Here is a 43,331-nt window from a genome sequence, read left to right as displayed (position 1 = left end):
AATCTCCCCACCTGTGGGGGAGATGCCCGGCAGGGCAGAGGGGGGTATCACACGGCACAACGCCAACCGTCATGCGACACCCCACGCAATCCCACCCACCACGCACGCCAAAACCGCGCGCGAAGCAAAACCTCGCGACGGTCAGCGTCATAAAGCGGGAAGGGCAGGCGGGTTGTGGTCGGTGGTATTGGTTGTCAGGCTTTCCGCCTGCCCGATCATCTCGGTTTCCGGTTCGCCCGACCCGACAGGAGCGTCTCTCGGATCGGTCTTGCCGGTGGATCATCGGCCCTGACGGCGTCTAATCCCCTTGGCAACCATCACCACACGCCGGATTTCGAGCGGCTGAGCATCCGGTTCGCGACCCGGCTCCCAGTGCGGTGACGAGGGGAGTATGGCGGAGTGGTGCGGGGTGGGGATGAGAAATGTGCGGGGTTGGGGGTAGGGTGTTGAGCGGGTTGAGGGATTTGTTTTGTGGGGTGGGTGGTTGTGCCCGTGAGGTGGGGTGGTGGTATGGGCGGCTTGTTGTGCAGGTTGCTTCGGCTGGTGTTAGTGCTGAGCCATACCCTCCTCTGTCCTGCCGGACATCTCCCCCACAAGGGGGGGAGATCGACTCGTGGCGTGCGCCCAGCCGAACAATGAGCGTGGAGCGAGCGGTCGCCCCTAGCCAATCTCCCCACTTGTGGGGGAGATGCCCGGCAGGGCAGAGGGGGGTATCACACGGTAAAACGCTCGCCGGCAGGCCAGCGCGAGCGTCAGATGGCGTTCACCGAGATCGCACGCAAGGCAGAAATCACAACCCCGAAGCCGGCGTCCCCTGCAGCTTGCCGCGGGCCTTGATCACAGGGATCGCCTCCGAATAGCTCACACAGGCCACATCAGCCCTACGGCAGACATCGCTCACCAGCCGGTCGAGTGCCCGCCAGTAGGCGCCGCCGTTCATCTCGACGAAGTGGAAGCCGAGCTGCAGCGGAATGCGGTCGCCTGCGTATTGCTTGTCGAAGGCGCTTTTGAACGCTCTGTAGGCGCGGTCTTCGAATTCCTTGCTGTCGGCCTTGTCTTCCTCGCCCTTGGAGTGGCGGACGAAGAGGTTGTAGTCCATGCCGACGATCGGGCGGTCGCGCGGGCCCTCGGGGATCAAGGGCAGGCCGAAGCGGATGATGCCGCCTTCCTCGACTGGCATGGCCGGACCCTTGGTGACGAGGCTGGCGTCATAGGTGAAGCCGGCCTTCTTTTCGGCGGCGATCATGTCCGAGCCAGCGGTGGCCGAAAGATAGGGCGCGCGAAAACCATGGATGCCATGGTCGACGAGATCCTGCCAGCCCTTCGGCTCTTCCAGATCGACGCCCTTCCAGGCATTCTTCAGCGTCCGGTGGAAGGTGGCGTATTCGTCCGACCAGTCGGCCTCGCTCCACTGGCGGCCGTCGAAATGGCCGCAGGCGTGGCTGGAGATGTCGTGGCCTTCGAGATGGGCGTGCCAGATGTTACCGAGGCGCTCGCGGATCTCGTCGTCGCTCTGGGCAAAGCCGATGTTGGAGCGGCCGGGCTTCTGGTGCGGTGCCTGATAGGCCTTCTTCATCTCCTTGTTCATCAGGAAGGTGCAGGAGAGGAAATAGGTGAAATGCGCGCCGTTCTTCGCCGCCATCTCGCGGCTCTTCTGCCACAGCGCATTGTCGTGGGCGCCGTCGAAGGAGATCATCACCAGCTGCTTCGGCTTGGTCGCCGGGGTGGCGTTTGCGGCGCCGTCGGCGGTCTGGGCGAGCGCCGGGGCAATGGCCGGCGCCAGCAGCGAGAGGGCGAGCGAAAGGGAAAGACAGGAACGAGAGATAAAACCAGACATCAAAGTAGACATGGGCACCGCGACAATTTGTTTCGGGCTTTTCTGTTACAGAATTGAGGCGAAGCTGCGGTGCCGCTGGCATTTTCCTGCTCACGACGATAAGCCTGTCTCATAGTCAAAACAGGAATTTAGCGATGCAGCTTCTCATCTTGAGCCTCATCCTCTTTATCGGCCTTCACCTGATCCGCGTCGTCGTTCCGGATTTCCGCCGGTCGATGATCGACAAGCTCGGCAAGCCGGTCTGGGGCGCCGTCCACGGCATCCTCAGCATCGTGACGCTGCTGTTCCTCGCCTACGCCTTCGATCAGGCGCGCGGCATGTATGGCACGCTCTACAATCCGCCGATCTGGATGGCGCATATCACGCTGACCCTGATGCTGATCGCGATGATCTGTCTGGTGGCGGGCTTCCTGCCCGCCGGGCATATCCGCGCCAAGCTGAAGTTTCCGCTTCTGGTGGCGATCAAGATCTGGGCGCTGTCGCATCTTCTGGCCAATGGCGAGCCGGAGGCGATCGTGCTGTTCGTGGCGTTTCTTGCCTGGGCGGTGCTGCTCCGGATCTCGATGAAGCAGCGGCTGCGCAATGGGGAAATCACGTTGCCGGTGTTCGTCTCGGCCAAGTATGACCTCTGTGCCGTCGTCATCGGCGCGGTGCTTTGGGCGGTCATCCTGTTCAAGCTGCACGAACTGGTGATCGGCGTTTCTCCGCTTGTGATGTAACGATTCTTTCACATCCCCCTTACAACGGATGCAAAATGGGGTAGAAGGCCCGACAATGTGCGTGCAACCCGCATGATTTTGCATATCCGCTGCCGGAGACGAGAATGGCATTCAACGACGATAGCTTCATTCGTGAGGTCAATGAGGAACTGCGTTCGGACCAGATGAAGGGTGCGTGGCAGCGTTTCGGCCGCTACCTGATCGTGCTGGCCGTCCTCATCGTTCTCGGCACGGTCGGCTACAAGGTGTTCCAGTATTGGGATAACAACCAGTCGTCCGGCACCGGCGACCAGTTCATCGCCGCCATGAAGCTTGCCGACGAGAACAAGAGCGACGAGGCGCTGACCGCGCTCGAGAAGCTCGAGAAGGAAGGTCACGGCGACTATCCGATCCTGGCCCGTCTGCGCGCTGCCTCCGTGCTTGCCCAGAAGGGTGACGCCACGGGCGCCATCGCCGCCTTCGACGTGATCGGCAAGGATCAGAAGGCGCCGGCGCCGATCCGCGATGCCGCCAAGATGCGCGCCGCATGGCTCCTGATCGAAAACGGCACCTATGAGCAGGTCTCGGCCCAGGTCGAGGAAATGGCTGTTCCGACCAACGCATTCCGCCACTCCGCTCGCGAAGCGCTCGGCCTTGCCGCCTACAAGGCCGGCAACATGGCTCAGGCCCGCCAGTGGTACCAGGCGATCGCCGACGATGCGCAGTCACCGCGCAATGTTGCCAATCGCGCCCAGATGATGCTTGATAACATCACCGCATCCGGCAAGGCGCCCGCCGCACAGGGCTGAGTTTAGGGTATTTCAATGAGCTTTACGGTCGCGATCGTCGGTCGCCCGAATGTCGGCAAGTCGACGCTTTTCAACCGGCTGGTCGGAAAGAAGCTGGCGCTTGTCGACGACACGCCCGGCGTCACCCGCGACCGCCGCCCCGGCGACGCGCGCCTGATGGGGCTGACCTTCACCATCATCGATACCGCTGGTCTCGAAAAGGCCGAGGCCGAGAGCCTGCAGGGCCGCATGCGCGCCCAGACGGAAGCGGCGATCGACGAGGCCGATATCTCGCTCTTCGTGGTCGATGCCAAGTTCGGCCTGACGCCGGTCGACAAGGAACTGGCCGAGATGCTGCGCCGTCGCGGCAAGCCGGTCGTGCTCGTCGCCAACAAGTCGGAAGCCAAGGGCTCGGACGGCGGCTTCTACGATGCCTATACGCTCGGGCTCGGCGAACCGGTGCCGATTTCTGCCGAACACGGGCAGGGCATGCTCGACCTGCGCGACGCGATCGTCGAAGCGGTCGGCGAGGATCGCGCCTATCCGCCGAAGGAAGACATAGCCGAGACCAACGTCAATCTTCCTCACGAGATGGAAGAGGACGAAGACTACGAGCCCGAATATGACGACACCAAGCCGCTGCGCGTGGCGATCATCGGCCGCCCGAATGCCGGCAAGTCGACACTGATCAACCGCTTCCTCGGCGAGGACCGGTTGCTGACCGGCCCCGAGGCCGGCATTACCCGCGACAGCATTTCCGTCGAATGGGACTGGAACGGCCGCACCATCAAGATGTTCGATACGGCGGGTATGCGCCGCAAGGCGCGCGTGACCGAGAAGCTCGAGAAGCTGTCGGTCGCCGATTCCTTGCGCTCCATCCGCTTCGCCGAGACCGTGGTCATCGTCTTCGACGCGACCATTCCCTTCGAGAAGCAGGACCTGCAGTTGGTCGACCTCGTGGTTCGCGAGGGACGCGCCGCGGTTCTCGCCTTCAACAAGTGGGACCTGATCGACGAGCCGCAGGCGCTTCTGGCGGACCTGCGCGAGAAGACCGAGCGGCTGTTGCCGCAGGCGCGCGGCATACGCGCCGTGCCGATCTCGGGCCAGACCGGCCGCGGCCTCGACAAGCTGATGCAGTCGATCATCGATACGGACATGACGTGGAACCGCCGCATCTCGACCGCCAAGCTGAACCGCTGGTTGGATTCGATCACGACGCAGCATCCGCCACCGGCCGTCTCCGGCCGCCGCCTGAAGCTGAAATACATGACCCAGGTCAAGGCCCGTCCGCCGGCCTTCATGATCTCCTGCACCCGCGCCGACGCGCTGCCGGAATCCTACACGCGCTATCTGGTCAACAGCCTGCGCACGGATTTCAACATGCCCGGCGTGCCGATCCGGATCATGTATCGCGAGAAGGACAATCCGTACGAATCCAAGAGCGGCGGACGACGCAAGCCGCAGCCGGCGAAGTAGCAGCTTCGCCTGGTAGCTGGCCAAGTGATATGTCGGGTGCAGCCAAGGCTGCGCCCGCTTCCTTAGCGATGAAGATGGGCTGTCTCAGCCGTCGAAGTAATAAACCGGCTCGCGGGTCAATTCGCCGTTGCCGACATGGCCATAGACGTCGTTTCCAAGAATCCAGAAGCTTATCGCCTGGGTCTCCATGGAAAAAATATAGTCTCCTGATATCCAGTGCTCGGCTTTACTTCCGGATAGCGAAAACAGGTGTTCGCCGGCCTGGTACATGACCGCCTTGTGCGACTTCGAATCATATAGATAACGTTCGTCAGCCATGTTGCGCCCTGATTCTACATGCAAAGAATCTCACGCCGACCTGTGTTTGTCTAATAATCCTGATTTAATATGTATGACCATTTTTGGTATAAAGGCTGCCGGGGCTGCGCGCCGGGCGGGCAATTCTTGAAAATTATGTGACAGGCTGTCGGATGCGGCCGATGTCGGACGTCTTGATGGGGAGGGCACGGATCGTCTTTTATAGGGCATCCGCGCCGGATCGGTTCGCACAGGGAGGTGCACGATGATGAGCCATTCGCATCAAGGGTCCTATCGGTGGGTGATCGTGGCAGCGGGGGCGCTGATGACCTGCGTCGCGCTCGGGGCGATGTTTTCGCTGGCGATCTTCCAGGAGCCGATCGCGCTCGACACCGGCTGGTCGCATATCGGCATCGCCAGCGCGATGACGCTCAATTTCATCGTCATGGGCAACGGCGGCTTCGTCTGGGGGGCCGCAAGTGATCGCTTCGGGCCGCGCGCCGTGGTGCTTGTCGGCGCCGCGCTGCTCGGGCTGGCGTTGGTTCTTTCCAGCCGGGCGGTGACGCTCCTGCAATTCCAGCTGACCTACGGCATCCTTGTCGGCATCGCCGCCAGCACCTTCTTCGCACCGATGATCGCGGCGACCACTGCATGGTTCGACGAGCATCGCGGGCTTGCCGTCTCGCTGGTCTCGGCCGGCATGGGCGTGGCGCCGATGACCATCTCGCCCTTCGCCCGCTTCCTGATCTCGGCCTATGACTGGCGCACCGCCATGCTGATCATCGGCATCGGCGCCTGGGTGCTGTTGCTTCCGGCCGCACTCCTGGTGCGGCGCGCGCCCGAAAGCGCTGACGATGAGATTTGCGCAGCGCCGGTTGGTGGCGCGACCGCCACCGGCTCATTGCCGGCGGAGCGGGGGAATGCACGGCTCTCCGACGTGTTCCGCTCGCCGCAGTTCATCGTGCTCGGGCTGACCTTCTTCGCTTGCTGCGCCGCCCATTCCGGGCCGATCTTTCATATGGTGAGCTACGCGACGATCTGCGGCGTGGCGCCGATGGCGGCCGTCAGCATCTACAGCGTCGAGGGACTGGCGGGGCTGGGCGGCCGGTTGATCTACGGCTCGCTTGCGGATCGCGTCGGTGTCAAGCCCGTGATTGTCGGCGGGCTGCTCATCCAGGCAATTGCGCTGATGGGCTATCTCTTCGTCAGCCGGCTCGGAGAATTCTACGCGCTGGCGATGATCTTCGGCAGCGCCTACGGTGGCGTCATGCCGCTTTACGCAGTGCTGGCGCGGGAATATTTCGGCCAGAGGATCATCGGGACCGTCTTCGGCGCCGCTACCATGCTCTCCAGCCTCGGCATGGCCTTCGGCCCGCTGATCGGCGGCTGGATCTTCGATCACTTCGCCAATTACTCCTGGCTGTTCATCGGCTCGGCGCTGGTGGGGCTGGGCGCGGCCGCGATCGCGCTGGCGTTTCCGCCGCTGCCGGGGGAGAGGGGGCGACAGGTGGTGGGGGCTGCGGAGTAGGGTTTACACCATCGTCGCCGCATCCCCATCGCCGAGGCGCTTGTTGCGCGGCAGGGACTTGGCGGCGTATTGCCAGGCTTTCTTCCACTTCGGGGTGATCACCCCGTTGGCGGCGCGGATGTTGGTGATGAACTGCAGCGTCGCCGCTTCCCAGGAATATTGGACGGCGAGTTCGCGGGCCTTTTGCCGCGAGGCGGAGAGCGCCGCGAGGCAGGCGATACGCAGGTCGTCGTCGAGCGCGCCGACCTCGCTATCCTCGCCGATGATATCGAGCGGGCCGGTGACCGGGTAGGCGGCGACGGGGACGCCCGAGGCAAGCGCCTCGAGAATGGTGTTGCCGAAGGTATCGGTCAGCGACGGGAAGACGAAGACATCGGCCTGGGCGTAGATCGCCGCCAGTTCCGGGCCGACCTTGAGGCCAGTGAAATTCACATCCGGATAGCGCTTCTCGAGCTCGGCGCGAGCCGGGCCATCGCCGACGACCACCTTGGAGCCGGGCAGATCAAGATCGAGAAAGGCCGGCAGGTTCTTTTCCAGCGCCACCCGACCGACCGTCATGAAGATCGGGCGGGCAAGGCCGAAGGGCTTTTCCTCTAGCTCGGCCGGGTGGAACTGGTTGGCGTCGATGCCGCGCGTCCAGGGCATCAGGTTACGGATGCCCTTTTCGGAAAGCTCGCGCGCCAAAGAGGGCGTCGCCACCATGCAGCCGGCGCCGGAATTGTGGAACCACTTGACGAAGGCGTAGAGCCAGCTCTTCGGAATGGGGAGCCGCGCCGCGACATATTCGGGAAAGCGGGTGTGGTAGCTGGTGGAGAACGGCATGCGGTTCTTCAGGCACCAGCGCCGCGCCGTCAGCCCCAGCGGCCCCTCGGTGGCGATATGGACGTAGGACGGCTTGTGCTTGGCGATTTCGCGGGCGACGCTGCGGTAGCGGGCGATCGACAGACGGATTTCGGGATAGGTGGGGCAGGGGATGTTGCGGAACCCCTGCGGCGTCACCATCGCCACCTCGACGCCGATCTTGGCGAGCTCACGGTTGGTGTTTTCGATCGAGCGGACGACGCCGTTGACCTGCGGATGCCAGGCATCCGTGACGATGACCAGCCGCTCCGGCTTGCCCATCGGCAAAGCGGCGACGTTATCGCCATCGCTGGCATTTTGCAGGCGTTGCAACATGATCCGACTTCCATCCGCGCCATCGGCGCACAGCTCCGGGCGGGCGCCGGATAATCGATTCCCGCGCTCTTATTCTCGCTGCTGTCGATGATGGAAATATTACAGACGGGCGGTACAGCCTGATGCAACTTGGGCCGTGATCTTGGGTTGTGTTTGGTTTGTTGTTTGCAATCGGCAATGTGCTATCCCTAGCTGCAGTTAGGGGAACAATCCATGTTGAAACGATTGCGGGTGCTGGCGTTGCTGGCGGCCACGGCTTTGGCCGGCTGCGCCAGTGTGGATGCGACTGATATTCAGAAGTTTGGCGTGGCGACGGCGGCGGTTGCGCAGGCGGCGCGGGATGCCGGTACGATAAATCAGGCGATGGGAGATAAGCGCGACGTCGAGAAGGAGGCATATCTATTCACCAACGGCAACAGGGCATACGCTTTTCCGCCCAAAGCTGCGCCTTCTCAAGCTCACGTAGACAGACAATGGAACCAGCGGATCGCCTTCGCGCAGGCGCTTTCCGACTATGGTCAATCTCTCGCGAAAGCGGCTGCGGGCGTAGCGGGAGACCAGCTCGATACGTCGCTCAGCAATCTGCAAACGGCGGCGACTACCGTCGCGCCGAAGTTGACTGAAAGAACGAACTTCGATGCCGTCTCAAGCGGAATTAGCTTGCTCGCGCACAAGGCCATCACGGAGGTTGCGTATCGGAGGATCCAGCACATTGCTGCACAGGCGCATCCCTCGATCGTCAAAGGACGTGTGCTTCTTGCTGAGGATTTCCGTTTCATGGCCAGAAATGCCCGCTCGTCATATCTCGACTGGGCGCTATGGCAAAATGCCTCGCTTGATGCAATCCAATCGCGCTCGAGCGGCCGCGAGCGATACGCGGCCTATCATGACTTCCTGAAAGATCGTGGCGATATGCAGGCTGCGGTGGCCGCGCTCGTGCCGCGTTCGTCGACTGATCGGCCCAGCTACGAAGTGCTTCTCGACAAGCTCGTTGCGGCTCACAAGACGCTGGCGGACGGTACGCCAGATCCCGAGAACCTTGAACAGTTCATAGCAGCAGCAAAAGAGCTGCAGGCGGCAGTCGAGCCGTTTCTCGGCGATAGGGGGTAGGGATGGTCACATACCGAAATGCATATGAACGTATCGAGCAGGCCATGCTGGCGGCCACGACCGCGAGCATAAAGTCTACGTCCCATAAAGATCAAAAGCGGTTTGCCGATCTCAGCGATATATTCAAAGCAGAGCTGAATGAACTGACGGCGAAAGCTCTTGAACATAGTTCATCACAGTACGTGCCTCAGACTGCCGCGATGCTGTGGGGGAAGACCAAACTGGACGAAATAAGAAAGGAACTTGAAGATTGGGCGCGGGTCAGCGATGCGGCAGCGAGAATAGTAGAGGCGATAATGCGGGTTCTCACGTTGCTTTAGCCGACATCCCCACTCAAACCCCAAGCTTATCCTTCGCCACCAGCGCCCCATGCTCGCTGACAACGCGCGCCGCGACCTTGGCGGCGAAGCGGGCGGATGCGGGGGCGTCCTGGGTTTCGAGATAGTGGGCGATGAAGGCGCCGTTGAAGCTGTCGCCGGCGCTTGTCGTGTCGACGACCTGCTCCACCCGCTCTGAGGGCACGAAGGTCTCTTCGCCGTCGAAATCGAGCGTTATGCCGTCGGCGCCGTTCTTGACGACGACATCGCGGACGCCAAGCGCGCGGTAGCGGTGGATGGTCGCTTCGATCGAGACGTCGCCGAAGTGCAGGGCCTCGTCCTCGAAGCTCGGCAGCACCATCGATGCGGCGCGCGCGCCTTCGCTGATGGTGGCGTGCATCTCGTCATAGCCCGACCACAGGCGCGGGCGGATGTTGGGGTCGAAGGCGACGAGCTTGCCGGATGCCTTGGCGCGGCGTGCTTCCGACAGCAGCGTGTCGGCGTCGTCGCGCGAGAGTATCGCCAGCGTGATGCCGGAGAAATACACGACGTCGGCGCCTTCGATCGCCTGGCGCAGGAAGTCGGCATCGGCGGCGAGCTGGCGGGCGGCGGAGCTGTCGCGCCAGTAGCTGAAGGAGCGTTCGCCGTCCTTCAGGCTGATCATGTAGAGGCCGGGCGCCTTGCCCTTGATGCGGCGAATGCTCTCCGTGCCGATGCCGGCTTCTTTGAAGAAGGCCACCATCTCGTCGGACATGGCGTCGTCGCCGAGCGCGGTGCAGTAGTCGACCGACCAATCCTGAGGAAGGCAGGCGCGGGCGTACCAGGCGGTGTTCAGCGTATCGCCGGCAAAGCCCTTGCGCAGCAGCCCGGCGCCGGCCTGCGACAGCTCCACCATGCATTCCCCGATCGATAGAAAACGTCCGCCCACTGCCTGCCTCCCAGATGTTGCGTGTTCGCTGATACGCGCCGCGCGCGACGCTGACAAGCGCGGATTGGCCGGATATCGCGATGTCCGGCTCGCGGGATGCCGGCGGGCTGGCCGGTGTCTTTGCAACTGGCGCGCAAAAAGACGTGAGCGCGGTTGTCTTTTACTTTCTGCGCTTTAGTCTCGGCATGGACAGGAACATGGCGAGGATATGCGACAGATGGTGGTTCGGACGGGCGGGAATGCGGACTGGTGGCGGGGTGCTGTTGTCTATCAGGTCTATCCGAGATCGTTTCAGGATACGAATGGCGACGGGCTCGGCGACCTCAAGGGGATCACCAGGCGTCTGCCCTATATCGCCAGCCTCGGCGTCGACGCGATCTGGCTCTCGCCCTTCTTCAAGTCGCCGATGGCCGACATGGGCTACGACGTTTCCGATTATTGCGACGTCGACCCGATTTTCGGGACGATCGCCGATTTCGACGAGATGATGGTGGCCGCGCATGCGCTGGGGCTGAAGGTGATCATCGACCAGGTGATCTCGCATACCGCTGATGTGCACCCCTGGTTCGTCGAAAGCCGCTCCAGCCGCACCAACGACAAGGCGGACTGGTATGTCTGGGCCGACCCGAAGCCGGATGGGACGGCGCCGAACAACTGGCTGTCGATCTTCGGTGGGCCGGGCTGGGAGTGGGACGGCGTGCGCCGGCAGTATTACCAGCACAATTTCCTCACCTCGCAGCCGGATCTCAACTTCCACAATGAGGATGTGCAGGACGCGCTTCTGAAGACGGTAAAATTCTGGCTCGATCGCGGGGTCGATGGCTTCCGGCTGGATACGGTCAATTACTACTTTTGCGACAAGCTCCTGCGCGACAACCCTCCGCACGAGCCTGATGTCAGCGATGGCGGGCTGGATGCGCCGGATACCAACCCCTATGGCATGCAGAACCATCTCTACGACAAGACGCAGCCGGAAAATATCGGCTTCCTGCAGCGTTTTCGCGCGCTGCTCGACCGCTATGAGGGGCGCACGACGGTCGGCGAGGTGGGCGACGGGGCGCGCTCGCTGAAGACGGTCGCGGCCTATACGACGGGCGGCGACAAGCTGCACATGTGCTACACCTTCGACCTCCTGGGACCGGAGTTCACCGCGGCCCATATCCGCAACTGCGTCGATGCCTTCCAGAAATCCGTGGCCGATGGGTGGGTCTGCTGGGCCTTCTCCAACCACGACGTCAACCGCCATCTCAGCCGTTTCGCCAAGACGGTTGAAGAGCGGCCCGTGGTCGCCAAGCTGGCGATCTCGGTGCTTTCCGCACTGCGCGGCTCGATCTGCCTCTACCAGGGCGAGGAACTTGGCCTGCCGGAAGCCGATCTCGCCTTCGAGGACCTGCGCGACCCCTACGGCATCCGCTTCTGGCCGGCCTTCAAGGGCCGCGACGGATGCCGCACGCCGATGCCCTGGGAAGCAGCCAAGGCGCATGCCGGCTTCACCACGGCCGAAAAATCCTGGCTGCCGGTGCCCTATGAGCAGGCGGCACTTTCCGTCGATGTGCAGGAGGGCGATGCGCATTCGGTGCTCACCCACTACCGCGACACGCTGGCCTTCCGCAAAAAGCATCCGGCGCTGATCGACGGGGCGATGACCTTCCTCGACACGAACCAGGATCTGCTGGTGTTTACGCGAAAGAAAGAGGGCGAGACGCTGCTGTTTGTGTTCAACCTGACACGGGAGCCGGCGTTGTTCGGTTTGCCTGCGGGCTTTGAGAGGGTATCTCCGGTGGAAATGCCGGGCTTCGTTTCGCGCATCGAAAAGGGTGTGGTGATGTTGAACGCGTTGGACGGGTTCTGCGCGCGGCTTGGCTAATCGCCGTCCATCGTCGTTTCCTCGACGAAGACAGGCTGTCCGTCGAAGGCCAGCGAGAATTGTCCGCGCCCGGTCGGCACCAGCTGGATGGGCGAGGTCTTGTCGGCGAGGCGGCGGCGCAGGAGGAGAAGCCGGGTCTCGAGGTTGTCCTTGAATTCGGGAAGCCTAAGCGATGTGGAGAGGCGCAGTTCGCGGTTGGTGAAACCGGTACGGCCGCTCTCCACATGGGCGCGCAGCATGTGGTTCAGCAGCCGGCCGGCAATGCCCTTGATGATGTATTCGTCGGCAATGAAGATGCTGTCGTCGAAGGCGTAGTAGCGGATTTCGATCCGGTGGGTGTTCTTCCCCGGCGGCTGCCCTGAAGGCGCCGGCTTCTGGTCTTCCGGCAATGCTTGCGACAGGGCGATGACACCGGCCAGATGCTGGGCCGCAAGCGTCAGCGCTGCCTCCCGCACTGCCGTAAAGGCAAGCCTTCGGCGGCTTTCGGCGCCGAGAACGCCGATGAGGTGACCGCCTGAGATCATCGGCACGGCAATTTGGCTCATGGTCTCGGCATCCATCGGCGGGGCGATGGTGCGGGTCAGATTTTCATTCTCGGCCGATGCCTTGACCGCGGCGCTGTAGCGTCGCGCCCGGCTGAGATCGCTGATCTTGACGATATCCCGCTCACGGGCCGCACTGCCGAAGATGCCGTCTCCGAAGGCGATCTCCGAGCCGACGCCCGACCGCTCGTAGCCCAGGCTGCCCGCCGTCGCGAGCTGGCCGCTGTTTTCGTCGGCGAGAAACACGACGGTCTGGTCGCATTCAAGCGTGTCGCGCATCCATTCCAGCGTCGCGTCAAGGGCGGTGTCGATCTGCGCGGGAAGGTGGGCGAGTGTCATGGCGAGGGTGGCGGTCGCCTCAAGCAGCGGCTCGCGCGCCACCGGCTCGATCGGGGCATCTACGGGTGAGGGGTAGATCGTGATATCGACCACCCGGAAGATATCGACGCCGCGAAGCCGCATGATGCCGGCCATGCCGACCTGCGCGCTCGTCGCATCGAGTTGGGTCGAAACGCGGCTGAACAGCGGACCGTCGAAGACGGTCTTCTCATAGACGGCGCGCAACCGGCACTGGCCGCCACGGGCGCCATCGACCAGCAATATGGCTGCCTTCGGGTTTTCCGCGAGATTTGCCATGGTCGTGTTGAAAAACTGGTTGGAGAGGCCGACGCGCTCGTCGTCCACCAGCACGACATGCGAGAGGTAGGAGACATTGGGAATGCCGTCCGCCGAGGAAGTAGCGATGATCGAGGGGACGATGCCCTCGAAGAAGGTCTCCATATCGCGTAGCCGCAGCGCGATCTCCTTCATGCGGGCGCTCCGATCAGCGCGCCGGCGCTGCTGCCGGGCGTCTTGATGGAGATGGTGCGGACATCGAGTATGGCGGTGGCGAGATCGCGGGATGTCAGCCAGACCTCGATCATCGACGAGGGGACGCCCTGCTCGGCGAGTGCTGTGGTGACGCCGGCGATATAGCGCTCGCAGAGCACGCGGTCGTCTTCGGTGGCGGCGCGCAGGCTGGCGCTGCCCTTCAGCTGAAGCGAGCGATAATCGGACGGGCGCACGAAGGTGAAGGCGGCTTGCCCGGTCTCGATTATGTTGGCGAGCGTATCCGGCCACTGCCAACCGGAGATCAAGACTTCGATGGTTTCGCCACTCGGCAGGACGCGGCAGCCGACGCCGCGGCCGACATCGGGCTGGTTGGCACTATCGCTGGTGCCGACGATCATCATGACAGGGCCGGCAATGAAACCGGCGATTTCCTCATCGAAACGCACCCGACCGATCCCCAGATGTCCCCGCCGCCAGCATAAGCGAGGGGCTGCGCCGTTAGCAAACTTTTAGGGAGCGGCGGCAAATGGGCGACGGTACAAGCTTGGTGTCACACCAGATGAGGGATCAGGACATGTTTGACTTCGACCAATATGCGAGGCGGATCGGCCTCAAGGACATCGACATCACGCCGGCCGGGCTCACCGCCCTGCAGCGGGCGCAGCTTGCCGCCATTGCATTCGAAAGCATCGACCCTTTTCTTGGCCGGGTTCCTAGCCTGCAGCCCGCCGATATCTGGAAGCAGCTCGTCGAGAAGAAGCGCGGGGGATATTGCTTCCAGCTCAACTGGCTGTTCGGCGAGGCGCTGAAGCATCTCGGGTTCGAGGCGCGGCCGATCCTCGGGCGGGTGCGCATGGGAGCGCCGGTCGGCGGCATCAGGGCGCATCTCGCCTGGATCGTGACCATCGGCGGCGAGGAGTGGCTGGCGGATGCAGGCTTCGGCGGGCCGGGACCGCGCGATCCGGTTGCCATCCGGCCCGGCGAACAGCTGATCGGTGGCATGACCTTCCGCCTGCGGGACGACACGGCAACCGCCGAGCTGGTGCTGGAATGGCAGGGGCCGGACGGGTGGTTCCCGCTGTTCGGCTTCGATGAAAGCCCGTTCACGCAGGCCGATCTCGAAGGCGCCAACCAGCTTTGCACCGTCTGGGCGGCGCTGCCGTTCCGCGACAACCTGATGATGAGCATCCGCCTGCCGGATGCCGATGTGGCCTTGATGAACCGTTGCCTCCGGCGCTCGGGCGCGCAGGGAACGAAGAGCCTGCAGATCGGATCGGCCGACGAGCTGGCGACCTCCCTGCGTGATCTCTTCGGTCTCGATTGCGAGCCGGAAACCGTGGCGCGGATCTGGTCAAGGCTCGACACGCCGGTGCGGGCTGCCGCCTGAACCGGAAGGTGGTCTTCTTTCCGCGTGGATGTCAGATCAGCTTGAACTGATCGACATCCACCATGCCCCTGTCCGATATCTTCAGATGCGGGATAACGGGCAGCGGCAGGAAGGCGACCTGGAGGAAGGGTTCTTCGAGGGTCGTGCCGAGGGCGTAGGCTGCTTTTCTGAGGTCGTGCAGCGTGTCGCGGACGGTCTCGTAGGGTTCGAGGCTCATCAGGCCGGCGAGCGGCAGCGGGATTTCGCCGGTGACCTTGCCGTCCTCGACGACGACGAAGCCGCCCTTGATTTCGCCGAGCCGGTTGGCGGCCATCGCCATGTCGTCTTCCGAGACGCCGACGACGCAGATGTTGTGGCTGTCATGACCGACGGTGGAGGCGATCGCGCCCTTCTTCAGGCCGAAGCCCTGGACGAAGCCGTTGGCGTGGTTGCCGTTCTTGCCATGGCGCTCGATGACGGCGACCTTGATGATGTCGTTGTCGAGATCGACCGCCGTCTGGTTGCCCTTGACGGGCAGGCGGTAGCGGCGGTGTTCGGTGATGATCTTGCCCGGCATGACGCCGATGACGGGTGTTTCGCCATCGGCAACCGGCACGCCGAAGTGGGCGGCGTTCACCGTTCGCGCCTTGACGCTGTCGAGGCCGACGGGGGCGATGGGCTTGCGGGTTTCGAAGAGCGCCGAGGTGACCTTGCGGCCGGCGGAGAAGACCAACTCGGCCTTGCAGTTTTCCAGGCTGTCGAGGATCGCGAGGTCGGCGCGCCAGCCGGGGGCGACGAGGCCACGGTCTCTTAGACCGAAGGCACGGGCGGCGGAGATCGAGGCGGCGCGGTAGATGGCGAGCGGCTCGACGCCGTTCTTGATCGCGGTGCGGATCATGTAGTCGAGATGGCCCTGCTCGGCGATGTCGAGCGGGTTGCGGTCGTCGGTGCAAAGCGCCAGGTGCGGCGACAGGCGCTCGGTGATGATCGACATCAGCGCGTGCAAATCCTTGGAGACGGAGCCTTCGCGCACCAGGATGTGCATGCCCTTGCGGATCTTTTCCAGCGCTTCCTCGGCGCTGGTGCATTCATGCTCGGTGCGGATGCCGGCTGCGAGATAGCCGTTGAGGTCGTTGCCCGAGAGAAGCGGGGCGTGGCCGTCGATGTGCTCTCCTTGAAAGGCAGCAAGCTTGGCCATGCAGACGGGATCCTTGTGGATCACGCCGGGGAAATTCATGAATTCGGCAAGGCCGATGACCTTCTCGTGGTCGCGGAAGGGCAGGAGCTTTTCGATCGGCAGGTCGGCGCCGGAGGTTTCCAGATGCGTGGCGGGGACGCAGGAGGAGAGCTGGACGCGGATGTCCATGATGGTTTGTTCGGCAGAGTCCAGGAAGTAGCGGATGCCTTCTTCGCCGAGCACGTTGGCGATCTCGTGCGGGTCGCAGATCACGGTCGTGACGCCATAGGGGAGCACGCAGCGGTCGAACTCGTGGGGGGTGACGAGCGAGCTTTCGATGTGCAGATGCGTGTCGATGAAGCCGGGCACGACGATCTTGCCGGATATGTCGATCTCGGTCTTGCCGTTGTAATCGCCGCAGGTGCCGACGATGGTGTCGCCGGAGATGGCGATATCGGATTGCACCAGTTCGCCCGTCACCAGATCAAAGAACCGCCCGCCCTTGAGCACGATATCGGCCGGTTCGCGGCCGGTTCCCTGGTCGATGAGGCGTTCTAGTCTTTCGGTCATGGTACTCTCTGGTTCGATTTTGTGTTGGCGGCCACTTTAGAGAGGCGGGCGCTGCATGGGAAGGCGCGGATCGGTCTTGTCCTGGTCCATGCCGTCGCAGGGGTCGCCCCGTTCCGGGGTGGGGCAGGGTTGCGTCTATTCGGTCTTGCCAAGGGCGCCGATCAGCGTGTGGATCTGCTGGTTCAAGGCTTCGATCTCGGTCAAGGTCATGCCGGAACGGCTGAGCAGCGTGTCGCCCAGGCATTTGCTGCGGGCGAGCATGTCGCGGCCCGTCTGGGTCAGGAAGACGTTCACCTGGCGTTCGTCGAGCGTCGAGCGGCGACGTTCGAGGAGGCCTGCCTGCTCCAGGCGCTTGACCGGCGGGGTGATGGTGCTCGATTCCAGCGACAGCCGGTCGGCGATGGCGCCGATCGTGGCGCCATCCTGCTCGCCCAGCACGTTCAACACCAGATATTGCGGATAGGTGATGCCCATCTCGTCCAGCATCGGCTTGTAGGTGCGGTTGATGGCGAGGCTTGCCGCATAGAGCGAGAAGCACAGCTGGTCGTCCAGCGGCGGCGTGGTGGCGCCGGGTTCGGGCTTATGGGAGGCGTGTATCTGGTCGGTCATGCCGAGGCTCCATATGTCTGCTCGATTACCGCTATCATAAAAATGATATCGCGATAATCTTTTTCGTAGACAAGAAAATCTGAGGTGCTATGAATATGTTTATCGCGATATCGATTATCGCGAAAACAAATGGAGATGAACATGACTGACGACATCCAAAATGCCTCAAGACGGCATGTTATGGTCGCAGGGCTCGGCCTCGTCGCGACGGCCGCTGCCGCCTCCTTCACCAATTCGGCTGAAGCCGCGAGCCACAAGCATTCCGCAGCCGCCAACCAGAAGACAGCTCATTCGACAGGTAAGGACAAGAACGCCATGACCAGCAGCTACATCACCACCAAGGACGGCACGCAGATCTTCTACAAGGATTGGGGCACCGGTCAGCCGATCGTGTTCCATCACGGCTGGCCGCTCAGCGCCGACGACTGGGATGCGCAGATGCTGTACTTCCTCGGCAAGGGCTATCGGGTGATCGCCCATGACCGTCGCGGCCATGGCCGCTCCAGCCAGCCGGGCCACGGCAACGACATGGATACCTACGCGGCCGATGTCGCCGAGCTTGCCGAACATCTGGATCTCAAGAATGCCATCCATGTGGGCCACTCGACCGGTGGCGGCGAAGTCACGCGTTATGTCGGCAACTACGAGAGCCGTGGCCGGATTGCCAAGGCGGTGCTGATCGGCGCGATCCCGCCTGTCATGCTGAAGTCCGACAAGAACCCCGGGGGTCTGCCGCTTGAGGTGTTCGATGGCTTCCGTACGTCAATTGCCGCCAACCGCGCGCAATTCTATCGCGACATCCCCGAAGGCCCGTTCTACGGCTTCAACCGGCCGGGCGCCAAGGTCTCGCAGGGCGTGATCGACAATTGGTGGCGGCAGGGGATGATGGGAAGCGCCAAGGATCAGTATGATTGCGTCGAGGTGTTTTCCGAAACCGATTTCACCGACGATCTCAAGAAGATCAAGGTTCCGGTTCTCGTCATGCATGGCACCGACGACCAGATCGTGCCGATCGCCGATTCGGCACTGCTTGCCGCCAAGCTTTTGAAGAACGGCACGCTGAAGACTTATGACGGCCTGCCGCACGGCATGGCGACCACGCATGCCGACATCATCAATGCCGACCTCCTGAAATTCTTCCAGGCCTGATCGAGGCCGGCTGCGGCCAAGGCCATTTCGAATGATCCGCAAACGAAAACCGGGCGCCCGCGAGGGCGCCCGGTCTGTATTTGATCGCAGAGGCGAGCCGAATTACTCGGCGGAGACGATCTTGCCGGCTTCCCACTTGTAGAGGGAGAAGCTCTGCGAGGTCAGGTCACCGGTTTCGCCGTAGGTGAGCTTGCCGATGGCGGTCGAGATCGGCTCGCCGGCCTTCAGCGCTGTCGCGACGGCTTCGGAATCTTCAGCACTTTTCGCCTTTTCGATGCCGGCCTTGATGACTTCGACGGCGGCGTAGGCGTTCAGCGTGAAGGCTTCGGCCGGGATGCCCTTGGCCTTCAGCGCGTCGGCGGCGGCTTTGGAGTCGGGGCTCTTGGTGGCGTCGACGGCGTTGGTGAAGATGGTGCCGGCGGCAGCATCCGTGCCGATGTTCCAGAACTCGGTGTTCGACAGGCCATCGCCGCCGATGATCACGGCATTGACCTGCAGGTCATGCAGCTGGCGTGCAAGCAGGCCGCCTTCCGGGTGGTAGCCGCCGAAATAGACGACGTCGACCTTCTCGGCCTTGAGACGCGTGGTCAGCGCGCTGAAATCCTTGTCGCCGGGCGAGAGCGCGTCGTCGAGAACTTCCTTGATGCCGCCGGCGTTGATCGTCGCCTTGAAGTTGTCGGCTAGACCCTTACCGTAAGCGCCCTTGTCGTTGATGATGGCGATGCGCTTGTCCTTGAAGTTCTTCAGGACGTAGTTGGCGGCGACTTCGGCCTGCTGGTCGTCGCGGCCGCAGGTGCGCAGAACGTTGGCGAGGCCACGCTTCGTCAGATCAGGGGCGGTCGCGGTCGGGGTGACCATCAGCACGCCGTTTTCAGCGAAGACGTCGGAAGCCGGGATGGCGACGCCCGAGGTGACCGGGCCGACGACGAAGCGGATGCCGTCGCCGACGAGCTGGTTGGCGGCGGAAACGCCCTGCTTGGGTTCGCCGGCGTCGTCAGCGGTCTTCAGCACGACCTTCTCGCCGAGGATGCCGCCGGCCTTGTTGATTTCGTCAACGGCGGTCTGGGCGCCGTTCTTCACCTGGTCGCCGTAAGCGGCAACCGGGCCGGTCAGCGGTGCGATCAGGCCGATTGTGATATCGGCATGCGCCAGCGGCGCGAAAGAAATGGAGGCAACCAGCGCCGCCGTCAGGGTCTTCAGGGTCATTTTGTCTCTCCTTGGATGGGTCTTCGACCCGCGACTGTCCTGCCGCTGCGATCAATCCAGGTCGTACAAACATCCATTTCCGGATGCGCCAAAGACGACGGATTGCGCGCGGCAAACGCGCCAAACGGCCATGTTTGGCTCGAAGGACGCATGGCAAGTTTATTAGGAATTTCGCGTCGATTTAGCAAGAAGATAGAATGGCGATGGCGAATTGTGACGGATTCGATATCCGCGACGCCGAAAATCACGACTTTTTGGGCGAAAAGCCGTGATTTTTCGGCAAAGCTGCTCGGCGTCATTGGTCGGTTAGCGCACTCCCGAGAAAGACCATTATTCTGTCACCCACGTCGCGATGGATCGCTTGTCGATCGGCGCCAGGCGCATCCCGGCAGACAATGCTCTCGCCAGGTGCCTCTTCTTCGATGAGCGCTGCCGCGCCCGGCTTGCAAAGCTGCATGAAACTGAAATGCAAGGCACCTGGAACCAGGGCGAATTGCGTCGTGGTTGGCGGTAGGTGCTCGGCGAGGTAGAAGGAGTCCTTGTTGGTCGCGGCGATGCTGGCTTTCTCCGCAGTCTCGGGATCGACGTTCTCGCCCGCGCCGAGGACAAGGACCGGAACCTTTGCCGCAGCGAGGCTTTCCGACGTCAGGCCGCGTCCGAGGCCGAGGTCCAGCGTGACGATCGCCTTGATTCTGGCGTCGCCAAGATCCGCGCCAAGGGCAGCCATGGAGGCCGCGTCGCGGCCGACGCCCAATGCGGTGAACGTCCTGCAGTAGACGGGGCCGAACAGTCGAGGGCAGTCTTTCATGACCGCCTCCGCGTCAAACCGGCCGCCGCCGAGCTCCATCACGGTCCATCCGCCAAGGGAGTGGCCGATGGCGCCGATGCGGTCTGGCGATATCGAACCTGCAAGGGCAGGGTCTGCAAGAAGCGTATCGATCACCCGGCTGATGTCGCGCGGGCGCTGCCAGAGCGCCACGATGTCTGATGATTGCATGTCGAAGGTGGTCGTGCCCGGATGATCGGGGGCCGCCACGACATAGCCCTTGCCGGCGAGCTCTCCTGCAAGCCAGGCGAGGTTGCGCCAGCTGCCGCCATAGCCATGCGAGAGCACAATCAGCGGGTGCGGGGCGGACGTGGGTTGCGCATCACGGATGACGGGGAGGCCGATGAAGGCCGGTGTCTCGCCAAGGCTTATCGGCTTGGCCGTGGATGCCGTGGGATACCAAAGGCTGATGGAGAGGGGCGGGCTGTCGTCTGTCGCCGCGATGGCGGCTTGGCGAAAGCCTGGTGCGGCGAAGGCCGGGCAGGTGGACAGGCTGGCGAGCAGGGTCAGCGCGATCAGTCGTGTGAACATTCAATGATCTCCGGTTGGAAGGGCTGCCCTTCGTTCTCAGAGAATTCGGTCCGCGGAGACCGATATCGTGTTTCAGGTCCTGATTTTCTTGTTCACGCCGGTCTGTGATGAGGTTTTTGCGGCCTTGAGCGGCGGCTTGCGACGCCGCAGTCGCGTGAGCGCACAAAAAAGGATCGGCAAACCAGAGGTCGCCGATCCATCAATATCAAATGGTGCTAAAAATAGTCAGCCGCTCCATAAAGACGCGACCGGAAACGGTGTGATGGGATATCAGGCCGCGGACTTGGCGCGGACGGGTTCGGCGTAGATCTGGGTCAGGGTTTCGAGAATGCGAATGACCTGATCGGACGTGCTGGAATAGTAGATCGTCTGTGCGTCGCGGCGGGTCTTGACCAGCTTCTGGGCGCGCAGCTTGGAGAGGTGCTGCGACAGAGCCGACTGGCTGAGGCCGACTTCGGTGGCCAGCGCGCCAACGGGGATTTCACCCTTGACCAGATTACAGAGGATCAGAAGTCTCTTGGGATTTGCCATTGCGGACAACAGTGCGGCGGCAACATTCGCGTGAGCGGTCAAATCTATTGTGTCCATAATCATCTTCCCATGGAAACGGAATTCAAAAAAACGTCTGCCTGAAATTGCCGACGGTGAAAACTAGCAAGAGGGGTTCAAGATTGTATATAGCTAAATTTCAGGTATTGAGTATTTCATGTTAGATATATGTGAATAAAGTTCAACGCGGCTGCTGATCGGTGTGTCAAACTCGTGCCGCAGCAGCAAATCGCCCGAAATCACATCAAAACCGGCGCAATCGACTCCACAAATCGCCCATCTGGTGCCCGTACGGGCTTTATGCGCGATCGCTGTTTTCCTTGCCAAATCCGGCTCCAGGGCTAGCAAATCTTGCACTACCTCGGCAGCGTTTTCCGCAAGCTCTTCGTTGGCGTCCGAGCGGATAATCAGCTCTTCTCCGCCCAAAATGTAGGCGCGACCGAAGCCGCCGTTGAGGCTGGCGCTCTCGGGAATCAGCCGGAAAAACCTGAAATCCGGGAAATCGACGTAGAGTTTCGCCTTGGAATGGCGGGCCAGAAAACGGTCACGAATGCGTGTGTGGGCCGCGCTGTCGCGCTCGACGGCTGCCGCGAGGCACTGAGTCGTCAGCCGCGCATGGGCCAGCGGGTCGCCCTTGCCGGGCTCGCCGGTCAGAAGCGAGGCACGCGGATCGGCATCGAGCGCGCGGGTGTGTGCCGAAAGGCCGGAGACGAGAATGACGGGAACGCCATCGAAATCGGTGCCGAGAAGCACGCGGCTGGAGAAGGGGAAGCCGGTCTTTGGGTCGAGGACCGCGATGGCGGCGTAGCGGGCGGAACGGAGAAGAGTGCGCGCCAGCTTGCGCGCGTCTTCGTCCGTTTCCCTGATAACAGAAGCCTGATCTTTCATGTCCACTTTTCTGGCGCAAGCGGACGGCTGGATCAAGCCTGTTCTTTCTTCCTGTGCTGCGTCAGGCCGGCGACGACGTCCTGGGCGGAAATCGTGCCGATGATGGCGCCGTTTTCGACCACGCCGATGCTGCCCGGCTGGCGGGAGAGCGCGTCGAGAATGTCGATCAGCGGGGTCTCGGCCTTGGCCGTGCCGCTGACGCTGGCGCCGCTTGCTGCATCGCCGAGGCCCGCATGCATGACGTCGCGGGCGGTCAGCATGCTGATCGGGTTCATGTGCTGGACGAAATCGGCGACATACTGGTCGGCCGGGTTCTTGACGATGTCCTGCGGCGTGCCGCACTGGATGATGCGTCCGCCCTCCATGATCGCGATGCGGTTGCCGATGCGGAAGGCCTCGTCAAGATCGTGGCTGACGAAGAGGATGGTCTTCTTCAGGCGGCGCTGGAACTCGAGCAGTTCATCCTGCAGGCGGGTGCGGATGAGCGGATCGAGTGCCGAGAACGGCTCGTCCATCAGCAGGATCGGCGCGCCGGTCGCAAAAGCGCGGGCAAGGCCGACGCGCTGCTGCATGCCGCCGGAAAGCTCGTTGACCTTGCGGTCGGCCCATTTGGTGAGGTTGACCAGCTCGAGCTGTTCGGCGACGCGCTTCTTGCGCTCGCCCTCGGCCATGCCGGCGAGTTCGAGACCGAAGCCGACATTGTCGGCCACGGTGCGCCATGGGAGCAGCGCGAACTGCTGGAACACCATCGAGACGGTGTGCATGCGCAGGTCCCGCAGGCCCTTGGCCGAGGTCTTGTAGGGATTGACCGGTCCCGAGGAGGTGTTGACGGTGACCTCGCCGCGCACGACGGGGGCAAGCCCGTTGACGGCGCGCAGAAGCGTCGACTTGCCGGAGCCGGACAGACCCATGAGCACGAGGATCTCGCCCTCCTGGATTTCCAGCGAGGCATCGGCGACACCGAGGACGAGCCCGGTTTCGGCGCCGATCTCGTCGCGGGTCTTGCCCTTGTCGGCAAGGGTGAGGGCAGCTTCCGGCTTGTCGCCGAAGACGATGCTGACATTATCGAAGCGAACCGCGGTCATGCGCCGTCTCCTTCACCCGCCGCGCGGAACATTCGGTCGAGAATGATCGCCAGGATGACGATGCAGAGACCTGCCTCGAAGCCCTTGGCGACGTTGACGGTGTTGAGCGCGCGCACAACGGGAACGCCGAGGCCGTCGGCGCCGACGAGTGCCGCGATGACGACCATCGACAGCGAGAGCATGATCGTCTGCGTCAGGCCGGCCATGATCTGCGGCGTGGCATAGGGAAGCTCGACCTTGCGCAGCACCTGCATCGGGGTCGCGCCGAAGGATTCGGCGGCTTCGACCAGCGAGGGCGGCGTCGAGATGATGCCGAGGCGCGTGAGGCGGATGGGGGCGGGGATGGCGAAGATCACGGTGGCGATCAGGCCGGGCACCATGCCGAGGCCGAAAAGGATAAGCGCTGGTATAAGATAGACGAATGTCGGAATGGTCTGCATCAAGTCGAGGATCGGCCGCAGCAGCGAGTTCACCCAGGGGCGGCGGGCAGCCGCGATGCCAAGGGGAATGCCGACGATCATGCTGACGAAGGTGGAGGCGAGCACCAGCGCCAGCGTCGCGGTCGTTTCCTTCCAGTAGCCCTGGTTCATGATGAACAGCAGCCCAAGACAGGTGAAGACGGCGACGACGAGCGAGCGCCTCAGCCAGTAGGCGATGGCGGTGATCGCCAGCACGACGATCAGCGGGTGCGGCTTCTGCAGGACGAACAGGATCCCGTCGATGACGTGGGACAGCACGAAGGCAAGCTGGTTGAAGAACCAGTCGGCATTGGAGGTGAGCCAATCCACGAAGGCTTTCGCCCAGGGACCAATGGGAATTTTAAAGTCGGTGATCCAGTTCAAGGGCGTGCCTATCCAGAAAGAACAACGAGAGGGGCGAGGATAGCGAAAACGGGGTGGTCAGAGCCACCCCGCCTTTCGATATCAGAGGCCGAGGCTTTTCTTGACGGCGGCAACGCCGTCGCCGCTGCCGTCAAGCGTCTTGACGCCTGCGAGCCACGGCTCGATTGCCGTCGGATTGGCCTTCAGCCATTCCGTCGCGGCCTTTTCCGGCTCGTCGCCGTCGTTCAGGATCTTGCCCATGATCTGGTTCTCCATCGGGAGAGAAAAGACCATGTTCTTGAGCATGGTGCCGACGTTCGGGCATTCCGTCAGGTAATTGGCGCGAACGTTGGTGAACACCTTGGCGCCGCCGAAGTCAGGACCGAAAACGTCGTCGCCACCCGTGAGATAGGTGAGCTTGAAGTTTTCGTTCATCGGATGCGGCGCCCAGCCGAGGAAGACGACCGGCTTGCCGGCCTTCTCGGCGCGGGCAACCTGCGCCAGCATTCCCTGCTCGGAGGATTCGACGACCTCCATGCCCTTCATGCCGAAGGTATCCTTCTCGATCATGCCCATGACCAGACGGTTGCCGTCATTGCCCGGCTCGATGCCGTAGATCTTGCCTTCGAGGTCTTCCTTGTGGGCAGCGATGTCCTTGAAGTCCTTGATGCCGAGCTCGGCGCCCTTGGCGTTGGTCGCCAATGTGTATTTCGCGCCGGTCAGGTTCGGGCCGAAGGATTCGACCGACTTGTCGTCGATGAAGGGACGAACATCCTTTTCCTGCGTCGGCATCCAGTTGCCGAGGAAGATGTCGATGTCCTTGTTCTTCAGCGACTGGTAGGTGACCGGTACGGAAAGAACCTTCACGTCGGGGGTGTATCCGAGACCCTTGAGGATCACGGATGCGGTTGCTGTAGTCGCGGTGATATCGGTCCAGCCCACATCCGACAGATGGACGGTGGAGCAGCTGGCGGGATCAGCGGAATATGCGGCGGTTGCGACAGAGAGTGCAGCAACGGCTGTGGCAGTGATCAGTTTGAATGCGCTTGTCGTTTTCATTTATAGACTCCCAGTCTTACGTTCCCAAGCCAATCACCAATAGCCGAGTTTTACAAGCGACCTCAGTGCGTTTGCGCCGCATTGCGGTATCCGATTGCGACGTGTCGTATTTAATGGATCGCTTGAATTTTGTCAGTTTTGAAGGGGTTTTCAGGCAATTTTCTGTGATTAACGATAGCCGGGGGTTTTCTTGATCGTATCCAGCTTTCAAGAAGCGGAGAGACGGAGAATGCAATGGCGAAGCTCTACTTCAACTACTCGACGATGAATGCCGGCAAATCGACGATGCTGCTGCAGGCCGCGTATAATTACGAGGAGCGCGGCATGCGCGTTCTTCTGCTGATCGCGGCGTTCGACGAGCGGGCGGGCAGGGGCATCATCGGCTCGCGGATCGGGCTGCAGGCCAACGCGGTCGCCTTCGAGCAGGATGCCGACCTCCTGGCGCTGATCGCCGAGCAGGGGGCTGCGGGCGAACCGATCGCCTGCGTCTTCGTCGACGAGGCGCATTTCATGACGCGCGAGCATATCTGGCAGCTGGCGCGCGTCGTCGATCGGCTCAATATCCCCGTCATGGTCTACGGGCTGCGCACGGATTTCCAGGGCAAGCTGTTTCCCGCCTCGCAGGAGCTGATGGCGATCTCGGACGAGATGCGCGAAGTGCGCACCATCTGCCATTGCGGCCGCAAGGCGACGATGGTCGTGCGCCTCGACGGCAATGGCGCGGTGGCGCGGGAAGGGGCGCAGATCGAGGTCGGCGGCAACGAGAAATACGTGTCGCTCTGCCGTCGCCACTGGGACGATGCCATGAACGGCGAGTGGGTCGCCGAGGCGGTGTGAGCGCTCTTTGCGCCTTAAGAGTCAAGGCGCTGCTTCCATTTGAGAATGAACGGCTCTAATTTGACGGCATTCGATTCCCCGGGGATATCAGGTGCGCAAGCCTGTCTCGTTTGACACCACATTTGATGCAGCCAGTGCGATTGCCGACGAACTGCCGGTGAAGGTCAAGACCTGCGCCGATTTCGTCGGCGAGTTCGCGCGCCATCCTGCCGAGATCGACGACGAGCGCTTTTTGGTCGAAAACGAGCGTTTCCAGGGCTTTGCCACTGATGCCAGGAACCTCGCGGAGCTGCTTGCCGAGCTGGTGGCGACGCTGGATGCGATGACGGTCAGGGTGTCGTCGGATCTCGACAGTTTCCGCGGGCTGACGGCGACCGAGCGGTTCATCGGGCATTTCTCGCGCCAACGCATGTGGCGGCGCCACAGCAGCCGGGTCCGGGCAGCACCCGTGGTCGAGCGGCTCCGCGATCTGATGGTCAAGTCCGACAGCGTTGCGGGACTGATCACGCACCATCGCGCCGTCGTCCTCACCGCCCACAAGGAGGCCGAGCGCCGGCTCGTCGATATCGTCGAGCGCCGGCGCCGACTGGTGGACGAGATCGACATCGCCCGCATCCGCATCAAGGAGCTCAATGCCAAGGCGCTGACGACGCAGGGGCGCATCGGCGTCTACGGCAGCAAGGCCGAGTGGGATCGGATGGAAGAGGAGCGCAAGGCGCTGAAGGCGCAGGCCGATGAGGTTTCCACCCGCGAGCATGAATTGCGCGACGAAAGCCAGCGGCGCGAGCGCTTCATCGGGATCTTCCAGCTTCTGGTCGATGGGCTGAACACCGAGATCGGCCAGTGCAACACGCTGATGCGCAAGCTGATGATCGATACGGAAGAGCGCTTGCTGATCTATCAGGCGCAGGTGGATACCGATATTCCGGGCTCCAAGGTGCAGATTTCGTCGGACCTGTTTCCCAGCATTGCCGATGCCATCGTTCTCTTCGAGCGTGACATGCTGCTGCCGCAGGAGATCGAGCATCGCAAGCGTACCGCCGACGCGCAGTTCGGCAAGAAATTTCCTGCCTATGCGCATCAGAACGAGGATGTTCCGGGTGCGCCTTTGATCGACACGATGAAGATCTCCTCGCGGCTGCGCTTCCGGATGCCGCGCCTTTAGGCCTGTCGCCTCTAAACAGGGCCGAAGAAACAATAATATCAGCACGATGTTGCCGTTTCGGATGCGGATGCATATTTGAGAGCGGGTGAAACACGCGCTTTTGGATGCAGAGGGGAATGGGCGATGCTTGACGGAATCTCCGGTTTTTTCAGATCGATCGGCCGGGCGATTGCTCGTTGGGCGCGGCTTTTCGTGGCGTGGGCCTTCTGGCCGTTCATGGCCGCGCGCGGATGGTATGGTCGTCGCAGCTGGCTGGTCAGGCTTCCCGTTATCGGCGTGCTAGCGCTGCTCGTCTTGATGTACGGCTATTTCTTCGTTCAGACGCAGATGTGGACCGGCTTCAACCCGTCCTTCGTCGATCAGTACAAGCTTGCGGAGCGCAAGGTTCAGGTTGGCCAGGAAGTTCCGCCCGCCGAGGGTGCGACCACGCCTGCGGCCAAGACCTGCCAGCGCTCGGCGATCGTCGACGTCACGGCCGATCTCACGGATTTCAACGTCAACCAGAACGCATGGATTTCCTCCATGCTGCTCTATCGGCTCGGTTTCTTCGGGATCGACTGGGATCACACCCCGTTTCTTGACAACAAGGCCTCGTTCCAGCGCGGCGTGAACCAGGCCCTGCGCCGTACCTCGGCTGAACTCGTCGATACGCTCGGCCGTGTACGCGGCACCTCCGGCATCAACAACGACCTGCAGAGCGCGCGCGGTAACCTGCAGTTCGACGAGTACAGCTGGTATTTCGGGCTCAATCCGTTTGGCCCGAAGACGCCGACGCCAAGCTATTATCGCTCGGCGATCGACAGCCTGCGCAAGTTCAATACGGATCTCTCCAATTGTAACGCGGTCTTCGATACGCGCGCCGACAACCTCATCCAGTTCATCGACCGTATCGCCAACGATCTCGGCGGCACCGCCGACATGCTGGCGGAGCGCTCGGCCAACCATGCGAGCGGCTGGTTCGATACGCGCGCAGACGATCGCTTCTGGTTCGCCTATGGCCAGCTCTACGGCTACTACGCCATTCTGGCGGCTGCCCAATCGGACTTTTCGCGGGTGATCGCCGAGCGCAATCTTGGCGCGCTCTATGGCGCGACGAACGCCCAGTTCCAGGCGGCCTTGCGCATCCAGCCTGCGATCATTTCCAACGGACGTGAGGACGGCTGGATCATGCCGAGCCATCTGGCGACCATGGGCTTTTATATTCTGAGAGTGCGCTCCAACCTGGTTGAGATGCGCGCGGTGCTCGGCCGCTAAGGGCGAGGCCGGTGGCGCTGCTCTGGCGGCGCTACATAAGGCTTGGCGTCAGGTGATCAGCTTGTAGCGGATCGCCTTGGCGACCAGCTGGGTGCGGTTGACGCAATCGAGCTTCCTGATCGCGCTGGTCATGTAGGCGTTGACGGTGTGGTCCGATAGCGACAGGATCTGGCCGATCTCGATCGAGGTCTTGCCCTGCGATGTCCAACGCACGACTTCGCGCTCGCGGGCCGACAGGGGCGGATGCTCGCTGCTCTTGGCCGATTTTACCAGATTGAAGGCGTCGAGCGCATGCAGCAGGATCATGGTCAGTTCGTTGACCTCGGTCTGGCCAAGCGGCGCGCGGGTTCCGGAGAACCAGAAAAGCAGGCGATTGCCATCGACAGAACAGACAGGAAAAGCAACGCCAACCTGCATGCCGAATTCGTTCTTGAGATCCTGCAGTTCGGGCGGGAAAATGTCGGACTGATCACGAAGGTTCCAGTAACGCGGGAGGACGGAACTGGACATGCCGGAGGAAAACAACGGCAGCTGCATGAAGCGCGCGCGATCGAAACGGCTGACATAGCTATCGGGCAGGTTTGTTTCGATCAGGAGGGACTTGAGGAGAAAACTCTCGGCTGTCGGTGCATCCATCAGCGTGGCATATTTGAAGCCGAAAGCTTCGGCCGTTCGAACCAGAATTTGGACGAATGCCGGCCGCGTCTTCACGCCTGTGATTTCAGCCGTGAGTAACGACTGTCTTTCCGAGGTAGTTACGTAAGACATCAACTAGTCCATTCGTGCGCACAACTCGACTAATAAGATCTACTATCTGATATATTTGCTAGTCAGAATTTGTGCGGTGCACCGTGATTAAATTAAGGTGTTATAATTTAATCACGAAATATCCGCCTGCGGTTGTTTTTAGTTTTTCTTAAATCAACTAGGTGGAGTTTTTCGTATTCTGGCGCACGAAATACGCGCAAAGGCAAATGGAAATGAAACGATTTGCCTTGCGCGATATGTCGCAGGCGGCCGGGCCGCCCGCGAATCGCTTGGCTCTAGATCTTCGAGGTGTCCTTGGCCTTTTTCATCAGCTGCTCGAGGAAACCGAGCATGACGGCGGAGACCACGAAGGCCAGATGCATGGCGGTCAGCCACATGATCTTGCTGTCGGTGAACTGGTTGGAATTCAGGAAGACCTGCAGCAGGTGGATCGACGAGATGGCGACGATCGACGAGGCGACCTTGATCTTCAGGCTGCCGGAATCGAGCTTGCCGATGAAGGAGACATCGGTTTCGTTGTCGTCGAAGCGGCTGACGAAATTCTCGTAGCCGGAGATCATCACCATGACGATCAGGCTGGCGACCAGCGCCGCGTCGATGAGGCCGAGCATGGCCAAGATCATCTCACCTTCGTCATAGGTGAAGACGTTGATCGCCACCTTAGAGAACTTGTAGGCGAAGGAGATCGCGTAGACGGCCAGCGACAGCGCCAGGCCGAGATAGAAGGCGACCAGGATCCACCGGCTGGACAGAATGATGCGCTCGACGATGAGCTCGAGTGATTTCATGGTTTACCCCCGTAAATGCTGAATCAATGCGTTGGTGATAGAGGCTGTGGGCTGCTGTGCGCAACCGCCGACGCCTTCAAACTTTCGGTATATTTCACCATGCCATTGGCATAAACGTGACCTCTACGAGACGAAATAGATCTGAGGGCGGCATGGCTGAGTATAAAACCGACATCGAGATCGCGCGCGCCGCGGTGAAAAAGCCGATCTACGAGATCGGCGACAGGCTCGGAATCCCGGCGGCTCAGCTCTCGCCCTATGGCCATGACAAGGCAAAGATCAGCGCCGAATTCACGGCCGCGCAGGCGGGCAAGCCCGATGGCAAGCTCATTCTTGTCACCGCCATCAACCCGACGCCGGCGGGCGAGGGCAAGACGACCACGACGGTGGGGCTCGGCGACGGGCTGAACCGGATCGGCAAGAAGGCCGTCATCTGTGTGCGCGAACCGTCGCTCGGACCCTGTTTTGGGGTGAAGGGCGGGGCGGCCGGCGGCGGCTATGCGCAGGTCGTGCCGATGGAGGATATCAACCTCCACTTTACCGGCGATTTCCACGCGATCACGGCGGCGCACAATCTTTTGTCGGCGATGATCGACAATCACATCTACTGGGGCAACGCGCTCGATATCGACGTGCGCCGCGTTACCTGGCGGCGCGTGATGGACATGAACGACCGGGCGCTGCGCGAGATCGTCGCGTCGCTCGGCGGGGTGTCCAACGGGTTTCCGCGCGAGAGCGGCTTCGACATCACGGTCGCCTCTGAAGTGATGGCGATCCTTTGCCTGGCGTCGGATCTTACGGATCTCGAAGAACGTCTCGGCAACATCATCATTGGCTATCGCTTCGACAAGACGCCGGTATTCGCGCGCGATCTGAAGGCCGATGGTGCCATGGCCGTGCTTCTCAAGGATGCGATGCAGCCGAACCTGGTGCAGACGCTGGAAAACAATCCGGCGCTGGTGCATGGCGGCCCGTTCGCCAATATCGCCCACGGCTGCAACTCCGTCATCGCCACCAAGACGGCGCTGAAGCTTGCCGACTACGTCGTGACCGAGGCGGGCTTTGGGGCGGATCTCGGCGCTGAGAAATTCTTCGACATCAAGTGCCGCAAGGCCGGGCTGAAGCCGGATGCGGCGGTGATCGTGGCGACCGTGCGGGCGCTGAAGATGAATGGCGGCGTCGGGAAGGGCGATCTCGGGCGCGAGGATGTCGGCGCTGTGACGCGCGGCTGCTCCAACCTCGGCCGTCACGTGGCCAATGTCCGCAAGTTCGGCGTGCCCGTCGTGGTCGCCATCAACCACTTCGTTTCCGACACGGATGCCGAGGTGCAGGCGGTGAAGGCCTATGTCGCGCATCTCGGCGCGGAAGCCATCGTCTGCCGACACTGGGCGGAAGGCTCGGCCGGGATCGAGGAGCTGGCCTGGAAGGTGGTCGAGATGGCCGAATCCGGCGCTGCCAAGTTCGCGCCAATCTATCCCGATGCCATGCCGCTCATCGAAAAGATCGAGGAAGTCGCCGCCCAGATTTATCATGCCGGCGAAGTCAGCGTGCCGAAGACGGTGCGCGACCAGCTGCAGGTCTGGGAAGAGCAGGGCTATGGCGATCTGCCCGTCTGCATCGCCAAGACGCAATATTCCTTCTCGACCGATCCCAACCTGCGCGGCGCGCCGGAGGGGCATGTGGTTTCGGTGCGCGAGGTGCGACTATCGGCCGGCGCCGGCTTCGTCGTCGTCATCACCGGCGAAATCATGACCATGCCCGGCCTGCCGAAATCACCCGCCGCCGAGCGCATCCATCTCAACGAAGAAGGCGCGATCGAGGGGCTGTTTTGATCTCTCGCATCAATTGAAGATGCTCGGTTTCCGATTCACCTGATGCCGGCAAGACACTGACGCCGCTCGCCATTTTCAATGGCAATAGCGATATCCGCCCTTTCTCTGCAGGACGTCGAGATGGAAGTGGGTCTCGTGGGCGGCGTCGCTTTCGGGGTCGAGCACCGTCGTGAAATAGAGGCAGCCGGCGGCGCTGACGGTGCGCTGGAAAGCGCCGATCAGGGTTGAATCCTCGCGCCTCGGCTTGACCGCGATATCCTCTCCCTTCTCGAAGCTGAAGCTTGCGATATCGACCGCATTACCGCGCGCGTGTTCGGAGATCTTGCCGGTCTCTGCGCTGTTGCGCAGGCGGCAGATATAGGAGGAGGCCTGGTTGATGGTGGTGATGCGGCCCTGATCGGCGGCCGCAATGGCCGCGGCCGGGATGACCGTCCCCTTCATCCAGCGGGCGAGCGCGAGCGCCACCGGGCAGCGGAAGACGCCATCCGGCTTCAGCTTGATGCCGGGCAGGGCTTCGGTGACCTTGATCGGCTTATCGATACCGCAGCCATTGCCATCGTCGATACGGCCGAGATCGGTGAAGACGACGCCGAGCGCTTGCAGCTCCTTGACGCATTCGGAGTGGTCGGCATCGCTTTCCGGCTCGATCGTCAGATGCTGGGCCTCAAGCGTCTGCTTATCGGGAGGGCTCTTGTCGGGGAGGTTGGGGCCTTGCACCTCGCGCTTGGGCGCGGCTGCGTCCTTGGCTGACGGGTCGGAGGAGGGGGTGGGTTGGTCGCCTTCGGTGGTCTTCTCACCGGGTTTTGTGTCCGGCTTTGGAACATCGGGGCTGGCAGCGTCGGGTTCCGTCACGTCTGGTTTGGAGCCCGGTTTGGGCTGCGGCTTAGGCGCGACATCGATATTCGTGGGGTCGTCGGCCTGCTGTTCGACTTGTTTGTCGCCGGGTTTTACTTCCGGTTTGGGGCCGGTCTCGGGCAGGCCGGCGCCGGTCAACATGATGAGGCAGAGAAGTGCTGTCGCGATCTGGCCTGTCTTCTTCACGCATCCATCCATCGTTTTATTCCCAGCGGAATAACAACGTATGAGGGCGGATTTCGTTGCAATTTCGCAACGTTGATCGGCATCGTTAAAACATGACCATTTAGATCATGATATCTCGGCTACATATATTGACAACTATACTCATGTTTTTTATGCGGCAAGAAGAAGGCGGAATTATTCGCCTCAACACCTAGCCAGCCCCTCCAAGCGCGAATGCGTGACGACCAGCCAGCCCGGTACTTTTTTCATTGAGGGGTTGATTATGGTTATCCGACATTGGCGCTCGGCGCTTTTGGTGAGCGCGGCGTTTGTCTGCGCTGGTCCGGTCTCGCAGGCGCTGGCGCAGAGCGCGCAGACGACGACGCCGGCTGCAAATGCTGAGACCGACGAAAACGGCACGGCGCTGCAGAAGATTGTTGTTAAGGGCAAGCGGGTTGTGAACGCTGGCGATGCCGAAAACACGCCGCTCGCGACCGAGACGAACGAGGCGCAGATCGAGCGCAACCAAATCCAGAGCATCGAGAACCTTGGCCGTACGGTCGACCCGGCCGTGAATTTCAATCGGACGACGAGCTCTGTCAACATTCGAGGACTTGAAGGCAATCGAGTAGCAACGCTGGTCGACGGTATCCCACTCAGCTATCTGAGGGATGGTGCGCGCGGCACGAGCGGCGGTACCGATAGCTTCGACTTCTTCTCTCTGACAAGCGTCAATGTCGTGAAGGGTGCGGATAGCAGCCGTATCGGTGATGGCGCGCTTGGCGGCGCGCTTCTGCTGCGTACACTTGAACCTGGCGATCTGATTGGCGAAGGCAAGGATTGGGGCGGCAAAGTCGGCACCGGCTTCGATACATCCGACAAGAGCTGGTACGGCGGCGCGGCTGTTGCAAAGCGTATCGAGAACACCTCGATCATGTTCCTCGGCAGCTACAAGAAGGGCCATGAGGACCGAAACCAGGGGACGGTCGGCGGCTACGGTACGACGCGCACCGAGGCAAACCCGGCTGACTACGGTCAGAACAACCTCTTGTTCAAGCTGCGCCAGGACACCGATTCCGGACATTCGTTCGGGTTCACCGCGGAGCGGTTCCACTACGACAAGGACACCGACCTGCTGCGAGACAGGACGGCCACAGGCAACTATCGCCCAAGCGGCAAGCATACCTCTGGCGAAGAGAACGAGCGGACCCGCTTCTCACTCGACTATGAATACGAGGCTCCAAGCACCGACGGCCTGATCGACGCCGCGCAAGCATCGCTTTACTGGCAGAAGCAGGTGCGCGCGATTACCCAGGACTCACAGCGGTTCGGTGCGTTGGCTGGTCCGTTCATCCGCCGCAACGAAATGACCGAAACAGGCGTCGGCTTCAACGGCTATATCGACAGCGGTTTCAAGACGGGTGTTGTCGATCACGTCTTCACCGTTGGAACGAACATTTTCATCTCGAAGGCTGATCAGTATTCCTCCGGCATGGACGCGTGCTACACGCTGACGCCACAGCCGGCCACTTGCGCCTTTCTGCATACCAACCAGTCGGACATGCCTGACGTCGACAGCAAGAAGTTCGGCATCTATGCGCAGGACCGGATGAGCTTCGGAGATACGGGCTTCTCGCTGACGCCTGGCCTGCGTTTCGACTGGTACGATCATAGCCCGCAGGATTCTGCCGCCTACTCCAACGGCCCGTTGTCGCCTTCGCTTCCAAGGGGATCCAGTGACAGCGCGATCTCGCCAAAGCTTCTCGCCGAATACGAGGTGGCACCGGGTGTGACGCTGTTCGGACAGTGGGCCATGGGCTTCCGTTCGCCTACGGCCAACGAGCTTTACATGACCTATGGTGGCGTCGGCACGTATCTGTCGATCGGCAATCCCGACCTTCAGCCTGAAACCAGCAATGGCTTCGAGCTTGGGGCGCGTTTCGGAGACGACGATTTCGGCGGATCGGTCAGCGGCTTCTACAACCGCTATCGCAACTTCATCGATACGCGCGCGTTCACTGACCCAGAAACGATCGCTGCGGGATACGATCCGGCTCTCTACAACAACAATGTCAGCGGGTATCAGAACGTCGCGCGCGCCCAGATTTCGGGTGTCGAATTCAACGTTCACAAGCAGTTCGAAAGCGGTATCAATCTGCGTGCCGGGCTTGCCTATACACGCGGTATCAACCTGATCACGAACAGGTATCTCAACTCCGTTGCACCTATGAAGGCGGTTCTGGGCGTTGGCTACGAGCAGGAGACCTGGGGTGTGGATGCCCTGTGGACAGGTGTTGCAGGCGTTTCCGACAAGTCGGCTGCGACCTTCAAGGCGCCGGGCTACGGAATTGTGGACCTGACGGCATGGTGGACGCCGGAGAAGCTGAACGGCATGCAGATCAATGCAGGCGTCTACAACCTGTTTGACAAGAAGTATTTCGACGCACTGAGCAATGCGACCCAGTCGGGTGTGACGGTTGCCAACCGCGACTACTATTCAGAGCCGGGCCGCTACTTCAAGGTTTCGCTGACCCAGCGCTTCTAAACCAATCAAAAGGGCGGCCCCAGAGCCGCCCTTTTTCGTGGCCGCATTCACCTCTTGCGCTGGCTCTCATCTCACGCTAACAATTCCGCCCATGAACATGTCCTTGAACATCGCAATCTGGTGGTGGGCTCGCTAAGGCGGCCTCGACCAATCGTGTCCAAAGACGACGATGAGCCGCCCGGAAAACACCAGGCGGCTTTTTTTGTTTTTAAGGCCGCCTGTCATCCGGGCCGATAACGGAGTGAAGCAATGGTAACGATCATCAGGGATGACGGAGCGGAGATTTACGAGACCAAGGGTGGCATCACGGTCACGCGGCAGCGCCGGGCGATCCCTTATGCCGACGCGGTCTCCTCCTATATCGACAAGCTCGACGAGCGCCGCGGGGCAGTGTTTTCGTCGAACTACGAATATCCGGGCCGCTATACGCGCTGGGATACGGCCGTGGTCGATCCGCCGCTCGGCATCTCCTGCAACGGCCGCAAGGTCTGGATCGACGCCTATAACGAGCGCGGCGAGGTCATCCTCGGCTTCGTCACCGAGCGGCTGAAGACGATCTTAGAGCTGGAACTCGGCGCCTCGACCAAGCGGCGGCTGGATCTGACCGTCAAGGCGCCGGATCGGGCGTTCACGGAAGAAGAGCGCTCGAAGATCCCGACGGTTTTCACCGTGCTGCGCGCCGTTACCGATCTCTTTTATTCGCAGGCCGATGCCAGCCTCGGGCTCTATGGCGCCTTCGGCTACGATCTCGCCTTCCAGTTCGACGCCATCAACTTGAAGCTGACACGGCCTTCCGACCAGCGCGACATGGTGCTTTATCTCCCTGATGAAATCCTCGTCGTCGACAATTATTCGGCCAAGGCCTGGATCGACCGCTACGATTTCGAAAAGGGCGGGCTGACCACCGAGGGGAAGGCCGGCGACATCCCGGCCGAGCCGTTCCAGCGCACCGACACGATCCCGCCGAAGAGCGATCACCGCCCCGGCGAATATTCCGAGCTGGTGGTGAAGGCGAAAGAGAGCTTCCGCAAGGGCGATCTGTTCGAGGTCGTGCCCGGGCAGAAGTTCATGGAGCGCTGCGACAGCAAGCCGTCCGACATTTCCAAGCGTCTGAAGGCGATCAATCCGTCGCCCTATTCCTTCTTCATCAATCTCGGCAACCAGGAATATCTGGTCGGCGCATCGCCGGAGATGTTCGTGCGCGTCTCCGGTCGTCGCATCGAGACCTGCCCGATCTCAGGCACGATCAAGCGTGGTGACGATCCGATCGCCGACTCGGAGCAGATCCTGAAGCTCTTGAACTCCAAGAAGGATGAGTCCGAGCTCACCATGTGCTCGGACGTCGATCGCAACGACAAATCACGCGTCTGCGAGCCGGGTTCGGTCAAGGTCATCGGCCGTCGGCAGATCGAGATGTATTCGCGTCTCATTCACACGGTCGACCATATCGAGGGACGTCTGCGCGATGACATGGACGCTTTCGACGGCTTCCTGTCTCACGCCTGGGCGGTCACCGTCACCGGCGCGCCGAAGCTGTGGGCCATGCGCTTCATCGAGAGCCATGAGAAGAGCCCGCGCGCCTGGTATGGCGGCGCGATCGGCATGGTCGGGTTCAATGGCGACATGAACACGGGGCTGACGCTGCGCACCGTGCGCATCAAGGACGGGATCGCCGAAGTCCGGGCAGGGGCGACCTTGCTCAACGATTCCATCCCCGAGGAAGAAGAAGCCGAAACCGAACTGAAGGCGTCCGCCATGCTCTCCGCCATCCGCGATGCCAAGGCCGGCAATACGGCCAAGGCCAGCCGCGACGTCGCCGCTGTGGGCAAGGGCGTCAAGATCCTGCTCGTCGACCACGAAGACAGCTTCGTGCATACGCTGGCCAATTACTTCCGCCAGACGGGCGCCGAGGTCTCAACCGTACGCTCGCCGGTGCCGGAAGAGATCTTCGACCGGCTCGATCCCGATCTCGTCGTGCTCTCGCCCGGTCCCGGCAACCCGAAGGATTTCGACTGCAAGGCGACGATCAAGAAGGCGCGCGCCCGCAATCTGCCGATCTTCGGCGTCTGCCTCGGCCTGCAGGCGATCGCCGAGGCCTATGGCGGCGAGCTCCGTCATCTGGCGCTGCCCATGCACGGCAAGCCGTCGCGCATCCGCGTGCTGGAGCCGGGCCTGGTGTTCTCCGGCCTCGGCAAGGAGGTCACCGTCGGCCGCTACCACTCGATCTTCGCCGACCCCTCGACCCTGCCGCGCGATTTCATCATCACGGCGGAGAGCGAGGATGGCACGATCATGGGCATTGAGCACGCCAAGGAACCGATCGCGGCCGTGCAGTTCCATCCGGAATCGATCATGACGCTCGGCGGCGACGCCGGCATGCGGATGATCGAGAACGTGGTGGCGCATCTGTCGCGCAAGCGCGCGACGCGGGCGGCTTGAGGGCTCAAGCTCTCGAGGTTTTCCGACATGGCGGGCGGGTTGAAAACAGATATCAACCCGTCGCCCGATGGCAGAATCATGCTCGGCTGCGCTGCCGCTCCACCTCTTTCAGCACATCGATGAAGGCGCGCAGCGGGGATGGAACGTGGCGATAGCCGGGGTAATAAAGCACGTTGCCCGGTATGGCCGGGCACCAGTCTTCGAGTAGCGTCACCAGCGCGCCGCGCTCCAGTTCCTCATGGGCAAAGAGGTCAGGCACATAGGCTATGCCGAGACCGCGAGCTGCGCTCTTGACCATGAGGGCGTTGTCATCAAGCGTGAGATGGCCGGGAACATCGATCGACAGATCCTCGCCGTTGCGGCTGAATTCCCAGCGATAGCGCCTGCCACCCGGCAGACGCTGGCGGATGCATATGTGCTTCGTTAGGTCGTCTGGCACCGATGGTTGCCCATGTGCCCGTACATAGCCGGGGGAGGCGACGGCGATGAAGCGAATGCTGCCGCCGAAGGGCACCGCGATCATGTCCTGTGGCACGGATTCGGCCAGGCGCACACCGGCATCAAAACCCTGCTCGACAATATCGACAAGGCGCCCCTCCGAAACGAGGTCGAGTTCGACAGCGGGATAGCGCGCGAGGAATGTCGGCACCACGTTGCCCAAAAGCCATTGGCCGGCGCCCCTGTTGGTGTTGATCCGCAGGATACCGGCCGGCTCGCCGCGTTCGTCGGCGATGCCGTCGATCGCCTCTTCGAGATCGCGCAGAACCGGATCCAGCCTTTCCAGCAGCCGCCGGCCAGCATCGGTGGTGGCGACGCTGCGCGTTGTCCGGTTGAGAAGCCGAACACCCATGTTTTTCTCGAGGTTGATCAGCGTGTGGCTCAGCGACGAGCGCGACACGCCCAGCGCATCGGCCGCCTTGCGGAAGCTGCGGTGACTGGCGACGGCGCGGAAGGCTTCGAGTTCACTCAGTGTCGGTCTGGTCATTGGTGAAAATGTCACACGATCTCATGCGGGATTGGGTGACTTATATCACCAAAGGAAAAGGACGATATGGGGTCTGCTTGAAAAAAGGAGATAGCCATGAGCAAGACCTGGTTCATTACCGGCACATCGTCCGGCCTCGGTCGCGAAATGACCGAGCAGTTGCTGTCACGTGGTGACAGCGTCGTGGCGACCGTGCGGCGCGCCGATCAATTGGACGCGCTGCAGGCGCAGTATGGCGAGCGGCTTGTCGTGCTGACGCTCGACATCCTCGATACAGCCGGCATCCGCTCCGCTGTTGCGGATGCATTCCAGCGCATGGGGCGCATCGATGTCGTCGTCAGCAATGCCGGATATGGTCTCTTTGGCGCGGCCGAGGAACTCGGCGATGCGCAGATCGACCAGCAGATCGCCACCAACCTGACGGGCTCGATACAGCTCATCCGCGCGGTCTTGCCACATCTGCGCCAGCAGGGCGGGGGACGGATCATGCAGGTCTCGTCGGAGGGCGGGCAGATTACCTACCCCAACTTCAGCCTCTATCATGCGACGAAGTGGGGCATCGAAGGCTTCGTCGAGGCGGTCGCCAAGGAGGTCGCTCCCTTCGGCATCGACTTCATCATCGCGGAACCGGGGCCGACCGTGACGAACTTTGGAGCAGGTCTGGTGCACGGCAAGCCGATGGATGTCTATGAGGCGACACCGGCGGGCGATGTCCGCCGTGCCGTCGCAAGCGGCAGCTTCGACATCAAAGGCGATGCCGCACGCACCGTGGCTGCGATGATCGCCGCTGCCGACATGGAGCGGCCGGCGCTCCGTTTGGCGCTCGGAAGCATCGCCTACCGCTCGATCTCCACGGCGCTCGCGGAACGGCTTGCGGCGATCGAGGCGCAGCGTGACGTTGCCTTCTCGGCGGATCGCGACGGATAACGGTCCATGGGAGGGGCGTGACCGGTCCCGCGCTCCTCACCCCCGCCGCTGCACGATCTTCACATTCATCCGGCTGCGCAGCTTGAAACCTAGCTGCTCGTAGAGCGCAATCGCCGACGTGTTGCTCGCATAGGCGTGCAGAAACACTTGCTCATCGCGCGCCGTGATCTCGCCGGCGACGAAGCGGAAGAGGAGGGTGCCGAGGCCGCGTTTCTGGAAATCGGGGTGGGTGCAGAGGCCGCTCAATTCGGAAAGGCCGGGATGGCGCATGCGCTGGCCGGCCATGGCCGCCAGGCGGCCGTCGATCTTGACGCCCCAGAAGGTGCCGAGGCGCTGGGCGCCGAGCGTGAAGGGGCCGGGTTTGGTCAGCGTCGCCAGTGCCAGCATCTCTTCGGCATCGTCGGGTGTCAGCGGCTCGATACTCATCTCGTCGATGCGCTCGTAGGGACGGTCGCCGATCATCTGGACGAGCGTGCTTTCGATGAGTACGTCGTGGCCATCAGGCACGATGATCGGGCCGGCCTCGACGAGCGCCATGATCTCGCCGGGCGCGGAAAGTGTGGCCAGCGCCCTCAAGCTCTCCGGCGTGCCGTCGCGCGGGGCGGCGAAGGGGACGATCGAGGTGGGATAACGCATCGCGAGCGGGCCGCCTTCGGCGAGATCGGCATGCACCGTTTGAAGCGCGTTCCAGGCGGGACGGTCGAGGCTGTGGGTCACGGCTGTTTCTCCCTGGTCGCGTTGCAGGCGTATCCGGGACGCGGGCCGGTCCGACGCAATCATTCTTTCACTCAATTTAGAGCCGTTTGCCGATCAATGCCATAATGTCGATCGCTTCAATTTCCGGTCTTTGGGGTCTGCTGGGAAGGGGCGCGGCTCGGTTTGCCAGGGCTGTGGGTGTGATGCCCCCCTCTGCCCTGCCGGGCTACCGGGGCAGAGCCACGCGTCTCTGCCCGCGCTTCGCGCCCCCCACAGGTGGGGAGATTGGCTAGGTGCGCCCGCTCACTCCAAATTTCGGTGGTTGGCGTAAACCTCGCCGCGAGTCGATCTACCTCCTTGTGGGGGAGATGCCCGGCAGGACAGAGGGGGGTAACGCAGCCTCGACCCATGCTTTCATCCACCCATACCATTGACATCCGCCCTCAAATCAGAACGTTTCAGGAACGATCAATCGGGAATCCTGCGCGTGTCCACTGGTGAAAAGTTTATCGTGATCCCCTACCGCAGCAATCGCGGCAAGCTGGTGCCGGGCGAGATGCGGCAGGCGTCGAACCCGATCAGCGCGGAGAAGATCGCATCCGCCATGTCGGAGCGCTTCGCGGGCGTCGCGGCCTATGCGATCACCGTCGACGAGGAGACCGGCGACATGCTGTCTCCACGGCTCTTGGCGCAGTTCGGCGAGATCGCCGATCTCAATCCGTAAGCGTTGTGATGGAGACTTCGCTCTATCTGCCGGTGAAGGCCTTTCTGGAGGCGGCGGGGTATGTCGTGAAGGGGGAGGTGGCGACCTGCGATGTCGTGGGCTTGAGCGAAAGCGAGCCGCCGGTCGTGGTCGTTTGCGAATTGAAGATGTCGTTCAATCTCGAGCTCATCCTGCAGGCGGTCGACCGGGCGGCGATGGCCGATGAAGTCTGGATCGCGGCGAGGGTCTCGGCCAAGGGACGAGGGCGGGAGGCGGACAGGCGTTATCGCGATCTCTGCCGGAGGATGGGGATCGGCATGCTCGGGATATCCGATACCGGCGAGGTGAGCGTCATCGTCAGCTCCGTATCGCCGATGCCGAGGACGAACCCGAAGCGGCGGACGCGGCTTGTCAAAGAGCACCGGAAGAGGCAGGGCGACCCTGCGCTCGGCGGCGCCACGCGCTCGCCGATCATGACCGCCTACCGGCAACAGGCACTGATCTGCGCCTCGGCGTTGCAACAGGGGCTGGCGCGGCCGCGCGACATGAAGACGTGGGCGCCGCAGGCGGGACGCATCCTGCTCGACAACGTCTATGGCTGGTTCGACCGGCAGGGGAAGGGCGTCTATGCGCTGAACGAGGCGGGCGAGGCGGCGCTGCTGCGCTGGCCGCAGACGGTGGTGGTTAGTGGTGGTGATGCGGGTGAGGGCGGGGAGTAGGGCGGCCGACGGTTTACGGGCTTTTCAGAATTGAATCTCGATCAGCTCGGGTGGCTCCTGGTTGAAATCGGAGTATCGAATCCATCTTGGCGTCGCTTTGAAGATCACGGCCCCTCTCTCGATGAACTCTCTGGCGGCCGGAAGGCTGTCGAGATAAGCCTCCTGGTATTCTTCGATATCCGCGGCAGCAACCCTTGTTGCCTCACCCTCATATTGAACCGTGATGTTGTCGTCCCATCCGACGACGAAGGCGACGCCGGGACGCTCCGCGAGATTGCCGAACTTTCGCGTCTCCTTGAAAGTGCAGAACACGACCTCAAGATTGTCGCGCACCGTGAAGTCGATCGTGGCAGCCTCCGGTTTCCCATCGCTATGGCAGGTCGCGATCACCGCCAGCTTGTGCTTTCTCAGGAATTCAAGAAGCATGCGTTTTCCATGAACATCATCCATTGACGCATCCTTTCCGATCTCGTGCCTTCCAGCGCAGCAGGATTAGCACATCGCGCGCCCTCGTTCGAGGATGGTCACCGCGCCGGGTGAGGGTAGGGAGTAGCGGTTACGGCCACTTTCGGCCCGAAGCGGACGTAGGCCGTCGCAAAAATCGGTCGCGAAACTCTGACTTTTGCGACCGAGTTTTGCGACAGAAATTCCCTTTGTGATTTCAGCGGCGGCCAATCCTGTCGTGAAGGTTAGGAGTTGCGCGACAACCGGGCGAAACGGTGCCCGCCCGGTGCGGATAGCCGCTTTAGATCACCTGACCAACATCAATGCGATTTCCATCCGGGTCCTCGAACACAAACGCCCGCAAGCCATAGTCCTTGTCCTGAAGGCCCTTGGTGATCCTCATTCCGTGTTGCTTGCACACGGCGAAAAGAGCATCAACATCGTCCACGATCAGGTGGGCAACGTTGAAATCCACTGCTTTGTGGCCCGGCTGTAAGGTCAGGTGCAATTCACCCTCATCGCGCTTCAGGATCATGAAGCCGACAGGATTGCCATTCTCGAAAATCTTCTTGAAGCCGAGAACCTTGGTATAAAAATCATGGGACTTGCTCATGTCCCTTACGGGGAGCGTGGCGGCAATTCGTCCAAAACGGACACCGTGACCGGCGATATTGTTCATCGCAGAGCCTCTAATTGCAAAGTCGCGATCCCATCTTCAGACGGTGCTGGCCGACATGGCGCGCTTTGTTGTTTGAATCAGCAGGACGGTGCCTACACCGTAGATTTAACTCGCGTCGATCCCCAGCGGAATAGGGAATGTGTCGCAAAATTCCCGATTAACGCGAGAGTTCTTTTACTGACTTTTGCAACCCCACAGAATAGGGACTTCTGCGACACCCGCAATGTCTCCTGTTGGCGCAGAGCGGAAACAGCCATCGACGATTATGAGACTTTAGGGGTTTCTCGTTTTTGCTGAGG

Annotated in this window: 41 protein-coding genes; 18 read left to right on the top strand and 23 right to left on the bottom strand. The window is 61.8% G+C overall.

The annotated features are described in order from the left end of the window. Positions 1 to 790: 790 nt before the first annotated feature. On the bottom strand, positions 791 to 1,837 hold the full coding sequence (locus ACODTZ_RS16360; RefSeq protein WP_489026800.1) for a polysaccharide deacetylase family protein: 1,047 nt from the start codon (positions 1,835 to 1,837) through the stop codon (positions 791 to 793). 134 nt (positions 1,838 to 1,971) lie between these two features. Between ACODTZ_RS16360 and ACODTZ_RS16355 the strand changes: the two genes are divergently transcribed. The 3 genes from ACODTZ_RS16355 (at position 1,972) to der (ending at position 4,799) form a co-directional block, all read left to right on the top strand. Next, positions 1,972 to 2,556 (top strand): NnrU family protein, encoded by a 585-nt coding sequence (locus ACODTZ_RS16355; RefSeq protein ID WP_489026799.1) that lies wholly within the window; start codon positions 1,972 to 1,974, stop codon positions 2,554 to 2,556. Between the two features lie 104 nt (positions 2,557 to 2,660). After that, positions 2,661 to 3,344 (top strand): tetratricopeptide repeat protein, encoded by a 684-nt coding sequence (locus tag ACODTZ_RS16350; RefSeq protein ID WP_113237259.1) that lies wholly within the window; start codon positions 2,661 to 2,663, stop codon positions 3,342 to 3,344. 15 nt (positions 3,345 to 3,359) lie between these two features. Next, positions 3,360 to 4,799 carry a ribosome biogenesis GTPase Der gene (gene der / locus ACODTZ_RS16345; RefSeq protein WP_047506246.1) on the top strand — a complete coding sequence of 480 codons (1,440 nt, stop codon included), beginning with the start codon at positions 3,360 to 3,362 and terminating at the stop codon, positions 4,797 to 4,799. An 84-nt stretch (positions 4,800 to 4,883) separates the two neighbouring features. On the opposite strand, the gene ACODTZ_RS16340 is transcribed toward der, so the two are convergent. Continuing rightward, entirely contained in the window at positions 4,884 to 5,117 is a 234-nt protein-coding gene (locus ACODTZ_RS16340) for a hypothetical protein (RefSeq protein WP_209191243.1), read from the bottom strand. Positions 5,118 to 5,361: 244 nt separating this feature from the next. Between ACODTZ_RS16340 and ACODTZ_RS16335 the strand changes: the two genes are divergently transcribed. Beyond that, complete coding sequence (locus ACODTZ_RS16335) at positions 5,362 to 6,624, top strand: MFS transporter (RefSeq protein WP_489026798.1); 1,263 nt, start codon at positions 5,362 to 5,364, stop codon at positions 6,622 to 6,624. Positions 6,625 to 6,627: 3 nt separating this feature from the next. Here the strand turns inward: ACODTZ_RS16335 and ACODTZ_RS16330 are convergent, their stop codons facing one another. Next, positions 6,628 to 7,800 carry a glycosyltransferase family 4 protein gene (locus ACODTZ_RS16330; RefSeq protein WP_489026797.1) on the bottom strand — a complete coding sequence of 391 codons (1,173 nt, stop codon included), beginning with the start codon at positions 7,798 to 7,800 and terminating at the stop codon, positions 6,628 to 6,630. Positions 7,801 to 8,013: 213 nt separating this feature from the next. Between ACODTZ_RS16330 and ACODTZ_RS16325 the strand changes: the two genes are divergently transcribed. Both ACODTZ_RS16325 and ACODTZ_RS16320 read left to right on the top strand, forming a co-directional pair. Continuing rightward, positions 8,014 to 8,910 (top strand): hypothetical protein, encoded by an 897-nt coding sequence (locus tag ACODTZ_RS16325; protein ID WP_489026796.1) that lies wholly within the window; start codon positions 8,014 to 8,016, stop codon positions 8,908 to 8,910. A 2-nt stretch (positions 8,911 to 8,912) separates the two neighbouring features. Then, positions 8,913 to 9,230, top strand: a complete 318-nt coding sequence (locus tag ACODTZ_RS16320; protein WP_489026795.1) for a hypothetical protein — start codon at positions 8,913 to 8,915, stop codon at positions 9,228 to 9,230. A 13-nt stretch (positions 9,231 to 9,243) separates the two neighbouring features. Here ACODTZ_RS16320 and ACODTZ_RS16315 read toward each other — a convergent pair whose 3' ends face one another. Continuing rightward, positions 9,244 to 10,155: a sugar kinase gene (locus ACODTZ_RS16315; RefSeq protein ID WP_489026794.1), complete on the bottom strand. Its 912-nt coding sequence runs from the start codon at positions 10,153 to 10,155 to the stop codon at positions 9,244 to 9,246. Between the two features lie 217 nt (positions 10,156 to 10,372). Between ACODTZ_RS16315 and bglA the strand changes: the two genes are divergently transcribed. Further along, positions 10,373 to 12,022 carry a beta-galactosidase BglA gene (bglA, locus tag ACODTZ_RS16310; RefSeq protein WP_489026793.1) on the top strand — a complete coding sequence of 550 codons (1,650 nt, stop codon included), beginning with the start codon at positions 10,373 to 10,375 and terminating at the stop codon, positions 12,020 to 12,022. Here the strand turns inward: bglA and ACODTZ_RS16305 are convergent. Both ACODTZ_RS16305 and ACODTZ_RS16300 read right to left on the bottom strand, forming a co-directional pair. After that, positions 12,019 to 13,374: a GAF domain-containing protein gene (locus ACODTZ_RS16305; RefSeq protein ID WP_489026792.1), complete on the bottom strand. Its 1,356-nt coding sequence runs from the start codon at positions 13,372 to 13,374 to the stop codon at positions 12,019 to 12,021. The genes bglA and ACODTZ_RS16305 overlap by 4 nt on opposite strands. Continuing rightward, positions 13,371 to 13,841: a pyridoxamine 5'-phosphate oxidase family protein gene (locus ACODTZ_RS16300; protein WP_489026791.1), complete on the bottom strand. Its 471-nt coding sequence runs from the start codon at positions 13,839 to 13,841 to the stop codon at positions 13,371 to 13,373. Before ACODTZ_RS16300 ends, ACODTZ_RS16305 begins: the two co-directional genes overlap by 4 nt. A gap of 128 nt (positions 13,842 to 13,969) precedes the next feature. On the opposite strand from ACODTZ_RS16300, the gene ACODTZ_RS16295 reads away from it, so the two are divergent. Further along, on the top strand, positions 13,970 to 14,782 hold the full coding sequence (locus ACODTZ_RS16295; protein WP_489026790.1) for an arylamine N-acetyltransferase family protein: 813 nt from the start codon (positions 13,970 to 13,972) through the stop codon (positions 14,780 to 14,782). 31 nt (positions 14,783 to 14,813) lie between these two features. Here ACODTZ_RS16295 and ade read toward each other — a convergent pair whose 3' ends face one another. Next, entirely contained in the window at positions 14,814 to 16,508 is a 1,695-nt protein-coding gene (gene ade, locus ACODTZ_RS16290; protein WP_489026789.1) for an adenine deaminase, read from the bottom strand. A 135-nt stretch (positions 16,509 to 16,643) separates the two neighbouring features. Beyond that, a complete protein-coding gene (locus tag ACODTZ_RS16285) occupies positions 16,644 to 17,117 on the bottom strand; it encodes a MarR family winged helix-turn-helix transcriptional regulator (protein WP_489026788.1) in 474 nt (157 codons plus the stop codon). A gap of 315 nt (positions 17,118 to 17,432) precedes the next feature. Between ACODTZ_RS16285 and ACODTZ_RS16280 the strand changes: the two genes are divergently transcribed. Further along, complete coding sequence (locus ACODTZ_RS16280) at positions 17,433 to 18,266, top strand: alpha/beta fold hydrolase (protein WP_113010331.1); 834 nt, start codon at positions 17,433 to 17,435, stop codon at positions 18,264 to 18,266. A gap of 102 nt (positions 18,267 to 18,368) precedes the next feature. On the opposite strand, the gene ACODTZ_RS16275 is transcribed toward ACODTZ_RS16280, so the two are convergent. The 8 genes from ACODTZ_RS16275 to ACODTZ_RS16240 all read right to left on the bottom strand — a co-directional run bounded on the left by ACODTZ_RS16275 (position 18,369) and on the right by ACODTZ_RS16240 (position 25,231). Further along, on the bottom strand, positions 18,369 to 19,472 hold the full coding sequence (locus tag ACODTZ_RS16275) for a branched-chain amino acid ABC transporter substrate-binding protein (protein ID WP_489026787.1): 1,104 nt from the start codon (positions 19,470 to 19,472) through the stop codon (positions 18,369 to 18,371). Continuing rightward, a complete protein-coding gene (locus ACODTZ_RS16270; protein WP_489026786.1) occupies positions 19,469 to 19,771 on the bottom strand; it encodes a hypothetical protein in 303 nt (100 codons plus the stop codon). The genes ACODTZ_RS16275 and ACODTZ_RS16270 overlap by 4 nt, the downstream gene beginning before the upstream one ends. Then, the gene (locus ACODTZ_RS16265; protein ID WP_489026785.1) at positions 19,768 to 20,829 is read right to left on the bottom strand and encodes an alpha/beta hydrolase family protein; all 1,062 of its coding nucleotides are present in this window, start codon (positions 20,827 to 20,829) and stop codon (positions 19,768 to 19,770) included. Before ACODTZ_RS16265 ends, ACODTZ_RS16270 begins: the two co-directional genes overlap by 4 nt. A gap of 270 nt (positions 20,830 to 21,099) precedes the next feature. After that, complete coding sequence (locus ACODTZ_RS16260; protein WP_018897310.1) at positions 21,100 to 21,417, bottom strand: ArsR/SmtB family transcription factor; 318 nt, start codon at positions 21,415 to 21,417, stop codon at positions 21,100 to 21,102. A gap of 93 nt (positions 21,418 to 21,510) precedes the next feature. Beyond that, positions 21,511 to 22,266: a HugZ family pyridoxamine 5'-phosphate oxidase gene (locus ACODTZ_RS16255; protein WP_489026784.1), complete on the bottom strand. Its 756-nt coding sequence runs from the start codon at positions 22,264 to 22,266 to the stop codon at positions 21,511 to 21,513. 32 nt (positions 22,267 to 22,298) lie between these two features. Beyond that, positions 22,299 to 23,351, bottom strand: a complete 1,053-nt coding sequence (choV, locus tag ACODTZ_RS16250) for a choline ABC transporter ATP-binding protein (protein WP_111562916.1) — start codon at positions 23,349 to 23,351, stop codon at positions 22,299 to 22,301. Then, positions 23,348 to 24,193, bottom strand: a complete 846-nt coding sequence (choW, locus tag ACODTZ_RS16245) for a choline ABC transporter permease subunit (protein ID WP_489026783.1) — start codon at positions 24,191 to 24,193, stop codon at positions 23,348 to 23,350. Before choW ends, choV begins: the two co-directional genes overlap by 4 nt. A gap of 81 nt (positions 24,194 to 24,274) precedes the next feature. Beyond that, positions 24,275 to 25,231: a choline ABC transporter substrate-binding protein gene (locus ACODTZ_RS16240; RefSeq protein ID WP_047506214.1), complete on the bottom strand. Its 957-nt coding sequence runs from the start codon at positions 25,229 to 25,231 to the stop codon at positions 24,275 to 24,277. Positions 25,232 to 25,465: 234 nt separating this feature from the next. Here ACODTZ_RS16240 and ACODTZ_RS16235 point away from each other — a divergent pair, with 234 nt between their 5' ends. From ACODTZ_RS16235 to ACODTZ_RS16225, 3 genes are all read left to right on the top strand, one after another. Then, positions 25,466 to 26,068, top strand: coding sequence for a thymidine kinase (locus ACODTZ_RS16235; protein WP_047506212.1), 603 nt, complete (start codon positions 25,466 to 25,468; stop codon positions 26,066 to 26,068). A 91-nt stretch (positions 26,069 to 26,159) separates the two neighbouring features. After that, a complete protein-coding gene (locus ACODTZ_RS16230; protein WP_489026782.1) occupies positions 26,160 to 27,233 on the top strand; it encodes a hypothetical protein in 1,074 nt (357 codons plus the stop codon). Positions 27,234 to 27,356: 123 nt separating this feature from the next. Continuing rightward, positions 27,357 to 28,487 (top strand): DUF2333 family protein, encoded by a 1,131-nt coding sequence (locus ACODTZ_RS16225; RefSeq protein WP_489026781.1) that lies wholly within the window; start codon positions 27,357 to 27,359, stop codon positions 28,485 to 28,487. Positions 28,488 to 28,535: 48 nt separating this feature from the next. Here the strand turns inward: ACODTZ_RS16225 and ACODTZ_RS16220 are convergent, their stop codons facing one another. Then, positions 28,536 to 29,255: a helix-turn-helix transcriptional regulator gene (locus ACODTZ_RS16220; RefSeq protein WP_112980190.1), complete on the bottom strand. Its 720-nt coding sequence runs from the start codon at positions 29,253 to 29,255 to the stop codon at positions 28,536 to 28,538. A 275-nt stretch (positions 29,256 to 29,530) separates the two neighbouring features. Next, positions 29,531 to 30,043: a TIGR00645 family protein gene (locus tag ACODTZ_RS16215; RefSeq protein ID WP_111562912.1), complete on the bottom strand. Its 513-nt coding sequence runs from the start codon at positions 30,041 to 30,043 to the stop codon at positions 29,531 to 29,533. 152 nt (positions 30,044 to 30,195) lie between these two features. Here ACODTZ_RS16215 and ACODTZ_RS16210 point away from each other — a divergent pair, with 152 nt between their 5' ends. Further along, positions 30,196 to 31,875: a formate--tetrahydrofolate ligase gene (locus tag ACODTZ_RS16210; protein ID WP_489026780.1), complete on the top strand. Its 1,680-nt coding sequence runs from the start codon at positions 30,196 to 30,198 to the stop codon at positions 31,873 to 31,875. Between the two features lie 75 nt (positions 31,876 to 31,950). Here ACODTZ_RS16210 and ACODTZ_RS16205 read toward each other — a convergent pair whose 3' ends face one another. Continuing rightward, positions 31,951 to 32,928 (bottom strand): extensin-like domain-containing protein, encoded by a 978-nt coding sequence (locus tag ACODTZ_RS16205; RefSeq protein ID WP_489026779.1) that lies wholly within the window; start codon positions 32,926 to 32,928, stop codon positions 31,951 to 31,953. 250 nt (positions 32,929 to 33,178) lie between these two features. Here ACODTZ_RS16205 and ACODTZ_RS16200 point away from each other — a divergent pair, with 250 nt between their 5' ends. Together ACODTZ_RS16200 and ACODTZ_RS16195 are read left to right on the top strand one after the other, a co-directional pair. Continuing rightward, entirely contained in the window at positions 33,179 to 35,440 is a 2,262-nt protein-coding gene (locus ACODTZ_RS16200; protein WP_489026778.1) for a TonB-dependent hemoglobin/transferrin/lactoferrin family receptor, read from the top strand. A gap of 249 nt (positions 35,441 to 35,689) precedes the next feature. Then, on the top strand, positions 35,690 to 37,879 hold the full coding sequence (locus ACODTZ_RS16195; protein ID WP_489026777.1) for an anthranilate synthase: 2,190 nt from the start codon (positions 35,690 to 35,692) through the stop codon (positions 37,877 to 37,879). Between the two features lie 76 nt (positions 37,880 to 37,955). Here ACODTZ_RS16195 and ACODTZ_RS16190 read toward each other — a convergent pair whose 3' ends face one another. Then, the gene (locus ACODTZ_RS16190) at positions 37,956 to 38,864 is read right to left on the bottom strand and encodes a LysR family transcriptional regulator (protein WP_489026776.1); all 909 of its coding nucleotides are present in this window, start codon (positions 38,862 to 38,864) and stop codon (positions 37,956 to 37,958) included. Positions 38,865 to 38,960: 96 nt separating this feature from the next. Between ACODTZ_RS16190 and ACODTZ_RS16185 the strand changes: the two genes are divergently transcribed. After that, positions 38,961 to 39,791: an SDR family oxidoreductase gene (locus ACODTZ_RS16185; protein ID WP_112980185.1), complete on the top strand. Its 831-nt coding sequence runs from the start codon at positions 38,961 to 38,963 to the stop codon at positions 39,789 to 39,791. A gap of 36 nt (positions 39,792 to 39,827) precedes the next feature. Here ACODTZ_RS16185 and ACODTZ_RS16180 read toward each other — a convergent pair whose 3' ends face one another. Continuing rightward, positions 39,828 to 40,508, bottom strand: coding sequence for a GNAT family N-acetyltransferase (locus tag ACODTZ_RS16180; protein ID WP_489026775.1), 681 nt, complete (start codon positions 40,506 to 40,508; stop codon positions 39,828 to 39,830). 466 nt (positions 40,509 to 40,974) lie between these two features. Between ACODTZ_RS16180 and ACODTZ_RS16175 the strand changes: the two genes are divergently transcribed. Both ACODTZ_RS16175 and ACODTZ_RS16170 read left to right on the top strand, forming a co-directional pair. Further along, complete coding sequence (locus ACODTZ_RS16175) at positions 40,975 to 41,211, top strand: hypothetical protein (RefSeq protein WP_018897325.1); 237 nt, start codon at positions 40,975 to 40,977, stop codon at positions 41,209 to 41,211. Positions 41,212 to 41,219: 8 nt separating this feature from the next. Beyond that, on the top strand, positions 41,220 to 41,909 hold the full coding sequence (locus ACODTZ_RS16170; RefSeq protein WP_489026774.1) for a DUF2161 domain-containing phosphodiesterase: 690 nt from the start codon (positions 41,220 to 41,222) through the stop codon (positions 41,907 to 41,909). A gap of 24 nt (positions 41,910 to 41,933) precedes the next feature. Here ACODTZ_RS16170 and ACODTZ_RS16165 read toward each other — a convergent pair whose 3' ends face one another. Together ACODTZ_RS16165 and ACODTZ_RS16160 are read right to left on the bottom strand one after the other, a co-directional pair. Beyond that, entirely contained in the window at positions 41,934 to 42,335 is a 402-nt protein-coding gene (locus tag ACODTZ_RS16165) for a pyridoxamine 5'-phosphate oxidase family protein (RefSeq protein WP_489026773.1), read from the bottom strand. A gap of 319 nt (positions 42,336 to 42,654) precedes the next feature. Next, positions 42,655 to 43,032, bottom strand: a complete 378-nt coding sequence (locus ACODTZ_RS16160) for a VOC family protein (protein ID WP_489026772.1) — start codon at positions 43,030 to 43,032, stop codon at positions 42,655 to 42,657. Positions 43,033 to 43,331 lie beyond the last annotated feature (299 nt).

It is taken from the genome of Rhizobium sp. FG113 (assembly GCF_057809895.1).
This window is presented reverse-complemented; position numbering and strand designations above follow the sequence as displayed.

Coding starts and splice junctions, on each gene's coding strand:
- ACODTZ_RS16360 (WP_489026800.1), bottom strand. CDS start 1,837: ATGTCTGGTTTTATCTCTCGTTCCTGTCTTTCCCTTTCGCTCGCCCTC.
- ACODTZ_RS16355 (WP_489026799.1), top strand. CDS start 1,972: ATGCAGCTTCTCATCTTGAGCCTCATCCTCTTTATCGGCCTTCACCTG.
- ACODTZ_RS16350 (WP_113237259.1), top strand. CDS start 2,661: ATGGCATTCAACGACGATAGCTTCATTCGTGAGGTCAATGAGGAACTG.
- der (WP_047506246.1), top strand. CDS start 3,360: ATGAGCTTTACGGTCGCGATCGTCGGTCGCCCGAATGTCGGCAAGTCG.
- ACODTZ_RS16340 (WP_209191243.1), bottom strand. CDS start 5,117: ATGGCTGACGAACGTTATCTATATGATTCGAAGTCGCACAAGGCGGTC.
- ACODTZ_RS16335 (WP_489026798.1), top strand. CDS start 5,362: ATGATGAGCCATTCGCATCAAGGGTCCTATCGGTGGGTGATCGTGGCA.
- ACODTZ_RS16330 (WP_489026797.1), bottom strand. CDS start 7,800: ATGTTGCAACGCCTGCAAAATGCCAGCGATGGCGATAACGTCGCCGCT.
- ACODTZ_RS16325 (WP_489026796.1), top strand. CDS start 8,014: ATGTTGAAACGATTGCGGGTGCTGGCGTTGCTGGCGGCCACGGCTTTG.
- ACODTZ_RS16320 (WP_489026795.1), top strand. CDS start 8,913: ATGGTCACATACCGAAATGCATATGAACGTATCGAGCAGGCCATGCTG.
- bglA (WP_489026793.1), top strand. CDS start 10,373: ATGGTGGTTCGGACGGGCGGGAATGCGGACTGGTGGCGGGGTGCTGTT.
- ACODTZ_RS16305 (WP_489026792.1), bottom strand. CDS start 13,374: ATGAAGGAGATCGCGCTGCGGCTACGCGATATGGAGACCTTCTTCGAG.
- ACODTZ_RS16295 (WP_489026790.1), top strand. CDS start 13,970: ATGTTTGACTTCGACCAATATGCGAGGCGGATCGGCCTCAAGGACATC.
- ade (WP_489026789.1), bottom strand. CDS start 16,508: ATGACCGAAAGACTAGAACGCCTCATCGACCAGGGAACCGGCCGCGAA.
- ACODTZ_RS16285 (WP_489026788.1), bottom strand. CDS start 17,117: ATGACCGACCAGATACACGCCTCCCATAAGCCCGAACCCGGCGCCACC.
- ACODTZ_RS16280 (WP_113010331.1), top strand. CDS start 17,433: ATGACCAGCAGCTACATCACCACCAAGGACGGCACGCAGATCTTCTAC.
- ACODTZ_RS16275 (WP_489026787.1), bottom strand. CDS start 19,472: ATGACCCTGAAGACCCTGACGGCGGCGCTGGTTGCCTCCATTTCTTTC.
- ACODTZ_RS16270 (WP_489026786.1), bottom strand. CDS start 19,771: ATGACGCCGAGCAGCTTTGCCGAAAAATCACGGCTTTTCGCCCAAAAA.
- ACODTZ_RS16265 (WP_489026785.1), bottom strand. CDS start 20,829: ATGTTCACACGACTGATCGCGCTGACCCTGCTCGCCAGCCTGTCCACC.
- ACODTZ_RS16260 (WP_018897310.1), bottom strand. CDS start 21,417: ATGGACACAATAGATTTGACCGCTCACGCGAATGTTGCCGCCGCACTG.
- ACODTZ_RS16255 (WP_489026784.1), bottom strand. CDS start 22,266: ATGAAAGATCAGGCTTCTGTTATCAGGGAAACGGACGAAGACGCGCGC.
- choV (WP_111562916.1), bottom strand. CDS start 23,351: ATGACCGCGGTTCGCTTCGATAATGTCAGCATCGTCTTCGGCGACAAG.
- ACODTZ_RS16240 (WP_047506214.1), bottom strand. CDS start 25,231: ATGAAAACGACAAGCGCATTCAAACTGATCACTGCCACAGCCGTTGCT.
- ACODTZ_RS16235 (WP_047506212.1), top strand. CDS start 25,466: ATGGCGAAGCTCTACTTCAACTACTCGACGATGAATGCCGGCAAATCG.
- ACODTZ_RS16225 (WP_489026781.1), top strand. CDS start 27,357: ATGCTTGACGGAATCTCCGGTTTTTTCAGATCGATCGGCCGGGCGATT.
- ACODTZ_RS16220 (WP_112980190.1), bottom strand. CDS start 29,255: ATGTCTTACGTAACTACCTCGGAAAGACAGTCGTTACTCACGGCTGAA.
- ACODTZ_RS16215 (WP_111562912.1), bottom strand. CDS start 30,043: ATGAAATCACTCGAGCTCATCGTCGAGCGCATCATTCTGTCCAGCCGG.
- ACODTZ_RS16210 (WP_489026780.1), top strand. CDS start 30,196: ATGGCTGAGTATAAAACCGACATCGAGATCGCGCGCGCCGCGGTGAAA.
- ACODTZ_RS16205 (WP_489026779.1), bottom strand. CDS start 32,928: ATGGATGGATGCGTGAAGAAGACAGGCCAGATCGCGACAGCACTTCTC.
- ACODTZ_RS16200 (WP_489026778.1), top strand. CDS start 33,179: ATGGTTATCCGACATTGGCGCTCGGCGCTTTTGGTGAGCGCGGCGTTT.
- ACODTZ_RS16195 (WP_489026777.1), top strand. CDS start 35,690: ATGGTAACGATCATCAGGGATGACGGAGCGGAGATTTACGAGACCAAG.
- ACODTZ_RS16190 (WP_489026776.1), bottom strand. CDS start 38,864: ATGACCAGACCGACACTGAGTGAACTCGAAGCCTTCCGCGCCGTCGCC.
- ACODTZ_RS16185 (WP_112980185.1), top strand. CDS start 38,961: ATGAGCAAGACCTGGTTCATTACCGGCACATCGTCCGGCCTCGGTCGC.
- ACODTZ_RS16170 (WP_489026774.1), top strand. CDS start 41,220: ATGGAGACTTCGCTCTATCTGCCGGTGAAGGCCTTTCTGGAGGCGGCG.
- ACODTZ_RS16165 (WP_489026773.1), bottom strand. CDS start 42,335: ATGCTTCTTGAATTCCTGAGAAAGCACAAGCTGGCGGTGATCGCGACC.
- ACODTZ_RS16160 (WP_489026772.1), bottom strand. CDS start 43,032: ATGAACAATATCGCCGGTCACGGTGTCCGTTTTGGACGAATTGCCGCC.